This is a genomic window from Streptomyces sp. A012304 (assembly GCF_026008495.1).
Classification (GTDB): domain Bacteria; phylum Actinomycetota; class Actinomycetes; order Streptomycetales; family Streptomycetaceae; genus Streptomyces.
Map to the genome: position 1 here is coordinate 224,687 of NZ_BQUN01000057.1, position 55,811 is coordinate 280,497.

General features: G+C 72.0%; 53 protein-coding genes and 3 pseudogenes (2 of these 56 running past the window's edge). 20 read left to right on the top strand and 36 right to left on the bottom strand.

The genetic code is table 11. The features are described 5' to 3' along the window. Positions 1-1,064, top strand: partial view of a malate synthase A gene (gene aceB, locus ALMP_RS13335; protein WP_264927333.1) — the 3' portion only. Its footprint begins 571 nt before the window's first position; 1,064 of the gene's 1,635 nt are visible here — the last part of the coding sequence; the start codon falls outside the window, past its left edge; its stop codon occupies positions 1,062-1,064. A gap of 3 nt (positions 1,065-1,067) precedes the next feature. Here aceB and ALMP_RS13340 read toward each other — a convergent pair whose 3' ends face one another. The 14 genes and pseudogenes from ALMP_RS13340 to ALMP_RS13405 form a co-directional block, all read right to left on the bottom strand. Beyond that, positions 1,068-1,349, bottom strand: coding sequence for a SelT/SelW/SelH family protein (locus tag ALMP_RS13340; protein WP_264927335.1), 282 nt, complete (start codon positions 1,347-1,349; stop codon positions 1,068-1,070). Beyond that, complete coding sequence (locus ALMP_RS13345) at positions 1,346-2,260, bottom strand: HipA family kinase (RefSeq protein ID WP_264927336.1); 915 nt, start codon at positions 2,258-2,260, stop codon at positions 1,346-1,348. The genes ALMP_RS13340 and ALMP_RS13345 overlap by 4 nt, the downstream gene beginning before the upstream one ends. Positions 2,261-2,423: 163 nt before the next feature. Next, positions 2,424-3,704, bottom strand: coding sequence for an MFS transporter (locus tag ALMP_RS13350; RefSeq protein ID WP_264927338.1), 1,281 nt, complete (start codon positions 3,702-3,704; stop codon positions 2,424-2,426). A 51-nt stretch (positions 3,705-3,755) separates the two neighbouring features. Further along, complete coding sequence (locus ALMP_RS13355) at positions 3,756-4,871, bottom strand: DUF5937 family protein (RefSeq protein WP_264927340.1); 1,116 nt, start codon at positions 4,869-4,871, stop codon at positions 3,756-3,758. 93 nt (positions 4,872-4,964) lie between these two features. Next, positions 4,965-6,092, bottom strand: coding sequence for an LLM class flavin-dependent oxidoreductase (locus ALMP_RS13360; RefSeq protein WP_264927342.1), 1,128 nt, complete (start codon positions 6,090-6,092; stop codon positions 4,965-4,967). Between the two features lie 103 nt (positions 6,093-6,195). Next, positions 6,196-6,339, bottom strand: a pseudogene (locus tag ALMP_RS13365) (alkanesulfonate monooxygenase); the annotation flags it as partial. 42 nt (positions 6,340-6,381) lie between these two features. Beyond that, complete coding sequence (gene ssuE / locus ALMP_RS13370) at positions 6,382-6,948, bottom strand: NADPH-dependent FMN reductase (protein WP_264927344.1); 567 nt, start codon at positions 6,946-6,948, stop codon at positions 6,382-6,384. An 88-nt stretch (positions 6,949-7,036) separates the two neighbouring features. Then, positions 7,037-8,020 (bottom strand): ABC transporter substrate-binding protein, encoded by a 984-nt coding sequence (locus ALMP_RS13375; RefSeq protein ID WP_264927346.1) that lies wholly within the window; start codon positions 8,018-8,020, stop codon positions 7,037-7,039. A gap of 37 nt (positions 8,021-8,057) precedes the next feature. Beyond that, entirely contained in the window at positions 8,058-8,876 is an 819-nt protein-coding gene (locus tag ALMP_RS13380) for an amino acid ABC transporter ATP-binding protein (protein WP_309299468.1), read from the bottom strand. Then, complete coding sequence (locus tag ALMP_RS13385) at positions 8,873-9,835, bottom strand: amino acid ABC transporter permease (RefSeq protein ID WP_264927348.1); 963 nt, start codon at positions 9,833-9,835, stop codon at positions 8,873-8,875. Before ALMP_RS13385 ends, ALMP_RS13380 begins: the two co-directional genes overlap by 4 nt. A gap of 3 nt (positions 9,836-9,838) precedes the next feature. Further along, positions 9,839-10,414, bottom strand: coding sequence for a GNAT family N-acetyltransferase (locus tag ALMP_RS13390; RefSeq protein WP_264927349.1), 576 nt, complete (start codon positions 10,412-10,414; stop codon positions 9,839-9,841). Continuing rightward, a complete protein-coding gene (locus ALMP_RS13395; RefSeq protein WP_264927350.1) occupies positions 10,411-11,547 on the bottom strand; it encodes an LLM class flavin-dependent oxidoreductase in 1,137 nt (378 codons plus the stop codon). The genes ALMP_RS13390 and ALMP_RS13395 overlap by 4 nt, the downstream gene beginning before the upstream one ends. Before the next feature lie 924 nt (positions 11,548-12,471). Next, on the bottom strand, positions 12,472-13,017 hold the full coding sequence (locus ALMP_RS13400; RefSeq protein ID WP_264927351.1) for a DUF488 family protein: 546 nt from the start codon (positions 13,015-13,017) through the stop codon (positions 12,472-12,474). 61 nt (positions 13,018-13,078) lie between these two features. Then, the gene (locus ALMP_RS13405) at positions 13,079-14,629 is read right to left on the bottom strand and encodes an IucA/IucC family siderophore biosynthesis protein (protein ID WP_264927352.1); all 1,551 of its coding nucleotides are present in this window, start codon (positions 14,627-14,629) and stop codon (positions 13,079-13,081) included. Positions 14,630-14,703: 74 nt separating this feature from the next. Here ALMP_RS13405 and ALMP_RS13410 point away from each other — a divergent pair, with 74 nt between their 5' ends. Genes ALMP_RS13410 through ALMP_RS13420 form a run of 3 tightly spaced genes read left to right on the top strand, consistent with a single transcriptional unit; the run spans position 14,704 to position 18,326 of the window. Further along, on the top strand, positions 14,704-16,227 hold the full coding sequence (locus tag ALMP_RS13410; protein ID WP_264927354.1) for an IucA/IucC family protein: 1,524 nt from the start codon (positions 14,704-14,706) through the stop codon (positions 16,225-16,227). Between the two features lie 42 nt (positions 16,228-16,269). Beyond that, positions 16,270-17,532 (top strand): VWA domain-containing protein, encoded by a 1,263-nt coding sequence (locus ALMP_RS13415; protein ID WP_264927356.1) that lies wholly within the window; start codon positions 16,270-16,272, stop codon positions 17,530-17,532. Next, positions 17,532-18,326 carry a hypothetical protein gene (locus tag ALMP_RS13420; RefSeq protein WP_264927358.1) on the top strand — a complete coding sequence of 265 codons (795 nt, stop codon included), beginning with the start codon at positions 17,532-17,534 and terminating at the stop codon, positions 18,324-18,326. Before ALMP_RS13415 ends, ALMP_RS13420 begins: the two co-directional genes overlap by 1 nt. Before the next feature lie 76 nt (positions 18,327-18,402). On the opposite strand, the gene ALMP_RS13425 is transcribed toward ALMP_RS13420, so the two are convergent. Then, positions 18,403-19,032, bottom strand: a complete 630-nt coding sequence (locus ALMP_RS13425) for a winged helix-turn-helix transcriptional regulator (RefSeq protein ID WP_264927360.1) — start codon at positions 19,030-19,032, stop codon at positions 18,403-18,405. A gap of 87 nt (positions 19,033-19,119) precedes the next feature. Between ALMP_RS13425 and ALMP_RS13430 the strand changes: the two genes are divergently transcribed. Further along, the gene (locus ALMP_RS13430; protein WP_264927362.1) at positions 19,120-20,328 is read left to right on the top strand and encodes a pyridoxal phosphate-dependent aminotransferase; all 1,209 of its coding nucleotides are present in this window, start codon (positions 19,120-19,122) and stop codon (positions 20,326-20,328) included. Between the two features lie 94 nt (positions 20,329-20,422). Here the strand turns inward: ALMP_RS13430 and ALMP_RS13435 are convergent, their stop codons facing one another. Beyond that, positions 20,423-21,433, bottom strand: a complete 1,011-nt coding sequence (locus ALMP_RS13435; RefSeq protein ID WP_264927364.1) for a zinc-binding dehydrogenase — start codon at positions 21,431-21,433, stop codon at positions 20,423-20,425. Next, positions 21,426-21,857 (bottom strand): tautomerase family protein, encoded by a 432-nt coding sequence (locus ALMP_RS13440; protein ID WP_264927365.1) that lies wholly within the window; start codon positions 21,855-21,857, stop codon positions 21,426-21,428. The genes ALMP_RS13435 and ALMP_RS13440 overlap by 8 nt, the downstream gene beginning before the upstream one ends. Positions 21,858-21,975: 118 nt before the next feature. Here ALMP_RS13440 and ALMP_RS13445 point away from each other — a divergent pair, with 118 nt between their 5' ends. Further along, positions 21,976-22,560 (top strand): TetR/AcrR family transcriptional regulator, encoded by a 585-nt coding sequence (locus ALMP_RS13445; protein WP_264927367.1) that lies wholly within the window; start codon positions 21,976-21,978, stop codon positions 22,558-22,560. Here the strand turns inward: ALMP_RS13445 and ALMP_RS13450 are convergent. Then, positions 22,550-23,044, bottom strand: coding sequence for a tautomerase enzyme (locus tag ALMP_RS13450; protein ID WP_264927369.1), 495 nt, complete (start codon positions 23,042-23,044; stop codon positions 22,550-22,552). The two genes, ALMP_RS13445 and ALMP_RS13450, sit on opposite strands and share 11 nt — an antisense overlap. A 96-nt stretch (positions 23,045-23,140) precedes the next feature. After that, complete coding sequence (locus ALMP_RS13455; protein ID WP_264927371.1) at positions 23,141-24,166, bottom strand: hypothetical protein; 1,026 nt, start codon at positions 24,164-24,166, stop codon at positions 23,141-23,143. Positions 24,167-24,281: 115 nt separating this feature from the next. Between ALMP_RS13455 and ALMP_RS13460 the strand changes: the two are divergent. The 4 genes and pseudogenes from ALMP_RS13460 to ALMP_RS13475 all read left to right on the top strand — a co-directional run. Continuing rightward, positions 24,282-24,389 (top strand): annotated as a pseudogene (locus ALMP_RS13460) (histidine phosphatase family protein); the annotation flags it as partial. A gap of 180 nt (positions 24,390-24,569) precedes the next feature. Continuing rightward, the gene (locus ALMP_RS13465) at positions 24,570-25,202 is read left to right on the top strand and encodes a hypothetical protein (protein WP_264927373.1); all 633 of its coding nucleotides are present in this window, start codon (positions 24,570-24,572) and stop codon (positions 25,200-25,202) included. A 58-nt stretch (positions 25,203-25,260) separates the two neighbouring features. Beyond that, the gene (locus ALMP_RS13470) at positions 25,261-25,683 is read left to right on the top strand and encodes a thioesterase family protein (protein ID WP_264927375.1); all 423 of its coding nucleotides are present in this window, start codon (positions 25,261-25,263) and stop codon (positions 25,681-25,683) included. A 72-nt stretch (positions 25,684-25,755) separates the two neighbouring features. Continuing rightward, positions 25,756-26,442 (top strand): maleylpyruvate isomerase family mycothiol-dependent enzyme, encoded by a 687-nt coding sequence (locus tag ALMP_RS13475; RefSeq protein WP_264927377.1) that lies wholly within the window; start codon positions 25,756-25,758, stop codon positions 26,440-26,442. Between the two features lie 7 nt (positions 26,443-26,449). Here ALMP_RS13475 and ALMP_RS44150 read toward each other — a convergent pair. From ALMP_RS44150 to ALMP_RS13520, 10 genes and pseudogenes are all read right to left on the bottom strand, one after another. Then, positions 26,450-26,578, bottom strand: a pseudogene (locus tag ALMP_RS44150) (transposase); the annotation flags it as partial. Between the two features lie 117 nt (positions 26,579-26,695). Next, entirely contained in the window at positions 26,696-27,790 is a 1,095-nt protein-coding gene (locus ALMP_RS13480; protein ID WP_264927379.1) for an ABC transporter permease subunit, read from the bottom strand. Then, complete coding sequence (locus ALMP_RS13485) at positions 27,787-28,719, bottom strand: ABC transporter ATP-binding protein (protein ID WP_264927474.1); 933 nt, start codon at positions 28,717-28,719, stop codon at positions 27,787-27,789. The genes ALMP_RS13480 and ALMP_RS13485 overlap by 4 nt, the downstream gene beginning before the upstream one ends. A gap of 4 nt (positions 28,720-28,723) precedes the next feature. Then, positions 28,724-29,176, bottom strand: a complete 453-nt coding sequence (locus ALMP_RS13490) for a GntR family transcriptional regulator (RefSeq protein WP_264927382.1) — start codon at positions 29,174-29,176, stop codon at positions 28,724-28,726. Between the two features lie 379 nt (positions 29,177-29,555). Next, the gene (locus tag ALMP_RS13495) at positions 29,556-30,929 is read right to left on the bottom strand and encodes an 8-oxoguanine deaminase (protein ID WP_264927384.1); all 1,374 of its coding nucleotides are present in this window, start codon (positions 30,927-30,929) and stop codon (positions 29,556-29,558) included. A gap of 39 nt (positions 30,930-30,968) precedes the next feature. Continuing rightward, positions 30,969-31,886 carry a factor-independent urate hydroxylase gene (gene pucL / locus ALMP_RS13500; RefSeq protein ID WP_264927386.1) on the bottom strand — a complete coding sequence of 306 codons (918 nt, stop codon included), beginning with the start codon at positions 31,884-31,886 and terminating at the stop codon, positions 30,969-30,971. A 2-nt stretch (positions 31,887-31,888) separates the two neighbouring features. Next, positions 31,889-32,290: a hydroxyisourate hydrolase gene (gene uraH, locus ALMP_RS13505; RefSeq protein WP_264927387.1), complete on the bottom strand. Its 402-nt coding sequence runs from the start codon at positions 32,288-32,290 to the stop codon at positions 31,889-31,891. 3 nt (positions 32,291-32,293) lie between these two features. Further along, positions 32,294-32,806, bottom strand: coding sequence for a 2-oxo-4-hydroxy-4-carboxy-5-ureidoimidazoline decarboxylase (gene uraD, locus ALMP_RS13510; RefSeq protein WP_264927389.1), 513 nt, complete (start codon positions 32,804-32,806; stop codon positions 32,294-32,296). A 119-nt stretch (positions 32,807-32,925) separates the two neighbouring features. Next, positions 32,926-33,294: a helix-turn-helix domain-containing protein gene (locus ALMP_RS13515; protein WP_264927391.1), complete on the bottom strand. Its 369-nt coding sequence runs from the start codon at positions 33,292-33,294 to the stop codon at positions 32,926-32,928. Further along, entirely contained in the window at positions 33,291-33,539 is a 249-nt protein-coding gene (locus ALMP_RS13520) for a thiamine-binding protein (protein WP_264927393.1), read from the bottom strand. The genes ALMP_RS13515 and ALMP_RS13520 overlap by 4 nt, the downstream gene beginning before the upstream one ends. A gap of 318 nt (positions 33,540-33,857) precedes the next feature. Here ALMP_RS13520 and ALMP_RS13525 point away from each other — a divergent pair, with 318 nt between their 5' ends. From ALMP_RS13525 to ALMP_RS13540, 4 genes are all read left to right on the top strand, one after another. Further along, positions 33,858-34,679: a TIM barrel protein gene (locus ALMP_RS13525; RefSeq protein ID WP_264927394.1), complete on the top strand. Its 822-nt coding sequence runs from the start codon at positions 33,858-33,860 to the stop codon at positions 34,677-34,679. Positions 34,680-34,701: 22 nt separating this feature from the next. Next, positions 34,702-35,595 (top strand): 2-hydroxy-3-oxopropionate reductase, encoded by an 894-nt coding sequence (locus tag ALMP_RS13530; RefSeq protein ID WP_264927395.1) that lies wholly within the window; start codon positions 34,702-34,704, stop codon positions 35,593-35,595. A gap of 486 nt (positions 35,596-36,081) precedes the next feature. Next, the gene (locus tag ALMP_RS13535; protein WP_264927396.1) at positions 36,082-36,327 is read left to right on the top strand and encodes a hypothetical protein; all 246 of its coding nucleotides are present in this window, start codon (positions 36,082-36,084) and stop codon (positions 36,325-36,327) included. Between the two features lie 134 nt (positions 36,328-36,461). Next, positions 36,462-37,082: a TIGR04222 domain-containing membrane protein gene (locus tag ALMP_RS13540; RefSeq protein WP_264927397.1), complete on the top strand. Its 621-nt coding sequence runs from the start codon at positions 36,462-36,464 to the stop codon at positions 37,080-37,082. A gap of 53 nt (positions 37,083-37,135) precedes the next feature. Here ALMP_RS13540 and gcl read toward each other — a convergent pair whose 3' ends face one another. Then, complete coding sequence (gcl, locus tag ALMP_RS13545; protein ID WP_264927398.1) at positions 37,136-38,920, bottom strand: glyoxylate carboligase; 1,785 nt, start codon at positions 38,918-38,920, stop codon at positions 37,136-37,138. A 203-nt stretch (positions 38,921-39,123) separates the two neighbouring features. On the opposite strand from gcl, the gene ALMP_RS13550 reads away from it, so the two are divergent. Then, positions 39,124-39,753 (top strand): hypothetical protein, encoded by a 630-nt coding sequence (locus ALMP_RS13550; protein ID WP_264927400.1) that lies wholly within the window; start codon positions 39,124-39,126, stop codon positions 39,751-39,753. A gap of 18 nt (positions 39,754-39,771) precedes the next feature. Here ALMP_RS13550 and ALMP_RS13555 read toward each other — a convergent pair whose 3' ends face one another. After that, positions 39,772-41,358: an AMP-binding protein gene (locus ALMP_RS13555; RefSeq protein WP_264927402.1), complete on the bottom strand. Its 1,587-nt coding sequence runs from the start codon at positions 41,356-41,358 to the stop codon at positions 39,772-39,774. After that, positions 41,355-43,025, bottom strand: coding sequence for an AMP-binding protein (locus ALMP_RS13560; RefSeq protein WP_264927403.1), 1,671 nt, complete (start codon positions 43,023-43,025; stop codon positions 41,355-41,357). The genes ALMP_RS13555 and ALMP_RS13560 overlap by 4 nt, the downstream gene beginning before the upstream one ends. A 116-nt stretch (positions 43,026-43,141) precedes the next feature. On the opposite strand from ALMP_RS13560, the gene ALMP_RS13565 reads away from it, so the two are divergent. The 3 genes from ALMP_RS13565 (at position 43,142) to ALMP_RS13575 (ending at position 48,013) form a co-directional block, all read left to right on the top strand. Further along, positions 43,142-43,969: a response regulator transcription factor gene (locus ALMP_RS13565; protein ID WP_264927405.1), complete on the top strand. Its 828-nt coding sequence runs from the start codon at positions 43,142-43,144 to the stop codon at positions 43,967-43,969. Positions 43,970-44,155: 186 nt separating this feature from the next. Continuing rightward, on the top strand, positions 44,156-46,981 hold the full coding sequence (locus ALMP_RS13570; protein ID WP_264927407.1) for a LuxR family transcriptional regulator: 2,826 nt from the start codon (positions 44,156-44,158) through the stop codon (positions 46,979-46,981). Positions 46,982-47,221: 240 nt separating this feature from the next. Then, positions 47,222-48,013, top strand: a complete 792-nt coding sequence (locus ALMP_RS13575) for a trypsin-like serine protease (RefSeq protein ID WP_264927409.1) — start codon at positions 47,222-47,224, stop codon at positions 48,011-48,013. Between the two features lie 102 nt (positions 48,014-48,115). Here the strand turns inward: ALMP_RS13575 and ALMP_RS13580 are convergent, their stop codons facing one another. Beyond that, positions 48,116-49,225: a winged helix DNA-binding domain-containing protein gene (locus tag ALMP_RS13580; RefSeq protein WP_264927411.1), complete on the bottom strand. Its 1,110-nt coding sequence runs from the start codon at positions 49,223-49,225 to the stop codon at positions 48,116-48,118. A gap of 223 nt (positions 49,226-49,448) precedes the next feature. Between ALMP_RS13580 and ALMP_RS13585 the strand changes: the two genes are divergently transcribed. Beyond that, positions 49,449-50,558 (top strand): LacI family DNA-binding transcriptional regulator, encoded by a 1,110-nt coding sequence (locus tag ALMP_RS13585; RefSeq protein ID WP_375803476.1) that lies wholly within the window; start codon positions 49,449-49,451, stop codon positions 50,556-50,558. 25 nt (positions 50,559-50,583) lie between these two features. On the opposite strand, the gene ALMP_RS13590 is transcribed toward ALMP_RS13585, so the two are convergent. From ALMP_RS13590 to ALMP_RS13600, 3 genes are all read right to left on the bottom strand, one after another. Continuing rightward, on the bottom strand, positions 50,584-50,877 hold the full coding sequence (locus ALMP_RS13590) for a putative quinol monooxygenase (protein WP_264927413.1): 294 nt from the start codon (positions 50,875-50,877) through the stop codon (positions 50,584-50,586). 24 nt (positions 50,878-50,901) lie between these two features. Beyond that, positions 50,902-53,463, bottom strand: a complete 2,562-nt coding sequence (locus tag ALMP_RS13595) for a GH32 C-terminal domain-containing protein (RefSeq protein WP_264927414.1) — start codon at positions 53,461-53,463, stop codon at positions 50,902-50,904. A gap of 240 nt (positions 53,464-53,703) precedes the next feature. Further along, positions 53,704-54,666 (bottom strand): carbohydrate kinase, encoded by a 963-nt coding sequence (locus ALMP_RS13600; RefSeq protein WP_264927415.1) that lies wholly within the window; start codon positions 54,664-54,666, stop codon positions 53,704-53,706. A 244-nt stretch (positions 54,667-54,910) separates the two neighbouring features. On the opposite strand from ALMP_RS13600, the gene ALMP_RS13605 reads away from it, so the two are divergent. Beyond that, on the top strand, positions 54,911-55,811 hold the 5' portion of the coding sequence (locus ALMP_RS13605) for a sugar ABC transporter substrate-binding protein (protein WP_264927417.1). Its footprint extends 122 nt past the window's final position; only the first 901 of its 1,023 coding nucleotides appear in the window; the start codon lies at positions 54,911-54,913; its stop codon lies beyond the right edge, outside the window.

A 55,811-nucleotide genomic window follows, 5' to 3' on the forward strand; every position in this document is an offset into this window, starting at 1 on the left:
CCTTCGTCGACTTCGGCCTGTACCTCTTCCACAACGCCCAGCGCCTGCTCGACCTCGGCAAGGGCCCGTACTTCTACCTCCCGAAGACCGAGTCGCACCTGGAGGCCCGCCTCTGGAACGAGGTGTTCGTCTTCGCGCAGGACTACGTCGGCATCCCGCAGGGCACCATCCGGGCCACCGTCCTCATCGAGACCATCACCGCCGCGTACGAGATGGAGGAGATCCTCTACGAACTGCGCGACCACGCCTCCGGGCTGAACGCCGGCCGCTGGGACTACCTGTTCTCCATCGTCAAGAACTTCCGTGACGGCGGGCCGAGGTTCGTCCTGCCGGACCGCAACGCGGTCACGATGACGGCGCCGTTCATGCGCGCGTACACCGAACTCCTCGTGCGCACCTGCCACAAGCGCGGCGCGCACGCCATCGGCGGCATGGCGGCCTTCATCCCGTCCCGCAAGGATCCCGAGGTCAACAAGGTCGCCTTCGAGAAGGTCCGCGCCGACAAGGACCGTGAGGCGAACGACGGTTTCGACGGCTCCTGGGTCGCCCACCCCGACCTGGTGCCGATCGCCATGGAGTCCTTCGACCGGGTCCTCGGCGACCGGCCGAACCAGAAGGACCGGCTGCGGGAGGACGTCGACGTCAAGGCGGCCGACCTGATCGCGATCGACTCGCTGCAAGCGCGGCCGACGTACGACGGTCTGGTCAACGCCGTGCAGGTCGGCATCCGGTACATCGAGGCCTGGCTGCGCGGGCTGGGCGCGGTCGCCATCTTCAACCTCATGGAGGACGCGGCCACCGCCGAGATCTCCCGCTCGCAGATCTGGCAGTGGATCAACGCGGGCGTCGAGTTCGAGCACGGCGGGAACACGATCAAGGCCACCCCGGAACTCGCCCGCGAGGTCGCCGCCGAGGAGCTGGCGAACATCCGCGCCGAGATCGGCGAGGAGGCCTTCGTCGCCGGCCACTGGCAGCAGGCCCACGACCTGCTGCTGAAGGTCGCCCTCGACGAGGACTACGCGGACTTCCTCACCCTCCCCGCCTACGAGCAGCTCGCCGGCTGACGCTCACGCCGACCGGTCCGAGTGGCCCAGGGACTTCCCCGGGGCCACTCGGTCGCGCACGACCCGCTTGACGGCCGTCGGCTCGGGGAAGCCCTGCTCGCGGCGGTCCCAGACGACCTCGTCGTTGACGCGGACCACGAAGACCCCGCCCTTGCCGGGCTTGAGGGCCAGCTCGGTCAGCTCCTCCTCGAAGGTCGTCAGCAGCTCCTGCGCCAGCCAGGCGGCACGCGGCAGCCAGCGGCACTGCGTGCAGTACTCGATCTGTACGCGCTGGGGGTCACTCATCCGAGGTGCACCGACCAATCCTGTTCCGCCGCCGGCTTGCCGTGCAGGTCGGGGACCCGCTTGAGCCAGTCCGGCCGGCCCTTCTGTGTACGCGCCGCCCGCAGGGCCTCCTCGGCGGCGAGCTCCTCCCGGGTCGGGAAGTCGGTGGGCAGCCAGGCCGCGGAGGCCCGCACGCGCGCGTGGAGGTACTCGACGTACGCGCTCCGGGCCGCGTCGGGCGTGGCGAACGCCGGGTCGTCCGTCAGCCAGGCGTCCGGGACGGCCGCCGTGACCTCGCGCAGCAGGTCGAGCGTCACCCGGGGGGCCAGCTCGGCGTCGGCGGCCCGCACATCGGGCCCGTAGTGGCCGAGGGCGTGATGGCGGAAGTCGTACGCCTTGGCCGGGTCGGAGCCGTCCCAGCGGTGGTGGAAGACGAGGGCGGCGCCGTGGTCGATCAGCCACAGGCGCGGCGGGACCGTGCCGAACGTCGGCCAGACCATCAGGTTGGAGCTGTGCACCGTGCGGTCCACGTTGACGGTGAGGGCGTCCAGCCAGACGATCCGGCCCGCCTCCAGCGGGTCGACGCGGAAGGACTTCGCGAGCTCCGGGGTGAAGTCCCCGGCGCCCGGCAGATAGTCCATGCCGAGGTTGCGGCCGGGGCTGGCGTCGAGGAGGCCGCGCACCTCCTGGTGCGGTTCGTCGGCGCCGAGCGCGGGATCGAAGTGGACCAGGACCAGCTCCGGGAAGCGCAGCCCGAGGGCCCGGGCCAGTTCCCCCACGATCACCTCGGCGACCAGCGCCTTGCGGCCCTGCGCGGAGCCGGTGAACTTCACGACGTACGTGCCGAGGTCGTCGGCCTCGACGACGCCGGGGACGGAGCCGCCGGAGCGGAGGGGTTCGACGTAGCGGGTTGCGAGGACCTCTCTCAGCATTTTCCCACGCCATCCGCCTCTTCAGCCTTGGAATCCAGTCTCAGCCCGGAGGCACGCAACGGCGCTTCCGGCCTCCGGCATGAAGTGAGCATAGTAACCGGGGTGCCCGCTGCGGCGACCTCCGCGCACTGCCGGCGGCACGGCCCGCCGACACTGCTGGGCTTCAGGCGGGTGACTCCGGCCGAGGTCCCGCATCTGCTGACACGGGCCCGCAGGAACGCTGCTCGGGCTGCTGTGCTCCCCCACTCCCGACTTCGCCCGAGCGGGAGGCGCCCCCGTACCGGGCGAGGATCAGCGTGGCGGTCACGGCCAGTACGACGAGGGCGGCGCCCGAGAGCAGGAAGGCGTCCCTGACTCCGGCGAGCGTGATGGCGGTCGAGGCCACGAACGGGGAAACCGCCAGCGCTCCGGCGACCCCGGCCTCCCACAGACCCAGCGCCTTCGCCAGATGGTGGCTGGGAATGCGCTGCTGCACCAGTGCGATCAACGGGATGTCGGTGAGGGCCGAAGCCAGCCCGGTGGCGATGAGAAGAACCGCGGCCACGGCACCGGAGGTGACCATCCCCAGCGGAGCCCGGAAAATTCCGAGCACGGCCCAGGCCAGCACCGCGGCCAGGGCGAGTCCGCGGATCCGCAGACCGGCGAGCAGCAGGGCGCCCACCACCTCGGCGACCCCGGCGACACCCAGCAGCAGACCGTACTGGCCGCCCTGCCCCACGACAGCGACCAGTCCGACGGTCAGGAAACCGTTGGTCAGGGCGAGGGCGAGCACGAAGGTCACGATGACCACCAGCACGTCCGGAGCGGCCCGCACGGCCGTGAGCCCGGCGGCGAGATCGGACCACAGCCCCGCCTGACCGCCGGTGGAGGAGGGGCGGGTCACGCGGATGGCGGCCACGGCAGCGGCCGAGGCCATGAAGGTCAGCCCGTTGACCACCAGCGCCGACTTCATCGAGCCGTAGGCCAGCAGCGGCGCGAGCATGAGCGGGCCGACGAAGAAGGCGGCCCGGAAGGCGACTTGCAGAAGCCCGTTGGCCTGCTGGAGCCGGTCGGCCGGCACGATCTGCGGGACGATGGCGTTGCGGGCGGGGGCGAACGGGGCACCGATCAAAGCCAGCAAGGCCGTTGTCGCCACGAGCAGGGGCAGGTCCAGCAGGCCGAGGGACAGCAGCGCCACGGCCACGGCCACCACGGCGACCCGGGCCAGGTCGGTGGCGATCATCAGCTTCCGGCGGTCGTAACGGTCGGCGTACGAGGCGACGACGAACGTGGCCAGGAACGCGGGAGCGAACGCGGAGACGCTGACCAGAGCAACGGCCGTCGGATCCTTCGTCAGTGACCAGGCCAGCCAGGCGGTCGCGGCGGTGTACAGGCCGTCGCCGAAGCGTGAGACGCCCTGACCGGCGAAGAGAAGCAGGAAGTCGCGGTCCCTCAGCAGTGACATGCGGCCACTGTCGGATCTCCTCGAGCGCTGATCCACTTATTAGGCAGATGGCTAATCAGTGCCCATGCCGGTGCCGTGGAGGAAGCTTTCCAGGCTGGGGGCAAGGCCCGCCACCTGTCCGGGGACGAGCCGGTACAGGACGTAATAGCCTTCGCGGCGGCGTTCGAGCACGCCGGCGTCCGCCAGGACGCGCAGGTGCTTGGAGAGCGCGGCCTCACTGACACCGACGAGCGGCGCCAACTCCTGGGTGCTGCGAGGCCGTTCGGCGATCAGTCGCAGGGCGCGCAGGCGGGTGTCGTCGGCGAGCGCCCGGAGGATGCCGACGAGTTGCGCCGGGGGGATCCTCGGTCGGGCTTCCCGGGCGATCGAGGAGAGGGGGAAGACCAGTCCGAGGGGCCAGGGACCGTCGCAGTTGACCCGCACGTGCGGCCAGACATAGGCGCTGGGGGCGAGCACGAGTGTGTCGTCCGGGCCGATGACGACCTCGTGGTCGTGCGGTCGCTCCAGCCAGAAGCGCTCGGCCTGCGGATCACTGCGTACCTCCGGCCACAGGCCACGGAGCATCCCGTACAGGCCGCGCCGCTCGATCTGGTGCCCGGCCTCGCTGACGCCGGCGGCCAGTTCGGGTTCGAGCCGGGCCCATTCCTCCTCGAACGCCTCCCGCCAGTAGCGCTCCAGCATGCTCAGGAATCGTTCGAGCAGCGCGCGGGGGTCATGCAGGAGCATCGCGGCCATCGCTTCGTCGCTTTCCCGCAACGCTCGTTCCCGCAGCAGGCTGCGTACCTCCGGTTCACCCAGAACCCGCGGATCCCTGCCTTCGCCGCCGCCCGGCCATGGGGTGAGCAGCGGGACGGCGAACTCCAGACGGACCAGTTCCGGATCCGCCGTGCGCAGATGGGCCAGTTCGCTGCCGAAGTCCGCCAGCCCGCCGGTCGGCCGCGGAAAGAGGAACTCGGGGAAGTACGAGCGCACGGCGAAGGAGAACGCCTCGATCTCCCGCTTCAGCGCCGGGGACAGCCTGCGCATCGCACGCACCCAGCCGTGCTGGACGGGGTGGTGCTTGGGCTCCACCAGCACATGGAGACTCAGTACGGCTTCCATCGCCGGCGAGTAGGCGAACCCCACCCGCTCCGCACCGCCGGCAGGCAGCCGGAACACGATCGTCATGACTCGTCATCCTTGCCGCACGGCGTCCGCTGCGGTAGCCGCGCCGCGCGGATGGGTGATCGACGATTGCGACGATTGCGACGATGTCGAAAGTCAGCGGCGTTGCCACTCCTCTGCCAGGAGGCGGTAGGAGCGCACCCGGTCGGCGTGGTCGTGGGTGATGGTGGTGATGAGCAGCTCGTCGGCGCCGGTGGCCTCCCGCAGTTGTTCGAGCTGGTCGGCGACGCGCCCCGGAGAGCCGACGAACTGGGTGTCGACGCGGTCGGCGACCAGTGCCCGGTCCACCTCGGTCCAGGTGTGGGCGCGGGCCTGCTCGGGGGTCGGGAAGGGGATGGCGCCCTCGGCGGTGCGGATGCTGCGGACCCACAGGCCGTAGCCGGTGGCCAGTTCGCGGGCGGTCTCGTCGTCCTCCGCGACGACGACGTCGGCGGAGACGCTGATGTAGGGCTTGTCGAGGTGGTCGGACGGCTTGAACGCGGCGCGGTAGCCCTCGGCCGCCTCCAGTACGGTGGCCGGGCTGACGTGGTAATTGGCGGCGAAGCGCAGGCCGTTGCGGCCTGCGACGTCGGCACTCTGTCCGCCACTGCTGCCCAGGATCCATACCTGCACCTCGGCTCCCTCACCGGGGACGGCGTGCGCCGCGATCCCGTCCGTGGAGCGGTAGTCGCCGCGCAGGAGCGCGAGGATGTCCTCGACCTGTTCGCCGTAGCCCTGGGGGGCGGCGCCGGGCTGGCGCAGGAGCTGCTGCTGGAGCAGGAAACGAGGCGAACCGATCAGGTGCTCGGGGGAGAACCGTGGTGGGATCCTCAGCCCGTTGGGGGCTCGCCCGTCGACGACGGGGGTCGTGGTCGGCCGGGGCCCGGCCGTCTGCCCGGGGGGACGTCCGCCCGAGCGGCCGAGGCCCAGGTCGAGTCGCCCGGGGTGCAGGGCGTCGATCAGGCCGAACTCCTCGACGGTGGACAGGGCGGTGCGGTGACCGAGCTGTACGGCCCCGGAACCGATCCTGATCGTGGAGGTCGCGGAGGCGGTCAGGGCCAGCACGACGGCGGGAGAGGTCCCGGCCACGCCGGGGTTGAGGTGGTGCTCGGCGAACCAGTAACGGGTGTAGCCGAAACGCTCGGTCTGCCGGGCGAGGTCGATGGTGTTGCGCAGGGCGTCGGCGGCGGTGGATCCGGACGTGATCGGGACGAGGTCGAGGACCCCGAGAGGGATGCCGGACATGGTCGGGTGTTGCTCCTCAGCGGTCGGTGGGCGCGGCTGCGGACGGGGCCTCGGGCTCAGGTCGGGGTCCCGGCCCGGATGCGGGTTTTTGTTCGGGTGCGGCTTCGGCGGCGCGTGCGATCTGGGTGAGGTGGCCGATGCCCGGCGGCCGGTCGCCTCCGGTCGCGGCGACCGGAGTGCCGTGGCCGCCGACGACGTGACGGCTGTCGCCGTTGGTGGGCAGGAACCAGTGGAAGGTGAGGCTCACTCGGGGCTCACGCCTTTCGCTCGTCGTGGCCGGCGGTCTCGGTCAGGCCGCTCGTCCGGTGGCCGCCGGCAGGGCCGTACGGCCGCCGAGCGCTTCGGAGAACCGGTCGACGACCTGGGCGAGGGCCTCGGCCGGGCCCGGCGCGACGGTCAGGGTGCGGTCGTCGCCCACCGCGATGTCCTTGTCGAGCGTGAACCAGCCCTGGACGATGTGCGCGGCGCCCATGGAACTGAGCACGGGACGCAGGGCGTAGTCGATCGCCAGGACGTGCGCCGTGGTCCCGCCGGTCGCCAGCGGAAGGACCGTCTTGCCGGCCAGGGCGTACTGCGGCAGCAGGTCCAGCAGGGACTTCAGCAGCCCGGAGTAGGCGGCCTTGTAGACGGGTGTGCCGATCACGACCCCGTCGGCGCGAGCGAACAGCTCGGTCGCCTCCACGATCGCCGGGTGCCGGAAGTCGGCGCCGAGCAGGGCCTCGGCGGGGACGGTGCGGACGTCCAGGGGGATCACGTCGTGCCCCTGGGCCGTGAGCCGCAGGTCCAGGTGGCGCAGCAGCCGGGCGGTACGGGAGGTGGCGGAGGGGCTTCCGGAGACGGACAGGACGGTGGCCATGGCGGATCCTTCGGGGGCGTGAGGTTTCGTGGGTCGGCGGTGCGGGGCCGAGTGGTGCGGCGTGCTGCGGCCCCGCGTCCCGCGACGGCTACTTGTCGGTCTTGGGCAGGCCGGGCGGGTTGATCTCGGACTTGGTCACGGCCTCGTCGGACAGGCCCCACCGCTGAAGCACCTTCGCGTAGGTGCCGTTCTCGATGACCTCGTCGAGCGCGTCGGCGAGCGGCTTGACCAGGCCGCTGTCCTTCTTGGTGGTGGCCGCGATGAGGCCCTGGAGGGTGGAGCCGGCACCGGAGTACACGCCGACCACCTCCGTTTTCCCGGTGGTGGCCGCGTGGTAGGCGGCGGTCGGGTTGGGGCCGAGGTAGAGGTCGATCCGGCCGGACTGGAGGGCGAGGTAGGTGTCGCTGTCGTTCTGGTAGTACTTGATGTCCACCGGCTCGCGGCCGGCCTTCTCGTTCTCCTTGCTCCACTCGATGAGCAGCTTCTCCTGGTTGGTGCCGCTGCCCACGGCGACGGTCCTGCCCGCCACGTCCTCGGGCCCGGTGACCTTCAGGCCGCTGCCCTTCTTCGCCTCGAAGCCCAGGTTGTCCTCACGGTAGGTGGCGAAGTCGTACTTCTCCTTGCGCTCCTCGGTGACGGTGATGTTGCTGAAACCGACGTCGTACTTGGCGCTGTCGAGGCCCACGAAGATGTTCTCCCAGGAGACCGTGTTGATGCGCAGTTCGAGGCCGAGCACGTCGGCGACCAGGGAGGCGATGTCGGGCTCGACACCGATGACGGTCTTGTTGTCGGTGGCGTAGAAGGTCAGCGGCGCCGCCGAGCCGGAGGAGTCGACGACCTCCAGGGTGCCTCTCTTGCGGATCCTCTCCGGGACCTCGGCGGCTATGGAGTCGACCTTGGCGGTGGTGACGCGGTCCTGGTCCGGGCTGATGTTGATCTTCGTCTTGCCGCCCGATGTGGCCGCGACCTCGGTCGTGCCGCCGTCGTCGGGGTTGCCGCAGGCGGCGAGGAGGAGGGCGGCGGTCAGTCCGAGCGCGGCCGCGGTCGTGCGGCGGGTGATCGAGGTGGACACGGTCGTGCTCCTTGCTCAGGGAAAGGGTGAGGGGTGGTCAGAGGACCTTGGAGAGGAAGGCGCGGGTGCGCTCGTGCCGCGGGGTGTCCAGGACGGCCGCGGGCGGCCCCTGCTCCACGACGACACCGCCGTCCATGAACACCACCGTGTCGGCGACCTCGCGGGCGAAGCCGATCTCGTGGGTCACGACGACCATGGTGGTTCCGGTGCGGGCCAAATCCTTGATGACGTCGAGGACTTCGCCGACCAGTTCCGGGTCCAGTGCCGAGGTGGGCTCGTCGAAGAGCAGCACCTTGGGTTCGAGGGCCAGTGCGCGGGCGATGGCCACGCGCTGCTGCTGGCCCCCGGACAGCTGCCGCGGATAGGCGTCGGTCCTGTCGGCGAGGCCGACCCGGTCCAGCAGGCGGCGGGCAGCCTCCTCGGCGTCCTTGCGCGGGCGGCGCAGCGCGGAGACCGGGGCCTCGACCAGGTTCTCCAGCACGGTCAGATGCGGGAACAGGTTGAAGTTCTGGAACACGAACCCGATGTGGGTGCGCTGCTTCAGGACCTCTTTCTCCTTCAACTCGCGCAGCTTTCCCGCCCGTCGCCCACCACCACCCTCGACCGGGGCCCTTCGGGTGGCCCTTCTGTCTTCGGAGCGGCGGTAGCCGATGAGCTCGCCGTCGATGCTGATCCAGCCGCGATCGACCTTCTCCAGGTGGTTGATGGTCCGCAGCAGCGTGGACTTGCCGGAGCCGGACGGGCCGAGGATCACGGTGACCTCACCGGCCCGGACCTGGAGGTCGACACCGCGCAGCACTTCCAGCGGGCCGAAGCTCTTGTGGACGCCGTGGACGTCGACCATGACGTCGTTCATGTCTTCTCCGGCAGTTGTCGGGTGGCCGCGAGTCGTCGGGTGGCCACGAAGCGCCCGACGCGCTGGAGCGGGGTGGGGGGCGGGGTGCGGTTGGCGCCGCGGGCGTAGCGGCGCTCCACGTAGTACTGCGCGATCGACAGCAGGGAGGTGAGGACCACGTACCAGGCGGTGGCGACCAGCAGCAGTGGGATCACCCGGCCGTTGCGGCCGTAGATCACCTGGACCTGGTAGAACAGCTCGCCGATGGACATCACGTAGACCACCGACGTGCCCTTGAGCAGGCCGATGATCTCGTTGCCGGCCGTGGGCAGGATGGCGCGCATGGCCTGCGGCAGCACGATCCGGCGGATCTGCCGCAGCCGGGGGATGCCCAGCGCCGCGGCGGCCTCCAGTTGCCCGTGGTCGACGGAGAGGACGCCGCCGCGGACGATCTCGGCGGCGTACGCGGCCTGGTGCAGCGACAGCCCGATGACGGCGGCGCCGATGGTGCCGATGAGGGTGTTGCTGTCGACGGACCAGAACACCGGGCCGAAGGGGATGCCGAGGCCCAACTCCTCGTATAGGGCGCTCAGGTTGAACCAGAACACCAGCTGGACGATCATCGGGATGGACCGGAAGATCCAGATGTAGGTCCAGGCGACGGTCGCCAGCACCGGGCTGCGCGAGAGCCGCATGAAGGCGAGCACAGTGCCGAGGAGGAAGCCGAGGACGGTGGCGTAGGCGGTGAGCTGGAGGGTCACCCACACCGCCTGGACGATCGTCTCGGAGAAGACGTAGTCCCGGAAGACGTTCCACTCCCAGACGGGGTTCGTGGCCAGACCGTGCGCGAACTGGGCGACCAGCACGATCACGGCGACGCCGGCGGCCCAGCGGGCGTAGTGGCGGGCGGGTACGATCCTCAGCTCGGCCGGGTCCTGGACCGGTTTGGTGGCCGGTTCTGTGATGGTGTCGCTGCTCATGGGTCACCTGTGCTCGGGCGGGTTGATCCGTGACGTGTCGATCGCGGAGGCGGAGGTGCCCCACGCCTTCCGCTTGGCATCGAGGTCCTTCTCGAACGGCAGCGGGCCGATGGTTTCCGGGTCGGCCTCGGTGTCGAACAGCGGTGTGTAGCCGGTGGCCAGGTACAGGCCGCGGGCCTCGGGCTGGCGCGGTCCGGTGGTCAGGTGGATCCGCCGGTAGCCGCGTGCGCTCGCCTCGCGCTCCAGCTCGGCGACGACGCGTCGGGCGAGGCCGCGTCGGCGGTGGGCGGAGTGCGTCCAGATCCTCTTCAGCTCGGCCGTGGTCGCGTCGTACCGGCGGAAGGCCCCGCCCGCGACGGGCTCGCCGCGCTCCAGCAGCAGCAGGAGCAGTCCGCCGTACGACGGGGTGAACTCCTCGTCGGGGTAGCGGGCGATCTCGGCGTGGGCGTCCTTGCCGTAGCGCGTGGAGTACTCGTGGCCGAGTTCGCGCAGCAGGGGCCTCACGCGGGGGTCGGACGGGGCGACATGAATCACCGTCAACTGCACTGGCGCTGACGGCGGTTGCGCTACGGAGGTCATCCACGCACCGCCGCGAGGGTCTGCGTCCCGCGGGCGGCCCGCTCGGCGTCGCGCTTGGCGACCTCCTCCCGGACGATCGGGATGACGTACCTGCCGAAGTCGATGGCGTCGCCCAGGAGGTCGTAGCCGCGCGCGGAGAGGATGTCGACGCCGAGGTCGTAGTAGTCGAGGAGCGCCTGGGCGACCGTTTCCGGGGTGCCGACCAGGGCGTTGGAGTTGCCCGCGCCACCGGTGGCGGCGGCGGTCGGGGTCCACAGGGCGCGGTCGTAGCGCTCCCCCGCCTCGGCGATGGCGATCAGCCGCTGCGACCCCGTGTTCTGCGGCTGGGCGTGGCCGTTGTGGCGCTTGGTGATCGCCTCGCCCTTATCCTTGCGGGCCTTGATCGCGCCGACCGTGCGGTGGGCCTTCTCCCAGGCCAGTTCCTCGGTCGGGGCGATGATCGGGCGGAACGCCACCTGGATACGCGGCACGTCGGTGCGGCCGGCGGCCTTCGCGGCGGCCTTCACCGCCTCGATCTGGTCGGCGGTCTTCGCCAGGGGCTCGCCCCACAGGCAGTAGATGTCGGCCTCCGCGCCTCCGGCGGCGTACGCGGCGGGCGACGAGCCGCCGAACGAGACGTCGGGTCGGGGCTGTTGGGCCGGGAAGACGTCGCTGACGAAGTCGTGGAAGCGGTAGTGCTCGCCCTCGTGGTCGAAGGGCTCGCGGGAGGTCCAGATCTTCTTGACGATCCGGATGTACTCGCTGGTCCGGGTGTAACGCTCGTCCTTGGTGAGCGTGTCGCCCTCGCGACCCTGCTCATGGTCGTTGCCGCCGGTGATGAAGTGCACGGTCAGACGGCCCTCGCTGATCTGGTCGAGGGTGGCGAAGGTCTTGGCGGCGAAGGTCGGGTACGAGACGTTGGGCCGGTGGGCGAGCAGGATCTGGAGACGGTCCAGCCTGCTCGCGATGTACGCGGCCGCCGGTGCGGGGTCGGGCGATCCGGAGCCGTAGGCGAACAGCACCCGGTCCCAGCCGTGGTCCTCGTGCGCACGGGCGAGCCGGAGCGTGTACTCCTTGTCGAAGGCCGCGCCGGAGCGCGGGGTGGTTTCGGAGCCGTTGTGGGTGGCGGCGATGCCAAGGAACTCCACGGGCATGGGTGTGGCCTTTCCTCAAGTTTTTGAGCCGGGCCGCGTTGAACGCGCGGGCACGGTGGAGCAGCCCTCGGCGCGGCCGAATGTGACGGCGTCTCAGGGCGCTGGGAAACAGTGGGTAAGTGCGTGTGACGGCGCTTCAGGGCACTGGAAGGGGTGTGACGACGCCGGGGCAGGTGCCTCGGGTGAGGTCGGGCGGCGGCAGCAGCGCGTGTCAGGTCTCGCGAGCGCGTCCGTACGCGGAATCAGCGCCTGTCGAGCGCGTGCGTACGACGGTGCCGCGAAGGGAGGAACTCGGCCCGCGACGGGGTCACCGAGGGAGGGAAGGGCCGGTCAGACGGCCCGCTGCCGCATCAGGCGCAACACGCGGCGGACCACACCCGACCGAAGTCGATGTGGTCACGGGTGACCAGGCGCTGCTCGGCATTCATGCGACCAATTGAGCAGTACATCTCGCTTCTCGTCAACCACGGCCCGAATGCCGGACCGGTGTCGGGCAGTTCCTGCGCGTGGTTGACACATGCACGCGGTGCGCCCCTACGATCGAGGCCGGACCGGCTCCGCCGCGCGTGGAAGCCGTACCGGCCGCGTTGAGGGACGCGACCGCGGACGACCTGCCACCGAGCCGCGCCGGCACGTCGGCCGCCGGCTGACCGCAGTCAACTCCGTCGCCGCAACCGCGCCTTCCAGTGTGGTGATGGTGCTCGGCTTCCTGCTCGGCACTCCGCTGCTGGTGCAGCTGCTGCTGTGGTTCAACATCGGCGCCGTCCGGCCCACTCCGTGCCCGGCTGGAGAGGGCGACCGCGCCCGGGACGGGGTGACCGGACGGCGGGGAAGCGGTGACCGACCTCCCCAGGTTCGTCACCGCTTCCCCGCAGCAGGGTGCTGCTACCCGCTCACACGGGGATCACGCCGGTCCCGCGACGATCAGGGACCCCGTGCCGCGGCCAGGTCGTCGTAGAGGAGCAGGCCGTCCTCGCGCAGCCGTACGCCCGGCGTCGGGACGTGGAGGTGCTGTCGCCCGTCGTGCATCAGGTGGTGGACCCGCGTGGCTCGCGCGAGGACGGCGAAGTCGGCGATCAGACGGCGGTGGCAGCGCCACCAGACCGCCTCGCTGCACATCACCGCCGTGGGAGCGGTGGCCGCCTCGCGCAGCAGGCGTTCCATGGCGGCGACGAAGCCGGGCGTCCTGGTGTGGGCGGCGTAGCCGCGGAAGGACGTGTTGCGCCAGACGACGTCCGGGCTGTCCGCGGGCGGTTTGCGGTGTCCGCCCAGGTCGGGCTCCCACCGGTAGGCGATGCCGTGTGCGGGCATCCAGGCGGCGAGCCGCGATCTGGCCAGGTCCGGGTCGCGGCGGCTGCCCGGGGCGATGCGCACGTCGACGACGGCGGTGACGCCGGCCTCGTGCAGCAGCCGGACGATCCGCTCGCGGCCGGCGGTGCCGTGCCCGAAGGTGATCAGCGGCGGTTCCATGTCCCTCCGCCCGGCGAGTACCCGCGCCGGAGGGTCGCGTCCCTTCGTCCCCGGGCCGGTGTCAGCCGGCCAGTGGGTTGGGCAGTGGCAGGTAGCGGGCGTCGGCGCCGTCCGCGCCGGTCCAGCGCAGCAGCAGGTTGGTCTTGCCGGGCAGCTCCGGGGCGCCGAGCAGCTGGGCGGCCTCGGGGAGGGGGTGGCGGGCGAACTCCCGGCGCGCGGCCGGCCACGGGTCGAACCCGGGACGGCGTTCGGCGAGGGCGCCGGCGATCTCCGTCAGGTGGTTGACGACCAGGCAGTACACCAGCCGCTCCCAGCCGGCCGCCCGGGGCACGTCCGGCAGCAGTTTGACGCCCTCGGCGTCCCGGAACAGCGCCTGCACGGGCAGGCCGTCGGCGTCGACGGCGACCAGCGTGTTCTGCAGGTGTGCCTCCAGTACGACGCCGTGGTCGGCGAAGGCGGCCAGGGCCGGCGGGACGACGGCCCGCAGATACGCCTCCCACCAGGCCGCCGGGTCGGGTGCGGCATCGAGCGGGCTGCCCGCGAAGCCCTCCACCAGGCCGGCGGCGAGCAGCGGCGTCGCGCCGGGGCGGACATGGTCCCGCAGGCCGTCGCGGACCAGGACGGCGAGCTCCTCGAAGGCGAAGTCGGCGGTGCGGTAGCCGCGGTCGCTCAGCCAGGCGGCACTCCCGGCGGCGGCGGAGAACGCGGCGAACGCATGGACGACCGCCGTGTCGGTGCGCCGGAGTCCCAGCAGGTCGTGGCGCCACAGCCGACGGATGTCGTTGGTGATGCGCACATCCAGGCTGAACTTCAGGAAGAGATCCCGCCCGGGTGCGTACACCGTGCGGATCGCGGCGGTCGGCCAGGTGTCGAAGCCGGTCGTGCCCAGCCTGATCAGCCGGCCGTCGGCGAAGGCCCGGTCGAGATCCACCAGGTCGAGCTGCCAGGGATGGGCGGGCAGCAGCCGGTAGCCGGGCGGGGCCTCGCCCAGGGCGTCCAGCGCCGAGGTGTCGCCCTCCTCGACCACGGCGTCCTCGCGCAGCCCCAGCAGCACCAGTGGGAAGCGGGCGTGCGCCTCGGGGGCGTAGGGCAGCCAGCCGGTGACCGGGCCGCCGCCGCGCGCCTTGGGGGCCGGGTGGTGGGGGTGGCCGGTGACGAGGCACTGCTCGGAGCGCAGGTAGGGGTCGTCGGGCGGAGTGGCACCCGCGCGTGCGGTGAGCAGGGCGGCGACCGCGTCCCTGCTGTCGATCATCTCGGCGGGCAGTTCGTGGTTGGACAGACCGGTGTGGCGGCGCAGCTCCTCCGCGACCAGTTTCACGAGGTCGGTGTGGCCGAGCCGGTGCCAGGCGCCGTCCGCGTACACCTCGGGCTCGGTGGGCCGCCGGGTGCCGCGCACGCGCAGTAGACGACCGCCGGCGGGCAGCCGGTGCACCGGCCGGCCGTCCTGCGGCGGCAGGGGTTCGGCGACCTCCCGCAGCAGGCAGTTGAGCAGCGGCGCCGCCGCGTAGGCGTCGGCCAGGCGTTCGACGTCGTCGGCGGGGGGTGCGGCCGGAGTGCCGTCGGCGGGCGGGGGGATGAGGTCCACGCGTTCCACTCGTTCTCTACGGTTCATGCGGGCGGAGACGATCAGTATCGCTGTCGTCGCGGCCCGCCCCGATGTCCTACTCGTACCCGAGGAGCCCGCCCGTGCACCGTCCCCCCACCGCCGAGGCCGAGGTGGCCGCCGAGCTCGCCGTCGTGCGGCCCGCTCTCGGGCCGCGCTTCGCGGCCGAGCTGCCCGGCGCCCGCGCGGCCGTGCTGACGCGGCTGTGGCGTGCCCTCACCCATGAGCCGCTGCCCTGGGTGGAGGGTCGCGAGCGAGGCCGCGAGGGTCTCACGCTGCGCCTGTCCGACGGCCGCCGCCTGCACGGCCCGCACCCCGACCCGTACGCGACCTCCGCGTATGTGACGGCCGTCGACCTGGACGGGGTGGCGTACGAGGCACCCGCGCGGCTGCTGACGGACCTGGCGGTGCCGCACGGCGGGGGTCTCGCGGCCGAGCTCGATCACAGCACGGCGTCGTTGGCGCTGTCGCGGGCCGGGCAGCAGCCCGCGCGGGGATGGCCGGCGCGGGACTGGGAGTGGGAGCAGCGGGTGGTCGACGGTCACCCCTACCACCCCAACTGCCGTTCCCGGCCCGGTTTCTCGGTGGCCGAGCAGCTGGCGTACGGGCCGGAGCACCGGCCGCGCGCGGTGCGGCTGGGGCTGCTGCCGGTGCCCGCCGGCGAGTGCCTGGTGTCGGGCGGGTGGCCCGGCGAGCTGCGGGACGAGGGGCGGCTGTTGATCCCGGTGCATCCGTGGCAGGCGACGCACGTGCTGAAGCGGCGGTGCGAGACGGGGGTGGAGGCGCATCCGCTGATGTCGCTGCGCACGCTGGCGCTGCCGGACGGACCGCACGTCAAGACGGCGCTGAGTGCCCGGCTCACGTCGTCGGTGCGGGACATCTCGGTCGGGTCGGTGGTCGCCTCGGCGGCCCTGTCGACGTTCGCGGAGAGCCTCGCGGACCACACGGAAGGCCTGCTGCACATGACCCGCACCCTGGGCGCCGTCACCGCCGACTCGCCCGACCTCGCGGCGGTGCTGCGCGAGTCGCCGGTGGTGTACGGGGCGCCGGGCGAGCACGTCGTGCCGGTGGCCGCGCTCACCACCACCGAACTGCCGTCGCGGCCCGGCTGGTTGGCGGAGTTCACGCGGCTCGCGCTGACGGTGGGGCTGCGGCTGCTGGAGCGGGGGGTGGCGCTGGAGGCGCACGGGCAGAACCTGCTGGTGGTGCTGTCGGCGTCGGGTGCCCCGCTGCGGCTGGTCTACCGCGACCTCGCCGACATCCGGGTCAGTCCGGCCCGGCTGGCCCGCCACGGTCTGCCGCTGCCCGAACTGCCGGAGCGGATCCTCACGGACGACGTGACGGCGCTGCGGCGCAAGCTGTTCGGCTCGCTGGTGGGCGGGGCGCTGGCGGCGGCCGCCGGAAACCGGCAGGCGCTGCGGGCGGCGCTGGCGGCGGCCGTGCCGGAGGTGCCGCGCACACCGGACCTCGTGGCGATGTGTGAGGAGCCGCTGCCGGTGAAGGCGTTGACGCTGATGCGGCTGTCGCCGGGGACGGCGGGCGACCAGTGGGCGGGGCTGCCCAATCCGCTGACCGGGGACGAGGATCCCTCGGCGGAGCGGGGGTGACGTCGTTTGTGGCGGGCGACCCGAGATCAATAAGATCCGCCGATGATCAGAACACAACGGCTGGCGGCGGGCGTGTGCGCCCTGCTCGCCGCGCTCGCGGCCGGGATCGCGTTCCCGGCCGGGGCGGTCGCCGACGAGACCACAGCCAACGCGCCCAAGGTCGACCTGGTCCTCGACGTCAGCGGCTCGATGCGGGCGAAGGACATCGACGGCGGGACGCGGATGGCGGCGGCCAAGCAGGCGTTCAACGAGGTGCTGGACGCGACGCCCGAGGAGGTCCAGCTCGGCATCCGCACCCTCGGCGCCAACTACCCGGGCGACGACCGTGAGACGGGCTGCAAGGACACCGCGCAGCTCTACCCGGTCGGACCGCTGGACCGCACGGAGGCCAAGGCGGCGGTGGCGACGCTCGCGCCCACCGGCTGGACCCCGATCGGCCCCGCACTGCTGAAGGCGGCCGACGACCTCGACGGCGGCACCGGTTCCAAGCGCATCGTGCTGATCAGCGACGGCGAGGACACCTGCGCGCCGCTCGACCCGTGCGAGGTGGCCCGCGAGATCGCGGCCAAGGGCATCGGCCTGACCATCGACACCCTCGGCCTGGTGCCGAACGTGAAGATGCGTCAGCAGCTCAGCTGCATCGCGGAGGCCACCGGCGGCACGTACACCTCGGTGGAGCACACGGACGAACTCGCCGACAAGGTCAACCAGTTGGTGGACCGCGCGGCCGACCCGGTGGTGACGCCGGTGGCCACGCGGGGCGCGGACTCGTGCGCGAAGGCGCCCACGCTGGAGTCGGGCCTGTACAGCGACCGTGAGGAGTTCGGGCAGCAGCGCTGGTACCGCGTCGACGTCGACCCGGGCCAGGAGCTGCGCGCCTCGGTGAGCGTGTCGGCGGACCGGGCGATGAACCCCGGGCACGGGGTGCTGCTGCGCGCGGTGACGACGCACGGCCGGGAGATCGTGCGCGGCGAGGCGGCGGGCGACGGCCGTACGGACGTCGTCTCCACCGGCCTGCGCTACCCGAAGGCGGAGAGCGACGAGGACGAGGCTCCCGCCGAGACGGTGTGCCTGGTGGTGACGAACTCCTTCTCGGCGGCGGCCGGGGTGAAGACCACCCCGGGCATGCCGGTCGAGCTGACCGTGGACGTGGTCGACGGCCCGTCGCAGGCCGACGACGTGGCCTCGTTCGGTCTCGGACGCGGCTGGTGGCTGCTCGGCGCGCTGGTACTGACCGGTTTCCTCGCGGGTCTGGTGTGGGGCTGGCTGTCGCGCTGGCGTGTCGCGGTGTGGAGGACCAACTGATGCGGATCACACGTGTGCTGGGCGCGGCGCTGCTGACGCTCGGCCTGGCGGTCTCCCCGGCCGCCGCCGACTCCACTCCGTCCGCGAGCCCGTCCGAGGACGCCTCCGCGCCCACCGAGGCGGGCACCTCGTTCCGTACGGCGACGGAGATCGAGCAGGGGCAGACGGCCACCGCGAGCGGCTCCACCGGCGACTACCTGTACTGGTCGTTCCCGGCCGACGCGGGGCAGCGGCCCACTGTCGGCGCGACGGTGAAGCTGCCGCAGGAGCACGCGGGCCAGACCTGGCAGGTCGATGTGTACGACGGTCTGCGCCGCCGCCAGGCCTGCCAGTACGGCGCCCAGACGCGCACCGCCGCGCCGGGCACCGCCTCCGTGCAGCTGGCCTGCGTGCTGCGCACGGTCCGCGCCTGGTCGGAGCCGTGGGCCAACGACCCGCTGCCGGGCACCTACTACGTCCGGCTGACGGTCCTCGGTGTGAAGACGGCCGACCTCGGGCTGCCGGTCGACGCCGAACTGCGGGTGGACTCCAAGGACGTCGGCGGATCGGCGGCGGTGGACGGATGGCTGGCCGAGCCGCTCGTCCCGGGCGTCGCCGTCGAGCCAAAGGCGGACGAGGAGGATTCGGCGGTGCTGTCGAGCATCGAGCCGGACGACGGCTGGGCCTCCGGCTGGTGGTCCGACCGCTGGGTGTGGACGGCGATCGGCGGCGCGCTGGCCGCGCTCGCCGGGATCGGCGGCTACGCGCTGACCCGCGGGGCGGGACGGCCGTCCCGGGTACCGCCGGGCGCCTGAACCCTTGCTGACGCTCCACCACAAGGCCCGCCTCCGGCGGGCCTTGTGCCGTCATCGCCCCTTCTCCCGGCCGGGATCACGCCTCCCGCAATCCCTTCGCCAACGCGCCCTCGCCGCTCACCTGCACCCGCCCGGCGCGCACGGCGTCCCGCAGGGTCAGCTCGCCCTGGGCGAGGGACGTGCAGGTGGCGGTGTCCAGGACCAGCCGGGCGTCGGGCTCCGCGGGCGCGGGTCCGTCGCCGTACACGGGGCCCTCGCCGGCGCCGACGAACAGATGGAAGTCGCCTTCCTCCAGGTGTACTTCGACGACCGCGCTCTCCCCCTCCAGCGCGCGCAGCAACGGCAGCGCGAACCAGTGGGCGCGGACGGCGTCGGTGGGCCGGCGCTCCCCCAGCTCGCCCTGCCCCCACTCCCCCAGCGCCTGGAGCACGGCCAGCAACTCACGTCCCCTGCCGGTGAGTTCGTACACGAAGGCCGCGCCGGGCGGGGGCAGCCGGCGGCGGGTGGCGAGCCCGTCGCGTTCCATGTCCTTCAGCCGCGAGGCGAGTACGTCCGTGCTCACCCCCGGCAGGTCGGCGTGCAGGTCGGTGTAGCGGCGCGGGCCGGCGAGCAGCTCCCGGACGATCAGCAGGGTCCAGCGGTCGCCGACGACGTCGAGCGCGCGGGCGGCGGAACAGTACTGGTCGTAGCTTCGGCGAGGTGACATGCGACGCAGTCTAGACATGTCGTTGGACTTTCCAAGCTGGTACTTGGTAAAACCAAGCAACACCAGATACCGGAGGGGCGAGCGCGCATGGAGTTCCGGCAGTCGAACAAGCTCAGCGAGGTCTGCTACGAGATCCGCGGCCCGGTGATCGAGCACGCCAACGCGCTGGAGGAAGCGGGCCACAGCGTCCTTCGCCTGAACACCGGCAACCCCGCGCTGTTCGGCTTCGAGGCGCCGGAGGAGATCCTCCAGGACATGATCCGGATGCTCCCGCAGGCGCACGGCTACACGGACTCGCGCGGCATCCTCTCCGCCCGCCGGGCGGTCGCCCAGCGCTACCAGAACCGGGGCCTGGAGGTCGACGTCGACGACGTCTTCCTCGGCAACGGCGTCTCGGAGCTGGTCTCCATGGCCGTGCAGGCGCTGGTCGAGGACGGCGACGAGATCCTGATCCCCGCCCCCGACTTCCCGCTGTGGACGGCCGTCACGACCCTCGCGGGCGGCAAGGCGGTCCACTACCTCTGCGACGAGCAGGCCGACTGGTACCCGGACCTGGACGACATGGCGTCGAAGATCACCGACCGGACGAAGGCGGTCGTGATCATCAACCCGAACAACCCCACGGGCGCCGTCTACCCGAAGGAGATCGTCGAGGGCATCCTCGACCTGGCCCGCCGGCACGGCCTGATGGTCTTCGCCGACGAGATCTACGACCAGATCCTCTACGACGACGCCGTCCACCACTCGGCCGCCGCCCTCGCCCCCGACCTGGTCGTGCTGACCTTCTGCGGCCTGTCGAAGACGTACCGGGTGGCGGGTTTCCGCTCGGGCTGGCTGGTGGTCACCGGGCCCAAGCAGCACGCGAGGGACTACCTGGAGGGCCTCACCATGCTGGCCTCCATGCGGCTGTGCGCCAACGCGCCCGCCCAGTACGCCATCCAGGCCGCGCTCGGCGGCCGCCAGTCCATCCACGAGCTGACCGCGCCGGGCGGGCGGCTGCGCGAGCAGCGGGACGTCGTCTTCGACAGGCTCAACGAGATCCCGGGCGTGTCCTGCGTCAAGCCGAAGGGCGCGCTGTACGCGTTCCCGCGCCTGGACCCCGCGGTGCACAGGATCCACGACGACGAGAAGTTCGTCCTGGACCTGCTGCTGCGGGAGAAGATCCAGGTGGTCCAGGGCACCGGCTTCAACTGGCCCACCCCCGACCACTTCCGCATCCTCACCCTCCCGCACGCGGAGGACCTGGAGGCGGCGATCGGCCGGATCGGGCGGTTCCTCAGCGGGTACCGGCAGTAGCGGCCGACACCCCGGCACGGCTGTGCGCCACGCCCCTCGTGCCGGACCGCCGCCCACCCGGGCCGCTTCCACCCGGGCCCATGTCCGGGTGGGGTCAGCCGTCGGCCCGGACGAAGACGGGCTTGAGGTGCTTCTCCGGCAGCGCGGTCGGCAGGTCCTCCCAGTCGATGACATGGGAGACCACCTTCTCGGGGGCGACCCTGCCGGAGGCGGCGAGGGCGAGGGCGTCGGGGATGTGGGCGCGGACGTTGTCGCGGGCGACGCGCAGGGTGACGCCGGTGAGGTACATGTCGAGCAGGGGCAGCTCACCGGGCCGGAAGTGGTTGCCGGCGCTCTCGCAGATCCCTTCCGGGGTCAGGCATGTGACGGCCAGGGCGAGCTGGTCGACCCGCCCGGTGGCCTCCACGGCGATGTCGTAGCTCCGCGGCGCCGGTTCCAGGGTCTCGGCCGTGGCGGCCCCGAAGCCCCTCGCCAGCGCCCGGTGCTCGGGGTCGGGGTCGACGTAGAGCACGTCGGAGGCGCCGAGGGCGCGGGCGATGTCGCACACGTACAGGCCGATGCTGCCGCGGGCGACGACCAGTACCCGGGCTCCGGGGCGGGCGCCGAGATGGGGGGCGACCAGGCGCCAGGCCAGGGACCAGTTGTCGCTGGCCGAGGCCATGGCGACCGGGTCGAGGCCGGCGGGCAGCGGCACCAGCATGGCGTCGGCGTAGGGCACGCGCACCAGGTCGGAGAAGAGTCCGCCCCAACTGCCGCCGATCGGCGCGCCGTACATCGCCATGTAGGGCACGGCCGTGCAGTGCGCGGTCAGCCCGGCCGCGCAGCGGTCGCAGTCGCCGCAGTTGACGGACCAGGGGACGACGACCAGGTCGCCCGGGGCGACGGTGGTGACGGCGTCGCCGGTCTCGACGACCCGGGCCACGCACTCGTGGCCGAGGGCGAACGGCGGCTCGACGAAGCCGTGACCGGCCAGGATCGCGGAGTCCACGTCACAGGGCGTGGCGGCCACCGGCGCGACGATCGCCTCCCCGTCGGACCGGAGCTTCGGGTCGGGCACCTCGCGCCACTCGACGGTGCGGCGGGCGACGTAGGTCAGTTCACGCATCGGCGTGCTGTCCCTTCGCCAGGGCGACGAGATCGGCGTGGCGGACGACGGAGCCGCCCGCGCCCCAGGTGCCGTCGGGCTGCTCGTGCACCAGCACCCACACCCGCAGGGCGTCCCGCGCGGGGAGCCCGGCGGCGGACAGGACGGTACTCGTCACCTCCTCGACCAGGCCCGCCTTGCGGCGTTCGGACAGGGCGCCCTGCGGGACGGTGACCTCCACCAGGAAGCGGGGCGCGTCGTCCTCGGCGGTGGTCTGGGCGCCCTCGGGCAGCTCGACCAGGTAACTCCACGCCTGGGCGCGGAAGAAGGCCGTGTCGGGCGCGCCCTCCCAGCGCAGCAGTACGGCGGCGAGGTCACGCCGGACACCGTGGCGGCCTTGCTCGGTCAGGGCGCCGGCCGGGGCCGTGAGCCGGATCATCGGCATGGGGACACCTCTCTTTTCGGTCCGTTCGACGGCACGGTCTATGACAGTCGTCATAAACGACGGCCACGCTAGACTATGACGGCCGTCATAGCCAGTGAGGCCGGAAGGGATTTCCCACGTGACCAAGCACAGCCCGTCGGCGCGCGAGCGGATCGTGGCCGGTGCGGCCGACATGATCAGCCGGCGCGGCCTGAACGCGACGAGCATCCGCGAGACGGCCAGGCACGCCAGGGCGCCGCTCGGCTCGACGTACCACTACTTCCCCGACGGCAAGCAGCAGTTGGCCACCGAGGCCGTCCGGTACACGGGCGAGTGGGTCGCGCGGAGCCTGCGCAAGGAACTCGAAGCCGGACCGGTCGCCGGACTGCGCGCCTTCCTCGCGCTGTGGCGCGGGATCGTCGTCGACAGCGACTTCCGGGCCGGCTGTCCCGTCCTCGCCGTCTCCATCGAGGAGCCCCCCGCCGACGAGACGCCCGCCGCCCTGGTGGCCGCCGCCGAGGTGTTCGCCGCATGGGAGGGCCTGCTGGCCGCCTCGCTGCGCGCGCACGGCGCCGAGCCGGAGCGGGCGGAGCAGCTCGCGACGCTGATCGTCGCGGCCGTCGAGGGCACCGTGGCGATGTGCCGCGCCAAGCGCAGCACCCAGCCGCTCGACCACACGGCCGAGCAGTTGCAGGCGCTCATCCTCGCCACGATCAAGGACTGACCGGCCGCCGGACGCCCAGCGCGGCGCGGACGGCCTCGGCCCTCTCGGCGGTGAACACCCCGCTCTCCAGGAGCGGCAGGACGGACAGCACGCCACCGGACGCTCCCCAGCTGCCCTCGTCGATCACGCGGAAGTTGACCCACCACGTCGGCGACGGCTTCTCCAGTCCGCAGGCCGCCGCCAGGGCGGCCAGGACCCGCTCGATGACCTCGGCCCGTACGTCGGGCCGCCAGGCGGCGTCCATCACCGCCACGTCGATCACCATCACGTCGAGTTCCTGACCGGCGTCCGCCAGCAGCCGGCCGCCGATGGCCATCATGTCCCGCGCACGCTCGACGAAGTGCACCTGGAACCCGACGCGGGCGGCCGGGGCGTGCTGCCCCACCTCGGGCACCAGCACGGCGTCCGTCAGCGTTCCGGCCAGCTCACGGCGCTGCTCCAGGCTCAGGCGCCCCTGTGGGGCGTTCACGGTGATGATCGTCATGGCATCCTCCTATGACAGTCGTTATAAAGCGAGGGCGGCAGACTACAGCTGCTCTATAACGACTGTCATATCGAGTCGGGGCTCCCTCAGGTGCGCTCAGCCGGCCACCGGCCGCCATCGGTCCTTCCGAGCGGGGTCGACGCCGCTGAGCCACACCAGCGCGCCGTCGAGCAGCCCGGGCTTGTCCCGGGTGGCCAGGGCCGGCGCTTCCAGCATGTCGGCGGCCTCTTCCAGGTAGGTGACGAGCGTGTCGAGTTCTTCACCGTGGGCGTCGTTGAAACGGGACCAGTGGCCCAGGTAACCGGTCGCGGCGTCCAGGTACAGGCCGGAGGTGTGGTCGGCAGGGCCCAGGGCGACCACCGGGATCCAGGTGGCCTTCCACACGGTGATCCGCTCGTCCTGAGGCCGGTGGGCGTCACGGGCGTCCTCCTGCGCCTGGGCGTCCCTCTTCAGCCGGTGTACGGCGGCCACCGCGTCCAGGGTCAGCAGGGCCTTGTTGCCCGGCAGGCATCCCCGCCCCTCGGCCCCGTCGTCGCCCGCGGTCAGCATCCACAGGACGCGCAGCTCCAGGGGTATCGGGACGCCGAGGTCGCTCTCCAGGGCGGCGACGGCGGCGGGGCGGGCGCCCGGGCGGAGCGCGGCGTAGGAGTCGGGGGCGTGCTGTCGGAGCCAGCCGGTGACGCGCCCCCAGGCATCGGCGACCTGCCGTACGGCGACCGCGTCGGCGGCGGGATCGGCGAACTGCCCCTGCCCCTCGCCCTGGACGGCCTCGGTGAGCTCGGCGCCCTCGGCGGGCCCGGTGGCGCCGGGGGGACGGGTCGGCCCGGTGGGACCGGTCGGCCCGGTCGGCTTGGTCGGATCGGTCGGTTCGGCTGCGGAGATCGGGGTGACGTACCGGATCTGTATCCGGTCCGGCTCCCGGATGTAGCCGATGGCCAGGTCGGGGCAGTCCTCGAACAGGTCGCCGTCGACCGTCACGGTGAGGATGCCGGGCAGCGTCGAGGGCCGGCCCATGTCCGGATCGTCGGCCAGCTGTCCGGCGACGGCCTTCAGGGCGTAAGGGGCGCCGGCCCCGAACTGGGCGACGGTGTCGCGTAAGAGCTGAGGGATCTCGACGTCCACGGCCTGATGCTCCTTGCTGGTCGGAGGAAGATCGAGCAGCACACTACGGGCCCGGTCCCGACAGGCCCCGGTGCGCTTGCGCGAGGCGACGGCGCCGCGCACCTAGCCTGTGCCCATGGTCGATCTCCTCCTCGTCCGGCACGGCGAGACCGAGTGGTCGCGGTCCGGTCGGCACACCGGGGCGACGGACGTCCCGCTCACCGAGCACGGCCGGCAGGAGGCCGTGTATGTGTGCGCTTTCGTGAGCGTGGGTGAGCTTCGGTGTCGGCGGCCGGGGCGTGCGATGGACTTCTGGTCGAGGGGAACGGGAGTTTGTCAGACCCGGGTCGTAGTCTGCGAGCAGGTCCACGTCCGGACACCGAGGAACGTGCCGAGGCGGGACGCCGTATGAGGGGAGCACGCCGTGACACGACCACCGACCGCCGCGCAGCGGCGTGTGATCGACGCCGCCGATCCGGTGACCGGGCGGCTGCGGGGCACGCAGGCGCAGCTCGCCTCGCTGGTGAGGCGGGGCCTGGCCTTCCGGCATCCGCGCCCGCCCCACGACCACTTCCTGACGTCGGCCGGACACCGTGTACGGGAGGCCGAGCCCGAGCCCGCGCCCGCGCCGCCACCCCAGGCGGAGGCGGACACCGGGGTGTTCGCGGCACGGGTCGGCGGCGAGGAGCGCCCGGACACCCGGCCCTCGCGCGCGCGGGAGGTGCACAGCGCCTGGCAGGGACTGCTGGAGCTGCGCCGGATGACCAACCCGGACGGGGCGACCGACCGGCCGTGCGGCTGGGAGCGGACACATCTCGTGCAGGCCGCCGCGCTCGCTCTGGAGGCGGCCGGGCACCGCCCCGCCGGACCGGACGGCGGCGACGGCTACCGGGTGCGGGCGACCCCGCAGCCGGAGGCCGTCGCGGTGCGCGGACCCGACGACGGGACCCGGCCGGCCTGCGCGGCGACCCTGGAGAAGGCGGGCTGGCAGGTCGGCGAGCACACCGATCCACGAGACAGGGAGCGCTATCTACTGGCTTCCCCGCGCCGGGCCTGAGGGACATGCCAAGATCGGTGGAGAGGGCACCGATCCTCGTCGACGACAAGGGGAAGCAGTGAGCGAGCCGTTTTCCGTCCGGGTCACCGTCCGCGGGTACGAGACCGACGTGCAGGGCCACCTCAACCAGGCCGTCTACATCAACTACGCGGAACACGCCCGCTGGTCGCTGCTCCAGGCCGCGGGCATCACCCAGGCCGGCCTGATCGGCCGGGGCATCGGTCCGGTCGCCCTGGAGACGACCATCCGCTACAAGCGCGAGCTGCTCGCCGGCGACGAGGTCGACGTGACGTGCGCCTTCACCTGGGGCCGCGGCAAGACCTTCCGCATCGAGCAGACGATCCGCAAGGCGGACGGCACGGTCGCGGCCGAACTGACCGCCGTCGGCGGGCTGCTGGACCTGAAGGAGCGCAGGATGGTCACCGACCCGCAGGACTACTTCAAGGAACTCGCCTCGAACCCCGCCCTGTTCGGTCTCTAGTGCCGCATCAGGCAACGTTCGCCCTGTTCGTGCGGCAAGTCCCGCGTGGTTGGTGGGCTGTATCTTGGCGCCGTGGATTATCTGGTTGAACTTCGGCGTGAACTGGATGCGTTCGGCGCCGTGCTGGATGGTGATTTGTCGGCTCCGGTCGAGCACTGCGGCAATTGGAGGCTGGTGGATCTGGCCGTACACATGGGAGCGGGGAACCTGTGGGTCGTCGCGGCGGTGCAGGAGGGGCATGGCGATAGCTATGACGAGGATGCCGCGCCCCGTGACCGGGCTGGCCTCAAAGCTTGGTATGCCGAGACGGCGGACGCGCTAATGCAGGCCCTGTCGGTTGACCCCTCGACCGAGGCGTGGACATTCTTCCCGCCACACACAGTCGGATTTTGGCGTCGGCGCCGCAGTCAGGAGACGCTGATGCACCGGTGGGACGCCGAGCACGCGCTCGGCTCGACGACACCGATGGATCCGGCACTCGCCGCCGACGGTGTCGCCGAGGTCTTCGACACCATGGCCCTCCGCATGATCTCCAAGGGGGCCGCCACCTGTCCCGGGCAGGCCGTGCGGATCACCGCCACAGATTCTGGCCGCTGTTGGACTTATGGGACCGGTGAGCCGATCGCGGAGGTCTCGGGCATTGCTGAGGACCTGCTGCTGATGCTGTGGGGGCGCAAGCCTCGGGATACCGGATCGGTGACCTGGGCTGGGGACCGCGAGGTGGGGTTGGGCGTGCTGGCCGGGCCGCTGGTCCCCTGACGTGACATCAGGCGACGTTCGCCCTGGTGACGACTTCGCGTAGGCGCCGATCGTTGGCGTGCTTGTTCCGCCAGATGATGTAGCGGCGGATCATGCTGCCCTGCTCCTTGTGGCTGGCGTGGTCGGTGCTGTCGAGGTCCCGGATTCCGGGCCACCGAGCAGGGCCGCGGTGAGGGCGGCGGCGGTGAGCAGGGGGAGTGCTGAAGCCTCACCCGCTCGCCTCCTTCGGTGAATCAAGACATGCCGCGGCTATTCAGACGAGCCGCTTACGGCCCCAGAAGAAGAGGAAGGCCACGACGCCGGCGGTCAGGGCGAACAGAATCGACGACCCGAACCACTGCATCCCACTCATCTGCGAGAGGGGAAGGTAATCCACCGACGCGCCGACGACGTCCGCCTTCTTCATGCACAGGTCAGTGCCCTGGTCCGACAGTGTTTCCGTGCACGTGTTCAAGTCGAGCAATTTTCCACTGCCGGTGACATACGAGGCATCGACCTGAGCCGCGGTGCGGGGCACCTCCGGGAACGTGATCAGGGAGCCGGGGCTCACAGGCTTGCTGGTGACCGTGACGGCGTTGCCCAACGACGGCGTGAAGTGGCCCCAGACGGACTGGAGGGCGGCGGTGAAACCGAGGGTCACGACCATGGCCACCAGCGTGCGGCGCAGCACCGCACCGATCAACACCCCGCCGAACACGGAGAGGAGGGTGAGGGCGACGGGCACCGGGCCCGTGGTGTTGAAGAAGTCCTTGGAGGTCCAGTCAATGCCCCCGTAGTGGGACTTGATGGGGTTCCACCACCAGGCGAACACAACCGACAGCGTGACCGTGCTCACCACAACCACCAGCCCGGCCAGCCCCAGCTTCGTGGCGAGCCAGCGGTTGCGGCTCGCGGACTGGGCGGCGATCAGCTTGGACGTTCCGCTCTCCAGGTCGCCCGCGAGCAGCGGAGCGCCGAGGAGGACACCGAGCATGATGGGTATCGCCGTGAGACCGGTGGTGACGGAACCGAACGCGTCGACGTACGGCTCGAACTCCGTGTCCGCGTCGCCGAGGGCCTTGGCGGGGAAGCCGTAGGCGTCGAGGAAGTCCATCATCTGGCCGCGCTGGTAGGCGATCCAGACCGCGCAGAGCGCGGTGGCGGCGATGATGGTCCAGAACGCGGCCCGGTGCTGGCGCCAGACCAGCCAGGTCATGCCGCTCAGGCGGGGGCGCCGGGTGGGAGCCGTGGTGGTCGTGGTCCTGGCCCCGTGCCTGGGTCCGCTCTTGGAACCGTTCATTGTCCCGTTCATCGTCCGGTTCGTCGTTCCGTTCTTTCCGTCGATCGAGGGGCCGGTGAAAGTGCTCATGCCGCCACCGTCCCGGTGCCGAACGCCTGGCCCTGGACCTGGGCGGTGGGGGTGATCAGCGGTGGCGCGTCGGGTGAGCGGAGATAGGCGAGCAGGAGTTCCTCCATGCTCGGGGCGGTCACCTCCCAGGGGCCGGTGACCGGGCCCTCCGGGCGGATGAGCGCGGTGAACTGCCGCCCGCTGGTCCGGGCCTCGACGAGGGTGTGATACCCGAGGGCGGCAGGCAGGCGATCGCCCTCCCTGGCCCCGGTGACCACGGCGTGCACGGTCATCAGCTCGTCCACGTCACCGGCGAGGCGCACTCCGCCGTCGGAGACGACGAGGAGGAAGTCGCACACGTTCTCCAGTTCGGCGAGGACGTGGGTGGACATCACCACGGTCGTGCCGCGCTCGCCGGCCTCGGCGAGGAGGGTGCCCATGATTTCGTGGCGCACGACCGGGTCCAGGTCGGACATCGGCTCGTCGAGCAGCAGCAGGTCGGGGCGTTTGCCGAAGGCGAGGGCGACAGCGACGCGGGTGCGCTGGCCACCGGAGAGGGTGCCGATCTTCGCGTCGAAGGGCACACGGCCCGCGCGGACGATGTCCTCGGCGACGCGCTGGTCCCAGCCGGGGTTCAGCTCCCGCCCCAGCCGCAGGGTCTCCGCCACGGTGAAGCGACGGAACAGCGGCTTCTCCTGCGCGAGGAAGGCCGTACGCAGACCGGACTCCACCGAGCCCGGCGCCTCGCCGAACAGACTGAGCGAGCCCTGCGTCGGCTCCAGGACATGGGCCGCGATGTTCAGCAGCGTGGTCTTGCCCGCCCCATTGGGGCCGACCAGCCCACAGATCCTTCCCGCCGGAAGCCGGAAGGTGCAGTCCCTCAGCGCCCAGCCCCGCCGGTAACGCATCCCCAGCCCGCGCGCCTCGAGCGCCGGCTCCCCCGCATACATGACGTCACTCACTTGTACTCCTGGTTGTCGTGGCCCCCGTGACCGCCCCGGTCCCGTGGGCGTACTGCTGCTCCAGCGCCGACGCGACCAGCGCGGCCACGTCCTCCTGCTCCAGACCGGCCCCTGCCGCCTTCGACATCCACGCCACCAGCTCCGCGTACAGCGGCGAGTCGGTGCCCGTCTCGGGGCGGCCCAACGTGCGGCGTACGAAGGTGCCCTGGCCCGGTCGCGGTTCGACCAGGCCCTCGCGCTCCAGCTCGCGGTACGCCTTGAGGGTGGTGTTCGGGTTGACCGCGCTCGTCTCGGCGACTTCCTTGGCGGTGGGCAGCCGGTCGCCCGGCACCAGTACGCCCAGCCGCAGGGCCTGCTTGGTCTGCTGCACGATCTGCTGGAAGGCGGGGACCCCGCTCCGCCTGTCGATGCGGTACTCCACGGCCACCACCTCTTCCATCATCATTCCACTACTCGATTAGTGGAATGATGATGGGAGGGAGTGGCGGCAGTTGTCAACGGGGTTCGGGAACACACCAGGAGAGAGGGAGGGCAACGACGAGACCGGAGGGGCTCGTCGGACGACGTTTCGGTGGTCAGCCGGGTTGGTCCGAGTGGAGCGGGAAGCGGCGCGCCGGTCTGCGCGGCGGGCGTCGAGCTCGCTGTCTCCGGGAAGGCGTGGCCGGTCGTACGGCATCGCCCGGCGGTGAGGATCCGGTGGCGGCGACGTAGCGGCTGCGGATCCTGGTCGGAAGAGGGGCCGTCCCGGGGCGCGCGCGTCGGCGCGCGCCCCGGTCACGGCTTCCGGTCGAGGGCCGTCCCCCTCGACCGGAGTTCTCGGGCGCTCAGCCGCGCGCGGCGATGCGGGCGAGCCGCTGCGCCTCGTCCCGCGTGGCGCGGGCGATGGCGTCCTCGTCGACGGTCGACAGACGGCCGTCCTCGACGATCTGACGGCCGTTCACGAAGGAGGCCGTGACGGGTGCCGCCGCGCCGAAGACCAGCGCGGTCACCGGGTCGGCGATGGAGGCGTGGGCCAGGGTGTCCAGCTTCCACAGCACGAGGTCGGCGAGCTTGCCCGGCTCCAGGGAGCCGATCTCGCCCGCGCGGCCGAGGACCTGGGCGCCTCCGTAGGTGCCGAGCCGCAGTGCCTGACGGGCGTTCAGGGCGGCCTCGCGGTGGGCGCCGAGGCGGTTGATGAGGAGCGCGTTGCGCAGCTCGGTGTGCAGTTCGCCCGACTCGTTGGACGCGGTGCCGTCGACGCCGAGGCCCACGGGGACGCCGGCCGCGAGCATGTCGGGGACCCGGGCGATGCCCGCCGCGAGCCGGGCGTTGGACGACGGGCAGTGCGCGACACCCGTCCTGGTGCGGGCGAAGGCCTCGATGTCGGAGTCGTTCATGTGGACGCAGTGCGCCATCCACACGTCCTCGCCGAGCCAGCCCGTGGACTCGAAGTAGTCGGTCGGGCCCATGCCGAACAGTTCGTGGCAGAACTTCTCCTCCTCGACCGTCTCCGAGCCGTGGGTGTGCAGCCGCACCCCGAGCCGGCGCGCCAGCTCGGCGCCCTCACGGAGCAGTTCGGTGGAGACGGAGAACGGCGAGCACGGGGCGACGGCGACCTGCGTCATCGCGCCGGAGGAGGGGTCGTGGTGCCGGCGTACGGTCTCCTCGGTGGCGGCGAGGGCGCCTTCGAGGGTCTCCACGGCGAAGTCCGGGGGCAGGCCGCCGTCCTTCTCGCTGCGGTCCATGGAGCCGCGGGCGAGGGTGAAGCGGACGCCCATGTCGCGGGCGGCGCCGATGATCGCGCCGGAGAGGTCGCCGGAGCCCTCCGGGAAGACGTAGTGGTGGTCCATGGCGGTGGTGACGCCGCCGCGGGCCATCATCGCGAGCGAGCCCTGCGCCGCCGCGCGGACCATCGGCTCGTCGATGCGGGCCCATGTGGGGTACAGCGCGACCAGCCAGTCGAAGAGGTTGTGGTCCGTGGCCAGGCCCCGGGTGATCCACTGGTAGAAGTGGTGGTGGGTGTTGACCAGACCGGGGGTCACCAGGTGCCCGGTGGCGTCGATGCGGCGTACGACGTTCTCCAGGCCCTCGGGGGCCCGGCCCGCGCCGACCGACTCGATCAGGTTGTCCGCGAGGACCACGTGACCCGAGGGGTGCTCGGTGTCCTGCGCGTCCACGGTCGCGATCGCCGCGTTCTCGATGACGATGCGCTGAGCCATCGTTCGTCCTCTGCTTTCCGTTGCTTTTCCGTGTCCGCGTCAGAGGTTGGTGAGGTCCACCGGGATCCTCGCCTCGCAGCCGTCCCTGAGGACGGTGGCCTCGATCAGGCCGTAGGGGCGGTCGGCGGCGAAGTAGACCTCGTTGTCGTTCTTCAGGCCGAAGGGCTCCAGGTCCACCAGGAAGTGGTGCTTGTTGGGGAGGGAGAAGCGGACCTCGTCGATGTCGTCGAGGTTGTCGATGATGCGGGCGCCCATGGCGTAGAGGGTCTGCTGGAGCGAGAGCGAGTACGTCTCCGCGAAGGCCTGGAGCAAGTGCCGCTTGACCTGCTCGTAGGACGCGTTCCAGTCGGGCGCCGCCTGCTCGTCGTCGGTCCAGTGGAAGCGCCAGCGGCCGGAGACCTCGGTGGCCAGGACGCGGTCGTAGGCCTCGGGCAGTGTCGTGTACTTGTCCTTGACGTAGCCCCAGAACTCGGAGTCTGTCGAGTTCATCACGACCAGGTCCTTGAGCCCGGAGACCACCTCCCAGGAGGAGCCGTCGTAGGTGATCTGCGTCAGCCGCGTCTCCTGGCCCTTGCGGACGAAGGAGTGGGCGCCCGGCTTGGCGTGCTCGATCCGCTCCCAGGCGTACTCCTCGATCCGGATCCGGGCCCGGTGGATCGGCTCCTGGCTGGTCACGAAGTGGCGGGCGAGGTGGATGCCGAACTGCTCGGCGGACTCGATGCCGTACTCCTTGGCGAACGCGTACACCGTGTTCTTGGTGGTGTCGGTCGGCAGGACGTTGGCGTTGGAGCCGGAGTAGTGGACCTCCTCCATGTCGCCGCTCAGCGACACGGAGACGTTGAGGTCCTTGATGTGGTGGGTGGCGCCGTCCCGCGTGATCCTGACGACCCGGTTCTCGGCCTTGCCGTACTGGTTCTGTCCCAGCACCGGGCGGGCGGGTCGGGGATTGACGGTCATAGCTAGCTCCCTCGGTATACGGAGTAGCCGAACGGGTTGAGCAGCAGCGGCACGTGGTAGTGCTCCCCCGGTCGCACGGCGAAGGTCACCGCCACCTCGGGGAAGAACACGGCGCCGCTGTCCCGGTTCGCGGGGGCGTCCTGCTGCGCCTCGGCTCGGTTCTTCGCGGGCTTCTGGAAGTACGCCTCGACGGCGAAGTCGAGCCGTACGTGGGTGGTCCCCTCCGGCAGGGCCGGGAGGTCCTTGCACCGCCCGTCCGCGTCGGTCGCGGAGCCGCCGAGCGCCCGCCAGTCCGCCTCGCGCCCCGAGCGGGCGAGGAGGTGGACGGCGACGCCCCGGGCGGGGCGGCCGACGGAGGTGTCCAAAATGTGCGTGGACACGGATGCGGTGGTGCCGGTGCTCATGTCTCAGGCGTCCTCTTCGACGAGTCGGGCGAGCCGGATACGGTTGATCTTGCCCAGCTCGGTCCGGACGATCTCGCGCTCGCGTTCGGCGGTGTTGCCGATCCGTTCCTTGAGCGCGTCGCGCATCTGCTCGCCGGTGCGGCCGGTGGCGCAGATCAGGAAGACGTGGCCGAACTTCTCCTGGTAGGCCAGGTTCAGTTCGAGCATCTCCGCCTTCAGCTCGTCGGAGGCGCCGGCCATGCCGCGCTGTTCGCGGGCGGAGGCCGGGTCGCCCGGCTTCGGGCGGCCGATCGGGGGGTGCCCGGCCATCGCCTCCGCCAGGTCGTCGGCGGTCAGCTCGGCCATGGCGGCGTCGCTGGCGGCGTAGAGGTCGTCGGCGGTGGTGCAGGGTCGGGCGGCGAGCAGCCGCCGCACCCACGCGGTGGAGGCGCACGCCTCCAGGAGTACGGCGCGGGCGGCCTGCTCCGGAAGGTCGTTGAACCGGGCGAGGGCCGGGGGCAGGGGAGTCGACGTCACGGAAGCCTCCGTGGCCGCGAACGGCCGTCGTGCTGAACGGGCTGCGGCCAGCTAACGCCCCGACGCCACACCACGTCAACACTTTGTTGAAAATTCGGGGTGGCGAACCCCTGGCCGGCTCAGCCTTCCTTCTCCCGGTTGAGGTAGTTGTAGACCGTGAAGCGGCTGACGCCGAGCGCGCTCGCCACGGTCTCCACCCCGTGCCGCACGGAGAAGGCGCCCCGGGCCTCCAATGTCCGTACGACCTCCTGCTTGGCCTTGCGGTCCAGGTCGGCGAGCGGCTTGCCCTTCTTGCGCTCCATGGCGGCCAGGATGTGGTCGAGGGAGTCGGCGAGCTGCGGCAGCCGTACGGCGACGGCCTCGGTGCCGCCCCAGGAGAGCACGACGTCGTCGGGGCCGGCCTCGTCCGGCGGGAGCAGCTCTCCGCCCATGGCGTCGACCAGCGGTTTCACGGCGGCGATGAAGGACTCCTGCCCGGCCCCGGTCACTCGCCCTCCCCGAGGACGTTGACCTGGAGGGAGATCCGGGTGGCGCCGGCCGCGAGGGTCTTGCGCAGCAGCGCGTCGACGGCGCCCAGGACGGCGTCGGCGCCGCCCTCCGCCGTGTTCCCGAACGGGCCGACGTCCACGGCGTCGAGGTCGGCGGCGTGGACGACCTCGCGGGCCACCAGCGCGTGCGCGGGTGCCTCGTCGAGGTCGAAGGGCTCGGTGGTGAACTCAACCCTCAGTCGCATCGCGCCCCCACACCTCTCTGACCTGCACACGGTTGACGCCCCTCCGCGCGGAGGGACACGGCGTCCCGCGCCTGGACCGACGGAACCCGGGACCCGGGACCCCGACCTTAACGGACCGGGCGGCCGGACACGGGGGAAGCCGCCGGGCCCCCTTCACGGGCCGGTGCGCACGGACCTCACCCGAGCCCGGCGGGACCGCCCGCCACCGTTCCGCCGACTCTTGACAAGCCGTGACGACCGGCGGCAGTCTTCCATTAAGCAGAAATGAAATTCCACATTATGGAAAATGGGCAGTCGATACGGAAGGGAGCGTCCGCCGTGGGATTCCGGGAGCAGCGCTTCAACGTCAACCTGTCGATCCTCTTCACGGAACTCCCGCTCCTGGAGCGGCCCGCGGCCGCCGCCGCGGCCGGCTTCGGCGCGGTCGAGCTGTGGTGGCCCTGGGTCGACTCCCCCACCCCCGCGCGGTCCGAGCTGGACGCGCTGCGCAAGGCGATCGAGGACGCGGGGGTCCGGCTGACGGGCCTGAACCTCTACGCCGGGCAGCTGCCGGGACCGGACCGCGGCGCCCTGTCCGTGCCGGGCGAGGAGTCGGAGCGGTTCCGCGCCAACATCGAGGTGGCCGCCGGCCTCGCCGAGTCCCTCGGCTGCACGGCGCTCAACGCGCTGTACGGCAACCGCGTCGAGGGCGTCGACCCGGCCGAGCAGGACGCGCTGGCGCTGGAGAACCTGACGCTGGCGGCGCGGGCGGCCCACCGGATCGGCGCGGTCCTGCTGATCGAGGCGCTCAACCGGCCCGAGTCCCCGCACTACCCCCTGGTGTCCGCGCCCGCCGCGGTCGACGTCGTGGACAAGGTCGACGAGGCGACCGGACTCGGCAACGCGCGGTTCCTGATGGACCTCTACCACCTGTCCATGAACGGCGAGGACCTGCCGGCGGTGATCGAGCGGTACGCCGCGCGCACCGGCCATGTGCAGATCGCCGACAACCCCGGCCGCGGCGCCCCCGGCACCGGCTCACTGCCGCTGGAGGACCTCCTCGACCGGCTCGGCAAGGCCGGTTACGACGGCTGGGTCGGCCTGGAGTACAAGCCGGGCGACCGCCCGAGCGCCGAGACCTTCGACTGGTTGCGCACCTGATCCCCGTACCGAGAGGCACCCCATGACCACCACCCTCCCCAAGATCGCCTGGATCGGCCTCGGCATCATGGGCTCCCCCATGTCCGAGAACCTGCTCAAGGCGGGTTACGACGTCACCGGCTACACGCTGGAGCGGGACAAGCTGGAGCGTCTGGCCGCGGCCGGCGGCACCGCGGCCGGCTCGGTCGCCGAGGCGGTGCGGGACGCCGACGTGATCATCACGATGGTGCCCGCCTCCCCGCAGGTCGAGGCGATCGCCTACGGCCCCGACGGCATCCTGGACAACGCGCGCTCCGGCGCCCTCCTGATCGACATGTCCTCCATCACCCCGCAGACCTCGATCGACCTGGCGAGGGCCGCGCGGGACAAGGGCATCCGCGTCCTCGACGCGCCGGTGTCCGGCGGTGAGGCGGGCGCCGTCGAGGCGGTGCTGTCGATCATGGTCGGGGGCGAGCAGGCCGACTTCGACGCGGCCGAGCCGATCTTCGAGGCGCTCGGCAGGACGATCGTGCTGTGCGGTCCGCACGGCTCCGGCCAGACCGTGAAGGCCGCCAACCAGCTGATCGTCGCCGTCAACATCCAGGCGTGCGCCGAGGCCGTGGTCTTCCTGGAGAAGTCGGGCGTGGACCTCAGGGCGGCACTGGACGTGCTCAACGGCGGTCTGGCCGGCTCGACCGTGCTGACGCGGAAGAAGGACAACTTCCTCCGGCGCGACTTCAAGCCGGGCTTCCGCATCGACCTGCACCACAAGGACATGGGCATCGTCACCGACGCGGCCCGCACCGTCGGCGCGGCCCTGCCGGTCGGCGCCGTGGTCGCCCAGCTCGTGGCGAGCCTGCGGGCGCAGGGCGACGGCGGCCTGGACCACTCGGCGCTGCTGCGGGCCGTGGAGCGGCTGTCCGGCGCCCGGGTCTGAGACCTCCGGGCCGCGGCGGCGCCGACATCTGTCCTGTCGCGCCCAGGCACCGCCGCGGCCCGGAACCCACGCCGGCCAGGAACCCACCCCGGCCCGGAACCCACCTCGGCCCGGAACTGACTTCGGCCCGAACGAGGTGAGAACAACTCCCGACCCGTGCCCGGGGACTGACGCCATGTCGGCTCCCAGGCGCGCGGCCCGCCGTCCCGCGCGATCCGGATGAGGGGTGATCGCGCGGGGCACGGCGGGCGGGGCGCGGACCGCGGCGGCGTGCGCGCCAGTGCGGTGGTGAAGGACCCGGCCCCCTTCTCGACCAGAGGGAAGGGGCCCGGCTCCGGCGCTCCCGCCGCGGTCCCCGCCCCCACCGATACCCCGTCCGGCGGCGCGAACGTCCTGTCGCGCCCAGCCTCGCGCCGTCGGACGGCCACACCCGCGTACGGTGGCCGTCGGCGTGCGGATCCGCCGCGCCCGCAGGACGCTGAGGGCATGGGCAATCCGACGCAGCACCCGCACATCGTGGTCCACCCGCCGGCCCTGGACGGCTCCCGCCGGGTCACCTCGGGTGACGAGACGCTGGGGATCGCCTCGCACATCGACGACGTGAGCGAGTTCCTCCGGCTGGCCGATCTGTATGTCACCGACGTCGCGGAGAGCGACCTCATCGAGTGGCGGGGCGGCGGCCCCGACGACTGGCCGGGGCTGTCGGAGCACCACTCACCGCAGGAGTCGTAGGCCGGGTACGCCAACCTCAAATCAACCTCTGAACATGGTTCAGCGGGCTTCAACTCCCCTGGCTCCCGGGCGCATTCTGGTGGTGCGGGGCCCGCCGGCACGGGGGTGGCGGGCCCCGCCCCAGGGGGTGTGCCATGCACGAGGACGAAGTCTCGCGGCTCCAGCCGCACGAGGTCGCGCTGTTGCGGGACGGCCCCCGCGCCGCCGTCACGGTCGTGCTGGTCGCCCTGCATCTGCGGGGGCTCGTCGAGCCGGACCGGCCGGGCACGCTGCGGGCCGTCACCGCGGACCCGACGGCCGTCACCGACGCGCGGGAGCCCCCACTGGCGCCCCTGGGGGCCGCGGTGCTCACCGCTCTGCGCCGAACGGCCGCGTCGCGGAAGGTGGCGCGGGATCCGGACGTCCGGTTGGCCCTGGCCCTGATGCGTGTCCCCCTCGCGGGGGCCGGACTGCTGACCTACCCGATGCTGAGCCCGAACCGCGCCGCCCGCCGCGGCCTGCGGGCCCTTCGGGACGCCCACCCGTTGCCCGCGCACCGGCGTGACCTGACGGAGGACGACACGCTGCTCGCGGTGGCCCTGCACGGCGAGGCGGCTCTCCGGGCGCTCGTGCCGCGCTTCGCCCTCCGGGCGGGGCTGACCCCCCGGGCCAGGGTGGCCGGCCCGTATCTCGTGCGGCACCCCCCGCGCGGCGGCGACAGCACCTCGGTGGTGCGCCACTACTGGGACGGCAGCGGCGGTACCGGCGGCGACTGAGCACACGGTGAGGGCGGCCCTCCTCGGAAGGGCCGCCCTCACCGTCGTACCCGTCAGACGGTCAGCGGCCGGATCGCGGTGGGCGCGTGACCGGGCTCCGTCGCGAGTTCCTCGAACTCCACGACGTCGCTGATGTCGTTCGTGCCGGACATCGCGATGTTGGTGACGCGTTCCAGGATCGCCTCGACGACGACCGGCACCCGGTGCTCGGCGGCGAGCTTCTTGGCCTGCTCGAAGGCGGCGCCCAGCTCACCGGGGTCGGTGACCCGGATCGCCTTGCAGCCCAGGCCCTCGGCGACCTTGACGTGGTCGACGCCGTAGACGCCCAGCTCGGGCGAGTTCACGTTCTCGAACTCCAGCCTCACCTGGAAGTCGATGTCGAACGCCCGCTGCGCCTGACGGATCAGGCCCAGAAAGGAGTTGTTGACGAGGACGTGGACGTAGGGGATCTTGTGCTGCGCCCCGACCGCCAGCTCCTCGATCATGAACTGGAAGTCGTAGTCCCCGGACAGCGCCACGACCTGCGCCTCCGGGTCGGCCTTGGCCACGCCCAGCGCCGCCGGGACCGTCCAGCCGAGCGGGCCCGCCTGGCCGCAGTTGATCCAGTGGCGCGGGCGGTAGACGTGCAGCATCTGGGCGCCGGCGATCTGGGAGAGGCCGATGGTGGTGACGTACCGCGTCTCGGGGCCGAAGGCCTTGTTCATCTCCTCGTAGACGCGCTGCGGCTTGATCGGGACGTCGTCGAAGTGCGTACGGCGCTGGAGGCGGGCCTTCTTGTCCTGCGCGGCGGCGGCCCAGCCGGAGCGGTCGGGCAGCCGGCCGGCGGCCTTCAGTTCCCGGGCCACCTCGACGAACAGCTCCAGCGCGGCCCCGGCGTCGGAGGTGATGCCGTAGTCGGGGGCGAAGATCCTGCCGATCTGGGTGGGCTCGATGTCGACGTGGACGAAGGTGCGGCCCCGGGTGTAGACGTCGAGGCGGCCGGTGTGGCGGTTGGCCCAGCGGTTGCCGATGCCGAGGACGAAGTCGGACTCCAGGAAGGTCGCGTTGCCGTAGCGGTGCGAGGTCTGGAGGCCGACCATGCCGGCGTTCAGCTCGTGGTCGTCGGGGATTGCACCCCAGCCCATGAGCGTCGGCACGACCGGGGTGCCGGTCAGCTCGGCGAACTCGACGAGGAGTGCGCAGGCGTCGGCGTTGACGATGCCGCCGCCGGCGACGATCAGCGGGCGCTCGGAGGCGTTGAGCATCGCGAGCGCCTTCTCGATCTGGGCGCGGCCGGCGGCCGGCTTGTAGACCGGGAGCGGTCGGTAGGTGTCCGGGTCGAACTCGATCTCCGTCAGCTGGACGTCGACCGGCAGGTCGACGAGGACGGGGCCGGGCCGGCCGGAGCGCATCAGATGGAAGGCCTGCTGGAACACACCGGGGACCTGGGCGGCCTCCAGGACGGTCACGGCCATCTTGGTGACCGGCTTCGCGATGGAGGCGATGTCGACGGCCTGGAAGTCCTCCTTGTGGATCACGGCGGTGGGGGCCTGCCCGGTGACGCACAGGATCGGGACGGAGTCGCCGATGGCGGAGTAGAGCCCGGTGATCATGTCGGTGCCGGCGGGGCCGGACGTGCCGACGCAGACGCCGATGTTGCCCGGGTGGGTGCGGGTGTACCCCTCGGCCATGTGCGAGGCGCCCTCCACATGGCGGGCGAGGGTGTGGGCGATGCCGCCGGAGGCGTGGAGCGCCGCGTAGAAGGGGTTGATCGCCGCGCCGGGGACACCGAACGCGGCGGTGACGCCTTCACGCTTGAGGATCTCAACTGCCGCGCGGGCAGCGGTCATTCGAGCCATCGAGTACTCCTGCTTCGGCTGTCGGATGGGCTCTCCCGTCGCGCCCCGCGGTGAGCACTTCTCCTTGCTTTCGTCTTGCTTCGCATCTTGCGAAGTTTTCCGGAATGCGGAAATAAACTTCTACTATCTGGAATCAATCTAGGTCGGTGGGGGAAGGCCGTCAAGAGACGGACAGGAGGGCGTCCCTGGAGGAACATGGGCCCATGTCCGAGAGCGTGCCGGTGCGCTGCCCGGCCTGCCGCCGCGAGCGCCGCTACACCGCGCCGTCCTATGCCTGCCCGTGCGGCACCCCCGTCCCCCTCGCCCCCGACCCGGGGGCGGCACCGACGGTCCTCACGCACCGGTCGTGGGAGGAGGACTGGATCACCGTCCCGTGTCCGTCCTGCGGCCGACGCAGCCAGTGGCCCCGGCCGGAACTGGGCTGCCCCTGCGGGACGGTCCTGCGCATCCCGGTGCGCCTCCCCGTGCGCTCCCCGCCCATCCGCACCGCGCTCGACGCGGTGACCGTCACCGTGCTCTATCTCCACCGGCTCGGGCACCGGGACATCCGACGGGCCGACCAGCGGCCCGCCTCCGGTATCGGTCTCGCCGCGCGGGGACTGCTGGCGCGGGTCGACCCGAGCGCGCGGCCGGCCTCGCCGCGGGACGTGGAGTGCCTGTGGCTGACGGCCATGACGGAGTCGGCGCGGTGCGTCTACTTCTCCCTCGCCGGCTACACACCCGAGGCCCGCACCCGCGCCGACTCCCTCGGCGTCCCGCTGTTCGTCCTGGAACTCACGGGCACGCCCCGGCCGGTCAACCCGCCGGCCGACGAACTCGCCGCCCGCGTGTGAGGGGCGGGCCCCTTCGCGTCACGCGCCGTACGTCTCCCGCAGCTCCACCTTCCGCACCTTCCCCGACACCGTCATCGGGAAGGACTCCAGCACCTGGAGCCTGCTCGGGATCTTGTAGTGGGCCAACCGCCCCTCGCAGTAGGCCCGCACGTCCTCCAGCGTCGGCGGGTGCGCCGGGTCGTGCGGGATGACGCAGGCCAGGACCTCCTCGCCGTACGTCTCGTGGGGCACGCCGACGACCTGGACGTCCCGGATGCCCGGGTGGCCGTACAGGAACTCCTCGATCTCGCGCGGGTAGATGTTCTCGCCGCCCCGGATGATCATGTCCTTGATGCGGCCGACGATCTCGACGTAGCCGTCCTCCCGCATGACGGCCAGGTCCCCGGTGTGCATCCAACGGCCGGCGTCGACGGCCTCGGCGGTCTTCTCCGGCTCGTTCCAGTAGCCGAGCATCACGCTGTAGCCGCGGGTGCACAGCTCGCCCGCCCGGCCGCGCTCCACGGTCACGCCGGTGGCCGGGTCGACGACCTTGACCTCGATGTGCGGCAGCACCCGCCCGACCGTGCCCGTGCGGTGCTCCAGGTCGTCGTCGCGCCGGGTCTGCGTGGAGACGGGGGAGGTCTCCGTCATGCCGTAGCAGATCGACACCTCGGCCATGTTCATCTCGGCGACCACCCGTTTCATCACCTCCACCGGGCAGGGCGAGCCCGCCATGATGCCGGTGCGCAGCGAGGAGAGGTCGTACGACGCGAAGTCGGGGAGGTTCAACTCCGCGATGAACATGGTCGGTACGCCGTACAGCGACGTGCAGCGCTCCTGCTGGACGGCCTCCAGAGTGGCCTTCGGGTCGAAGGAGGGGGCCGGGATCACGACGCACGCGCCGTGGGACGTGGCGGCCAGATTCCCCATGACCATGCCGAAACAGTGGTAGAACGGCACGGGCACGCACACCCGGTCCTGCTCGCTGTAGGCGATCGTCTCCCCCACGAAGTAACCGTTGTTGAGGATGTTGTGGTGGGAGAGGGTCGCCCCCTTCGGGAAGCCCGTCGTGCCCGACGTGTACTGGATGTTGATCGGGTCGTCGCAGGACAGTTCCGGGAACGCGGCAGGCGTGCCACGCGCGACGAACGCCTCCCAGCCCGGGTCGCCGATGAACACGGTCTGCCGCAACCGCGGGCACCGGCCGCGCACTTCCTCGACCATCGCCCGGTAGTCGCTCGTCTTGTGGCCGAGGGACGCGAAGAGCAGACAGACGCCGGCCTGGTTGAGGACGTACTCGACCTCGTGGGTGCGGTAGGCGGGGTTGATGTTCACCAGGACGGCGCCGATACGGGCCGTGGCGTACTGGACCAGGACCCACTCGGGGCAGTTGACCGCCCAGATGCCCACCCGGTCGCCCTTGGTGACCCCGTTCGCGAGCAGCGCGTACGCCAGCTCGTCGACGTCGGCGGCGAACCGGGCGTAGGTCCAGCGCCGCCCCGACACCATGTCGACCAGCGCCTCACGGTCCGGCCAGGCCGCGACGGCCCGGTCCAGGTTGGCTCCGATGGTGTCCCCGAGCAGGGCGGTGTCGCCCGTCCCGTGCGTGTAGGACGGCTCGCTCACCGGAAGTCCTCCTCGCGGTACTCGGCGGCCGAACCGGCCGCGGTGGCCTCACGCAGCTCGATCCGGCGGATCTTGCCGGAGACGGTCTTGGGCAGCGGCGCGAACTCCAGCCGCCGGATCCGCTTGTAGGGGGCGAGGACCTCCCGCGAGTGCTCGAACAGCACCTTCGCGGTGTCGGGCCCGGGCTCCCAGCCGTCGGCGAGGACGACGTACGCCTTGGGCACGGCCAGCCTCAGCTCGTCCGGCGCCGGGACGACGGCCGCCTCGGCGACCGCCTCGTGCTCCAGCAGCGCGCTCTCCAGCTCGAACGGGCTGATCTTGTAGTCGGAGGCCTTGAAGACGTCGTCGCTCCGCCCGATATAGGTGATGTAACCGTTCTCGTCCCGTTCCCCGATGTCGCCCGTGCGGTAGTAGCCGCCCGCCATCGCCTCCGCGGTGCGGTCGGCGTCGCCGTGGTAACCGGTCATCAGGCCGACCGGCCGCGCCGACAGATCGAGCGCGATCTCGCCCTCCCTGGCGCCCGGCGCGCCGGACACCGGGTCGAGCAGCTCCACCCGGTAGCCGGGGCTGGGCCGCCCCATGGAGCCGGTCTTCAGCTCCTGCCCGGGGCTGTTGGCGATCTGCACGGCCGTCTCCGTCTGGCCGAAGCCGTCCCGGATGGTCACGCCCCAGGCCCGCCGCACCTGCTCGATGACCTCCGGGTTGAGCGGCTCGCCCGCGGCGACGGCCTCGCGGGGCGGGGTGCGCAGCTGCGTCAGGTCGGCCTGGATGAGCATCCGCCACACGGTCGGCGGCGCGCAGAACGTCGTCACGCCCGCCCGGTCCATCTCCGCCATCAGCCGGGCCGGGTCGAAGCGCGTGTAGTTGTGGAGGAAGACGGTCGCCTCCGCGTTCCACGGCGCGAACAGATTGGACCAGGCATGCTTGGCCCAGCCCGGGGAGGAGATGTTGAGGTGCACGTCGCCCGGCTTGAGACCGATCCAGTACATCGTCGCCAGATGCCCGATCGGGTAGGAGGTGTGCGTGTGCTCGACGAGCTTGGGGCGGGCCGTCGTCCCGGAGGTGAAGTACAGCATCAGCGGGTCGTCGGCGAGGGTCGGGCCGTCGGGCAGGAACTCGGCCGAGGCGGTGTGGGCGTCCTCGTACGGCTGCCAGCCCTCCGGCACGCCGCCGACGGCCGTACGGGTGTAGTCGCCGGGCACCTCGTCGAACTTCCCGGCGTCCGCCGCGCGCACGACGACGTGCCGGACCCGCCCGCGCTCGACGCGGTCGCACAGATCGGCGGGGCCGAGCAGCGGGGTCGCCGGGATGACGACGGCCCGCAGCTTCATCGCGGCGAGGGCGACCTCCCACAGCTCGGCCTGGTTGCCGAGCATGACGAGCACGCGGTCCTCGGCCGCGACGCCGCGCTCGCGCAGCAGGTTGGCGACGCGGTCGGAGCGCTCGGACAGCTCGGCGAAGGAGAGCCGGACCTCGGAGCCGTCCTCCTCGACGATGTGCAGGGCGGTGCGGTCGTTGCCGTCCGCGATGACGTCGAACCAGTCGAGGGCCCAGTTGAAGTGCTCGGGACGGGGCCAGGCGAAACCGTTGTAGGCGGTGGCGTAGTCCTCGCGGTGTTCCAGCAGGAAGTTCCGTGCCCTGCGGAACTGTTCCGTGGCCGTCGTCATCTGTCCTCCTCTGTGCCGGACCATTGCCGGGCGGCTCTCTGCCATCGTGTAATCCGTGATACGGGTCTCACTACCCCCGAACGGGGGGCACCCGGGGTGCGAGGAAGGGCGGGCAGGTGACGACGGAGGCGGCCGGAGCGGTGGAGATCCGGGGCGCGCTGGCACGGCTGCGGCGGGCGACGGGGCTGCCGGTCGCCTTCGGCGGTCTGGTGGAGCCGGGGCGGCGGAGGATGCGGATCAGCGAACTGAGCGGCGCGTCCACGGTCGCGCTGCGGGGGCTCGCGGTGACCTCCGGCTTCGGCCTCGGCGGCAAGGTGGTCGCCCAGGCCCGCCCGTGCGCCGTGACCGACTACTCCCTCTCCCGGCAGATCAGCCACGAGTACGACACGGCGGTCGCCGAGGAGGGCCTGCGCTCGGTCCTCGCCATCCCGGTGGTGGTACGCCGCCGGGTGCGCGGAGTGCTCTACGGCGCCCTGCGCACGGCCCAGCCGCTGGGCGACCGCACGCTGAACGCGGCCGTCGAGGTGGCGCGGGACGTGGAGCAGGCGCTGGTGGTCGACGACGAGGCGCGTGCCGTGCTGGCGGCGGCACGCCCGCAGGCCGGTCCCGCGACGGCGGCCGGCTGGGAGCAGGTCCGGGAGGCGCACGCGGCGCTGCGCGCTCTGGCCCCGCGCATCCCCGACCCGTCGCTGCGCGCGGAACTCCTCGCCGCGTGCGGACTGCTGACCTCGGGGCCGGCGGCGGAGGAGGCCGTCCTGGCGCCGCGCGAGGTGGACGTCCTGACCTGCGTGGCGGCGGGGGCGACGAACGCGGCGGCGGCCGAGCGGCTGGGACTGCGGCCGGAGACGGTCAAGGGCTATCTGCGCTCGGCGATGCGCAAGCTCGGCGCCCACACCCGCGGGGAGGCGGTGGTCGCTGCCCGCAGAGCGGGGTTGCTGCCGTAGCCGGCGGCCGGATCGCGGCAGTCGGATCCGGCCAGGAAGGGCTCCCCGCGACGACCTCCCATTCAGCCACCGTCCGGATGAATTTCCCGATGCCCCGGCTGTTATATCCCTCACCACGCCGTCCCTCCGAATTTCAATGGGACGTTGCCTAGAATTTGGCCCGGACACGACACACGGAGGGGAGCGGTGACCGTGCGACGGGACTTCAAGGAGCCTGCCAGATGCCGCCCCGACCTGGTCATCGGCCGGGAGGAGCTGTTCACGGCCGCCCGTGACCAGCTCGCCCGCGGCGGCAGTGTGCTGCTCCACGGCCCCGCCGGAATAGGAAAGTCGACCGTGCTGCGGGCATTGGCCGCGGATTACGGCGAGTCGGCCCGCACCGTCCTGCGCTGCTCGGCCACCGAGTCCGAATCCCACCTCCCCTTCCTCGCGCTGGCGGACCTCTTCGGGCTGGTCCTCGACGAAATTTCGGACAAGCTGCCGTCGGCCCAGCGCACAGCCCTGGAGTCGGCGCTCACCGGCCGCGGGGAATCGACCCTGCAACGCGACGGCCTCGCCCTGCGTCTGGCCGTCCTGTCGGCCCTGCGCGCGCTGGCCGCCGCCGGCCCCGTGCTGCTCGTCGCCGACGACCTCCAGTGGCTGGACTCCGCCAGCGCCGAACTCCTCGGCTTCGCCGCCCGCCGGCTGGGCGACACCCCCGTCCAACTGCTGTGCGCGGTCCGGACGGAGGGGCAGGAGTACGACCGTCATCTACGCGCGTCCCCGCCCGACACCCTCGCCGTCCGCCTCAACCCCCTCTCCCGCGCCCAGGTCTCCGCCCTGCTCGACCACCGCGGCTACACCGACCTGCCGCGCTCCACGGTCCGCGAGATCCACCGCACCAGCGGCGGCAACCCGCTGTTCGCCCTGGAGCTCGGCCGCGCCCTCGGCGAGAGCCCGACCCCGCCGCGCCCCGGCGAGCCGCTGCCGGTGCCGACCTCGCTGCGCGCCCTCGTCCTCAGCCGCCTGGAGATGCTCTCCGACGATGCCCGCCGCACCCTGCTCGTGGCGAGCGCCGGCGCCCGCCCGACGCTGGCGCTGCTGCACGCGGCCGGCCGGGAGAACGCCGAGGCGGAGACCGCCCAGGCCGCGGCCCTCGGACTGCTGGCGACGGAGCCCGAGGGGCCCGCCGTGCGGTTCGCGCATCCGCTGATCTCGGCCGCGCTGTACGCGGAGGCGCCCGCGCAGGAACGCCGGGCCGCGCACGCCGCGCTGTCCACCGCCGCCTCCGACCCCATCGAACGGGCCCGCAACCTCGCTCTCGCGACCACCGGCACCGACCCCGAGGTGGCCGCCCGGCTCGCCGAGGCCGCGGCGCTCTCCCGGGACCGGGGCGCCCCCTCGGTCGCCGCCTCGCTCGGGCTGCTCGCCGCCCGGCACACCCCGCCGGACGGCATGCCCGCACCGGACGAGCGCCGGCTCCAGGCCGCCGAGGACGCCATCACCGCCGGAGAGGTCGACCTCGCCCGGGACATCGCGCGGGAGGTGCTGACCCGGGCGAGCGTGCCCGCCGAACGGGTGCGGGCCTGGGAGGTGGTGATCGAGGCGGCCGGGCAGTCCCTCGGCGAGGTCGACGCCGTCTTCCCGCAGGCCCTCGCCGACGCGGGCGACGACCCCCGGCTGCTCGCCCTGGTCCACTACCGGCTGGCGTGGCGCAAGCTGGTCGTCGAGGGCGACTTCGCCGAGGCCCGCCAGGAGGCCGCGCACACCGCGGAGCTGGCCGCCCGGGGCGGCGACCGGCGCACCGAGCTGATGGCGCTGTCGCTCCAGGCCTCGATCGAACTGCTGATGGGCCATCCGCTCGCGCCGACCACCATCAAACGGGCCCTGAAGGAGCCCCAGGACCCGTATGTGGCGTGCCATCACAACGGCGCCGGCATGGCCCGCTTCCGCTGGCTGCTGATGAGCGATCAGCTGCCGGAGGCCCGCGCCACCATCACCGCGCTGCTGCGCGAGGTGCGCCGGCGCGGCATGGTCGAGAGCGAGGTGCACTTCCAGCGGTTCCTGGCCGACACCGAACTGCGTTCCGGGCACTGCGGGCGCGCCCTGGACCTGGCCCGGGAGAGCCTGCGGCTGGCCCGCGACTCGGGCATCGGGCTGGGCGCCTCCGCCATGCTCACCTCCATGGCGGAGGCCTCCGGCGGTGACGTCGACCGGGCGCTGGCGCTGGCCCGGGAGGCCGCCGACCGGGCCGAGGAGGACGGCGACCAGATGTACCTCTCGCGCGCCCTGGCCGCGCTGGGCCACGCCCAGCTGGTCGCCGGCGACGCGGCGGGCGCGGTCGGCTCGCTGCGCCGGGTGCGGGAGCTGGAGCAGGGCCTGGGCATCACCGACCCGGCACGCGGCCGCTGGCAGGGCGACCTCGCCGAGGCGCTGGTCCGGATCGGTGAGCCGATCGAGGCACAGGACGTCATCGACGTCACCCGGGAGCACGCGCTGCGGCTGGGCCGGGAGAGCGTGCTGGCGGTGCTGGACCGGGCGGAGGCCCTGGTACGGGCGGCGCGGGGCGACCTGGACGGGGCGCTGGTCCGGCTGACGTCCGTTCAGGACCGGCTGGCCAAGCTGGGGTACGGGCTGGAGGAGGCACGGGCGGCGTTCGCGCTGGCCCGGCTGCGCACCCGGCGGCCGGGCCCGACCTCGTACGACGAGGCGGCGCGGCTGTTCAGGCGGTGCCGGGCGCTGCCGTGGCTGCGGCAGGTCGACGCGGCGGCCGCGGAAACGGCCCGGGGTCCGGCCGAGCCGGCCGTCGTGCCCGCGCCGGCGCCGGCGTCCGACGCGCTGGAGGGGCTGGCCTCGATGGAACGTCAGGTGGCCGCGCTGGTCATGGAGGGCGCCACCAACCGGGAGATAGCCGCCCGGCTGTTCATCAGCGTCAAGACGGTCGAGGCCACCTTGACCCGGGTCTACCGCAAGCTGGGGATCCGCTCCCGGGTGGACATCGTCCGATTGGCGGCGGGGCGCCATGCGAAGTGACGGTTCCTCGGGTTGACTGGCGGGCACGGGTTTCACCGTCCGCGCGGGTTTGCCGAGGGACCACCGAGGGTTTTCCCTCCCCGACTCCCCTAGGGGGTTCCCTCATTGGGAGGGCGGAGCGCCCACCCCTAGCGTAAGTGACGTGCCGCTCGCCGGGCACACAGGGGCCGGTCCCGCGGCCCCTGTGCACCCCCCCACACCCGCGCGACCCCCCACCGGCAACCCCCACCGAGGAGACGCATGTTCGGGTTCACCCGTGTCAAGAAGACCGCCGCCGTCGTCGCGGCGACCGCCGCAGCGGCGGCGACCGCGCTGCTCGGCGCGCCGTCCGCGATGGCCGCGCCGCAGCCGATCGTGGGCGGCACGACGACCACCACGACCGCGTACCCGTTCATGATGCAGATCACGGACGCCTCGCAGAGCCAGTTCTGCGGCGGCACGCTCGTCTCGCCCACCAAGGTCGTCACGGCCGCGCACTGCATGGTCGGCGAGACCACCAGCAGCGTCAGAGTCGTGGGCGGCCGCACCTACCGCAACGGCACGAACGGCACGGTCAGCCGGGTCAGCAAGATCTGGATCCACCCGAGCTACTCGGACGTCACCAACGGCGACGACGTGGCCGTGCTGACGCTGTCGACGTCGATGCCGTACACCACGGCCAAGTACGTCTCCTCCTCCCAGACGGGCGTGTACGCGGCCGGCACCACGGCCCGCATCCTCGGCTGGGGCACCACCTCCTCGGGCGGCAGCTCCTCCAACCAGCTGCGGACCGCGACCGTCCCGATCACGTCCGACTCCACGTGTGCGAGCGCCTACGGTTCGGACTTCGTCCAGTCCGACATGGTTTGCGCCGGATCCACCTCCGGCGGCACAGACACCTGCCAGGGCGACAGCGGCGGTCCCCTGCTCATCGGGGGCGTCCTGGCAGGGATCACGTCCTGGGGCGAGGGCTGCGCGGATGCCGACTACCCCGGCATCTACACCCGGCTGACCACGTTCTCCAGCCTGGTGACCGCGCAGGTCACCTCGTGACCCAGCGGTAGTCCTGAGCACCCCCTCAGGTGATGAACCAGGGGGCGCTGCGAGCCTCCACGAGCGGCCCGCAGCGCCCCCTTTCCAATGCCCGAAAAGCGTTCACGGCCGTACGACGGTCCCGAACCGGATGTCGTACGGCGTGCCCGGGTGCAGGGTCGCCAGCATCCGTTCGGCCTCGGCGAGGACGTCCCGCCGCTGCCGGTCCGTCAGCGTCCCGAACGGCTCGACGACCAGCGTGTCGCCCTCCGGCTTCCACACCCCGGCCAGGAAGCCGTCGACGAGGAGCACGCGGTGGGCCTGGTTGCCCTGCCAGGTGCGGCCCCAATAGGCGGGCGGCACGACGCGGGTGCGGTCGGCGTGGGAGAGGAGCAGGTTGTCGAACTCGGGGAGGAAGCGGGGCGGGGCCGGGGTGTCGGGGTCGGGGCGGGGGGCGTCGGGGAGGTCGAACAGTTCGACGCCGTGCTCGTCCCGGAAGGTGAGCAGGCTCGGGCGCAGGCGCTCGAAGGCCTCGCGCAGCCGGGTCAGGCCGGCCCAGGTCTGCATGTCCTTGACGGAGGCGGGACCGAAGGCGGCGAGGTAGCGCCGGACGACGGCCTCCGGCCGCGGGGCGGGTTCGGCGGGGCGGCCCAGCCAGTGCTCGGCGGTGGTGAGAGCCACCTGCCCGCTTCTGCCCCACAGCCCGCGCGGGGTGACCTGGACGAGGGGCAGCCGGCAGCGGGCGGCGAGACCGAGGGCCTGCGGATCGGCGCCGGGCCACTCGGCGAGCAGCGCCTCCCGCAGCTGCTTCATGGTGCGCGGCTCGGCCTCGACGAGGTCGCGGGCGAGCGCGGCGAGCCGGTCCAGGTCGACGCCGGCGAGGCCCTCGCGGAAGGCCCTCAGCTCCCGCTCGCGGGCGGGCTGCACCAGCGGCCGCAGGGTGAGGCAGTCGTCGGCGGTGTGGGTGTGCAGGGTCGAGCGCAAGGTGACGATACGGACGGCCTCCCGGTCGGCCATCAGCTCCGACAGCTGCTCGGGGGCGAAGCCGTCGAGGCGGGCGGCGAGCGCGTAGTACGGCGGATTCACGTTCTGCGCCTGGAGGCCGAGGAGGTGCTCGACGGCGGCCCTCGCGGAGAGCGGCGACCGGCGCAGCAGCAGCTGCCGGTCGAGGGTCGCGCGGTTGAGGGCGCGCGGGGTCAGCAGGGGGGACGCCGGTGAGGTCGTCTTCGTCATGGGGGCACGCTAGCGGCCACGGAGGGCGCGCCAGGAGTCACGGGGGCGCCGACGGCTGCGGGGGGTGCGGCCGAAGGCCTGATTTGAGTAACCGGTTACTGTGCCGACGTCAGGACCATCGATCGGCCGTGGAAGGGTTTCCCGGGGGATAGAAACGTTTACTACACCCAGGAGGCCAAGCTGCGGTCCGGCCAGGCACGCACCATGCAGTAACGTCGGAGCCGTGAAGGACGACGGAGAAGGCACGCCCAGTGGCGCGGGAGTGAGGAAGGCCAAGCGGAGGAGCAGGTCGGCCGACCGGCCGAGCACGATCCGCGATGTCGCCGCGAAGGCCGGCGTTTCGGTAGCAACCGTTTCCCGGACCCTCGCGGGCAACTACCCGGTGTCCACGGAGACCCGGGAACGGGTCATGGCCGCCGTCGAATCCCTGCACTACGTCGTGAACGTCCATGCCAAGGCGCTGTCCGGGCGCGTCGCCGGCCCCATCGCCCTCGTCCTCAAGGACATCACCGGTCCGTCCCTCGCCCATGTGGCCGCCGGAGTGGAACAGGAGGCCAGCGGCCGGGGTCGGCTCAGCCTGGTCTGCTCCACCAAGGGCGACACGGGGCGGGAGGACGATCTGGTCCAGCTCATGCGGGAACAGCACGCCGCGGCGGTCATCCTGGTCGGCGGCACGGTGCCGGACGACGCCTACCACCAGCGGATGGCCGACTACGCCAAGGCGCTGGCCTCGGCGGGGTCCCGGCTGGTGCTGTGCGGCCGGCCGCCCCTGCCCAAGGGCGTCCCGGCGACGGTGGTGGACTACGACAACCGGGGCGGCGCCTTCCAGGCCACGGCGCATCTGCTGACGGGCGGGCACCGGCGTGTGCTCTTCCTGAGCGGCGCCCCCGGATTCAGCAGCGCGGAGGAGCGGCGCCTCGGCCACCGGGACGCCCTGCGCGCCCATGGCGTCCCCTACGCCGAGGAGTTGGACACCTCCGGCGACTACACCCGCAAGTCGGGCTATCTGCGCACACGGGAGGCGTTGCGCGCGAACGTCGGCTTCACCGCCGTCTTCGCCGGGTCCGACGTGGTGGCGCTGGGGGCGCTGGCCGCCCTGCGCGAGGCCGGTCTGCGCGTCCCGGGCGATGTCTCCGTGGTCGGCTTCGACGACGTCCCGTTCGCCGCCGACCTCACCCCGGCCCTCACCACGGTCCGCGTGCCGTACGAGGAGCTGGGGCGCACCGCCGTGCGCCTGGCTCTGGAGCGCGAGGTGGGCCACACCTCCGACGACCACGTCGTGCTGAGCACACAGCTGGTGATCCGGGATTCGGCGCGCCCGGTGACCGCCTGACCGGACGCGCCGACGGCTGAGAGACTCAGCTCACTGGGTCGAGGAACGTCAGCACGGAGGCGTCCTCCTCGATCAGCGGGGCGAGCGCCGCGTTGAACGGGCCGCCGTACGGGGCCTTCAGGTGGGCCTGGAAGGCGTCCTCGTCCCGGTACACCTCGAAGATCCAGTAGGCGCGGGGCGCGGAGGCCTTGGTGTAGACGTCGAAGGCGAGGTTCCCCTCCTCCTCGCGCACCTTGCGGGCGTAGTCCCGCAGCAGGCGGGCGACCTCCTCCTGTGCTCCCTCGCGGGCGGTGAACTCGGCGAGCAGGGTCTTGTTCACGGGTGGTGTCCTCCGGGTCGGGGATCAGTCGCGGTAGGAGCCGAGGTGCCAGACGCGGGCGGTGTTCAGGTGCGCCGAACCGTTCTCGGCGAAGACCCGCACGCCCCGGCTGTCGGGGTGGGGGAAGATCTGGTCGGTGATCACGGCCTCGCCGCTGCCGCCGAAGACCTCGACGGACGACCGGTCGACCAGGATCCGCAGGCGCACCTTGCCGTTCACCGGCTTCAGCGGGGCCCGCTGCACGCCGGGGAAGGTGCCGTGGAAGTCCACGGCACCGGAGCGGGTGCGGTCGACGTACAGCTCCTGGGCCTTGGTGTCGTAGCCGATGACGGTCTCCTCTCCCCCGGCGCCGGTGCGGACCTTCAGGCCGAAGCGTTCGGCGTCCTTCAGGGAGAAGGTCGCCTCGATGTCGAGCGCGTCGCCCTGGGCGGCGGCGCCGATCAGGGGCTGTGAGGTGTTGGTGACGGTGACGCCGGCGGCGGTCGCCGGGGGCTGCCGGCGCAGCGAGTTCAGCGTGTTCACCGGTGTGCTGGTCAGCCGGACGCGGCCGTCGATCGTGCGCAGGGCCATCTCCCGGGGGACGGTCTGCGCGCCACGCCAGGGGGAGGTGGGGACGGCACCGGCGTAGTCCCAGTTGCTCATCCAGCCGATCATGTACCGCTTGCCGTCCGGAGCGTCCTCCCAGGACACCGCCGCGTAGTAGTCCTTGCCGTAGTCGGCCCAGTCGGCGCGCTGCACGACGGACTTGGCGGGGGCGTCGGCGGTGGTGAACCCGTCGGCGAGGATGTGGCCCCAGCCGCCGGTGTTCAGGTCGACGATCTGGATCCGGGCCTGTTCGCCGAGGTAGGGGCGCAGGTCGAAGGAGGCCCAGTCCAGGGTCTCGCTGTCGGTGCCGGTGGCGCTGCGGACGACCCTGCCGTCGACGACGAGGTTCACGGCGGTCTCGTCGGAGACGGGCTGCGCCTTGGTGTCGGACATGACGATGTGGTCGACGTTGATGTGGCCCCAGCCGCCGGTGTTGTCGTCGACGATCCTGATCCGGGCCTTCTGGCCGGCGAGGTCGCGGACGTCCCAGGCGGCCCAGTCGAGGGCCTCGCTGTCCTTTCCGGTGGCGCTGCGCACGACCTTCCCGTCGACGACGAGTTCGACGGCGGTGGGGTGGGCGTAGGCGGCGGGGTGGGTGCCGCCGCCGATCAGGAAGTCGATGTAGTCCTTGTCGATGGTGAACTCGGGTGAGGTGAGGGTGCCGGTGGTGGAGTCGCCGTTCAGGAAGGTGTTCACCAGCCCGTTCCCCAGGAAGCCGGAGACCCGCTGCTGGCCGGGGAGGGTGCCGGTGGCCGGTGCGGTGCCGAAGGCGTCGCCGGTCCTGGTCCAGTCGCCGTAGCCGCCGCCCTCGAAGTCGGCGAGGACCGTCCCCTCGGGCACGGGTCCGCGCTCCTGGACCGTGCCGTCCCGGTGCTCGTGCCGTCCGCCGCCGATCCTGAAGTTCAGATAGGGGCTGTCGACGGTGAAGGAGGGGGAGGTGAGGGTGCCGGTGGCGCCGTCACCGCCGTGGAAGCTGTTGGCGAGGCCCTTGCCGTCGAAGCCGCCGACCGTCGACTGCCCGTCCAGCGCCCCGGCCGCCGGTCCCTGTCCGAACGCGGTCCCGGTGGTCGTCCACGCGCCGAAGCCGGCGCCTTCGAAGTCCTGTACGACGGTGCCTGCGGGCGGGGTGTAGGTGCCCTTGTCGTCGGCGGTGAACGTCGTGCCGTCGAAGTCGCCGATGAAGTACTGGGCGGCCGAACCGCCCGCGATGCCACCGGGGTTGATGTTGACGACCAGGACCCACTTGATGTTGTTCTCGTCCCCGTCGACGGCCAGCGGGAACAGGTCGGGGCACTCCCACACCCCGCCCGTCGCGCCCTGCGGCCCGAACTCGCTGAGCAGGTCCCAGTCCTTGAGGTTCTTCGACGAGTAGAACCGCACCTTGTGCTCGGTGGACAGCGACACCGTCATCAGCCAGCTTTGGGTCGGCGCGTACCACTGGACCTTGGGGTCGCGGAACTCCTTGGAGCCGATGTCGAGGACGGGATTGCCGTCGTACTTGGTCCAGGTGCGGCCGCGGTCGGTGCTGTAGGCGAGCGACTGGGCCTGCTTGCCGCCGTTCTTGTAGGCGCTGGTGTAGACCGCCACCATGGGCGGGTTCTCCTTGGTGCCGAACCCGGTGGTGTTGTTCCAGTCGACGACCGCGCTGCCGGAGAACACCATCTCCTCGTCGTCGTGCGACAGCGCGAGCGGCAGCTCCTCCCAGTGCACGAGGTCCTTGCTCACCGCGTGCCCCCAGGACATGTCGCCCCAGGAGTTCCCGTTGGGGTTGTACTGGTAGAAGAGGTGGTACTCGCCCTTGTAGTACACGAGGCCGTTGGGGTCGTTCATCCAGTTCTTCTGCGGGGTGAAGTGGAACTGGGGTCGGTAGGTCTCGGTGTACGTCGGGGTGTCGGCGGCGACCGCCCGGGGGGCGAGCGGGGCGGCGGACAGGGCGCACACGGTCGCCACGGCCGCGATCAGCCGGGCGCGGGCATGCCGGGATACGCGTGCAGAGCTCATGCTGTCTCCTTGCCGCGGTCCTCCACGCGGCGGTCCCGAGGCCGCAGTGGGGAGCGAACGAGAGGGACACCCCGGCCGGCGCCGACGTCCACGGCGTCGGCCGGGGTGTCATCGTTGACTGTGTCATCGATGACATCTAGCCGTCGATGACATCGATGACATCGAGTGCCCGATGATGGGGCAATCCGTCCGACGCGTCAACGGTCCTTGCGAGATCGCCCCGCGCGGCCCGCCCGCCAGTCAGGCGTGCTCGGCCGTCGCGAGCGGCGCCAGCTGGTTCCGCCACGGCGGGTTGGGGCCGGCGACCGAGCAGGTCAGAGCGGCCACCCGGGCGGCGAACCCGCAGGCCTCCGCGACGTCGTCGAGCCGGAGATCCGTCAGCCGGCCGCCGAGGAGCCCTCGGGTGCCGAGGTGGTGCAGCAGTCCGGCGGTGAAGGAGTCCCCGGCCCCGACCGTGTCGACCACCCGCGCGGCCACCGCGGGCACCTCCACCCGTTCGCCGTCGAGCGAGGCCAGAGCGCCGTCGGCGCCGCGCGTGATCACGACGAGCCGCGCCCCGGCCGCGTGCCAGAGGTCGCAGGCCCGCTCGGGGGCGGTGCCGGGCAGGAGGAGTTCCAGGTCCTCCTCGCTCAGCCGCAGCACGTCCGCGAGGCGGCACCAGTGCTCCAGCCTCGCCCGGTAGACCTCGGGGCGCACCAGCAGCGGCCGGACGTTGGGGTCGATGCTGAGGGTGGCCCCGGGTGCGGCCGCCGCCAGGAACTCCTCCACCACCGCCGCCCCGGGCTCACGGACCAGGGCCAGCGATCCCGTGTGCACACAGGCGGTGCCGGACAGGTCCGCCCCGGCCAGTTCCGCGGCCGTCCACTGCCAGTCGGCCGTGTTCTGCGCGTGGAAGGAGAACGCGGCCTGCCCCTGGGTGTCCAGTTCCGCGACGGCCAGGGTGCTGGGCTCGGCCGCCTCGACGGCGTGCGACAGGTCCACCCCGGACGCCTCCAGGTGGGAGCGGAACAGGCGGCCGAACACGTCGGTGGAGAGCCGTGCCAGGAAGCGGGCCGGGGTGCCCAGCCGGGCCAGGGCCACGGCGGTGTTCGCGGGTCCGCCGCCGGGCAGCACACGCAGGGCGAGTTCGTTCGCGGCGCCCCCGGGTGCGGCGAACGCGTCCGCGACGCACTCCCCGAGGACGGTGATCTGACGCAGGCTCATGGGCTGCTCTTCTCTCGAAGGCCGGGCGACCCGGGCGCGCCGCGCCGCCGCGGAGCGGTCACGGGTGGGCGACGGCCGGGGACGTTGCCGATTTGTGACGGGGGCAAGGCATTGACGTTGCCGGGAGACGGAGTCCATCATCCTCGCCATGCAGTGTCAACGATGACATAAGTCAACGATGACACCTCGGGACGGCATGCTCCGATGCCGGCCGCGTCCGCTCGCAATCCCGCAGGAGTCGTTCATGCCTCGCACCACTCGTCCGTCCCTCTCCCTCCTCAGAGTCGCCGCCTGCACGGGTGTCGCGGCGCTCGCCCTGACGGCCTGCGGATCCGGTTCCGGGTCGAGTTCCGCAGCCGGCGGCTCGGGCGATGTGAAGGTGGGCCTGATCACCAAGACCGACACCAACCCGTTCTTCGTGAAGATGAAGGAGGGCGCGGAGCAGGCCGCCAAGGACAACGGCGTGCAACTGGTCAGCGCGGCGGGCAAGTTCGACGGCGACAACGCCGGGCAGGTCACCGCGATCGAGAACATGGTGGCCTCCGGGGTGAAGGGCATCCTGATCACCCCGAGCGACTCCAAGGCGATCGTGCCGGCGATCGAGAAGGCCCGTGCCAAGGGCGTCCTGGTCATCGCGCTGGACACCCCGACCGAGCCGCAGAGCGCCGTCGACGCCCTGTTCGCCACGGACAACTTCAAGGCCGGACAGCTGATCGGCGAGTACGCCAAGGCCGCCATGAAGGGCAAGGCGGCGAAGATCGCCACCCTGGACCTCGCACCGGGCGTCTCCGTCGGCGTCCAGCGGCACGACGGCTTCCTGAAGGGCTTCGGCGTCGGCGCGAAGGACCCGGCGGTGGTCTGCTCGCAGGACACCGGTGGCGACCAGGCCAAGGGCCAGACCGCGATGGAGAACTGCCTCCAGAAGGAACCCGGCATCAACGTCGTCTACACCATCAACGAGCCGGCGGCGCTGGGCGCCTACACCGCGCTCAAGGCCAAGGGTCGGGAGAAGGACGTCCTGATCGTCTCGGTCGACGGCGGCTGCACGGGCACCCAGGCGGTCAAGGACGGCAAGATCGCGGCCACCTCCCAGCAGTACCCGCTGAAGATGGCCGCGGAGGGCGTCAAGGCCGTCGCGACGTACG

Bases quoted from the DNA above. Each gene is read 5' to 3' on its own strand.
- ALMP_RS13395 (WP_264927350.1), bottom strand. From the start codon at position 11,547: ATGCCCGTGGAGTTCCTTGGCATCGCCGCCACCCACAACGGCTCCGAA.
- ALMP_RS13580 (WP_264927411.1), bottom strand. From the start codon at position 49,225: ATGACGAAGACGACCTCACCGGCGTCCCCCCTGCTGACCCCGCGCGCC.
- ALMP_RS13535 (WP_264927396.1), top strand. From the start codon at position 36,082: ATGGGCAATCCGACGCAGCACCCGCACATCGTGGTCCACCCGCCGGCC.
- ALMP_RS13380 (WP_309299468.1), bottom strand. From the start codon at position 8,876: ATGAACGACGTCATGGTCGACGTCCACGGCGTCCACAAGAGCTTCGGC.
- ALMP_RS13440 (WP_264927365.1), bottom strand. From the start codon at position 21,857: ATGCCGATGATCCGGCTCACGGCCCCGGCCGGCGCCCTGACCGAGCAA.
- ALMP_RS13405 (WP_264927352.1), bottom strand. From the start codon at position 14,629: ATGAACCGTAGAGAACGAGTGGAACGCGTGGACCTCATCCCCCCGCCC.
- ALMP_RS13400 (WP_264927351.1), bottom strand. From the start codon at position 13,017: ATGGAACCGCCGCTGATCACCTTCGGGCACGGCACCGCCGGCCGCGAG.
- ALMP_RS13420 (WP_264927358.1), top strand. From the start codon at position 17,532: ATGCGGATCACACGTGTGCTGGGCGCGGCGCTGCTGACGCTCGGCCTG.
- ssuE (WP_264927344.1), bottom strand. From the start codon at position 6,948: ATGGCCACCGTCCTGTCCGTCTCCGGAAGCCCCTCCGCCACCTCCCGT.
- ALMP_RS13340 (WP_264927335.1), bottom strand. From the start codon at position 1,349: ATGAGTGACCCCCAGCGCGTACAGATCGAGTACTGCACGCAGTGCCGC.
- ALMP_RS13425 (WP_264927360.1), bottom strand. From the start codon at position 19,032: ATGTCACCTCGCCGAAGCTACGACCAGTACTGTTCCGCCGCCCGCGCG.
- ALMP_RS13575 (WP_264927409.1), top strand. From the start codon at position 47,222: ATGTTCGGGTTCACCCGTGTCAAGAAGACCGCCGCCGTCGTCGCGGCG.
- ALMP_RS13530 (WP_264927395.1), top strand. From the start codon at position 34,702: ATGACCACCACCCTCCCCAAGATCGCCTGGATCGGCCTCGGCATCATG.
- ALMP_RS13390 (WP_264927349.1), bottom strand. From the start codon at position 10,414: ATGACCTCCGTAGCGCAACCGCCGTCAGCGCCAGTGCAGTTGACGGTG.
- ALMP_RS13415 (WP_264927356.1), top strand. From the start codon at position 16,270: ATGATCAGAACACAACGGCTGGCGGCGGGCGTGTGCGCCCTGCTCGCC.
- ALMP_RS13350 (WP_264927338.1), bottom strand. From the start codon at position 3,704: ATGTCACTGCTGAGGGACCGCGACTTCCTGCTTCTCTTCGCCGGTCAG.
- ALMP_RS13355 (WP_264927340.1), bottom strand. From the start codon at position 4,871: ATGACGATCGTGTTCCGGCTGCCTGCCGGCGGTGCGGAGCGGGTGGGG.
- ALMP_RS13345 (WP_264927336.1), bottom strand. From the start codon at position 2,260: ATGCTGAGAGAGGTCCTCGCAACCCGCTACGTCGAACCCCTCCGCTCC.
- ALMP_RS13430 (WP_264927362.1), top strand. From the start codon at position 19,120: ATGGAGTTCCGGCAGTCGAACAAGCTCAGCGAGGTCTGCTACGAGATC.
- pucL (WP_264927386.1), bottom strand. From the start codon at position 31,886: ATGACCGTCAATCCCCGACCCGCCCGCCCGGTGCTGGGACAGAACCAG.
- ALMP_RS13485 (WP_264927474.1), bottom strand. From the start codon at position 28,719: ATGTATGCGGGGGAGCCGGCGCTCGAGGCGCGCGGGCTGGGGATGCGT.
- gcl (WP_264927398.1), bottom strand. From the start codon at position 38,920: ATGGCTCGAATGACCGCTGCCCGCGCGGCAGTTGAGATCCTCAAGCGT.
- ALMP_RS13490 (WP_264927382.1), bottom strand. From the start codon at position 29,176: ATGATGATGGAAGAGGTGGTGGCCGTGGAGTACCGCATCGACAGGCGG.
- ALMP_RS13540 (WP_264927397.1), top strand. From the start codon at position 36,462: ATGCACGAGGACGAAGTCTCGCGGCTCCAGCCGCACGAGGTCGCGCTG.
- ALMP_RS13520 (WP_264927393.1), bottom strand. From the start codon at position 33,539: ATGCGACTGAGGGTTGAGTTCACCACCGAGCCCTTCGACCTCGACGAG.
- ALMP_RS13550 (WP_264927400.1), top strand. From the start codon at position 39,124: ATGTCCGAGAGCGTGCCGGTGCGCTGCCCGGCCTGCCGCCGCGAGCGC.
- ALMP_RS13600 (WP_264927415.1), bottom strand. From the start codon at position 54,666: ATGAGCCTGCGTCAGATCACCGTCCTCGGGGAGTGCGTCGCGGACGCG.
- ALMP_RS13595 (WP_264927414.1), bottom strand. From the start codon at position 53,463: ATGAGCTCTGCACGCGTATCCCGGCATGCCCGCGCCCGGCTGATCGCG.
- ALMP_RS13480 (WP_264927379.1), bottom strand. From the start codon at position 27,790: ATGAGCACTTTCACCGGCCCCTCGATCGACGGAAAGAACGGAACGACG.
- ALMP_RS13450 (WP_264927369.1), bottom strand. From the start codon at position 23,044: ATGACGATCATCACCGTGAACGCCCCACAGGGGCGCCTGAGCCTGGAG.
- ALMP_RS13435 (WP_264927364.1), bottom strand. From the start codon at position 21,433: ATGCGTGAACTGACCTACGTCGCCCGCCGCACCGTCGAGTGGCGCGAG.
- ALMP_RS13360 (WP_264927342.1), bottom strand. From the start codon at position 6,092: ATGTCCGGCATCCCTCTCGGGGTCCTCGACCTCGTCCCGATCACGTCC.
- ALMP_RS13495 (WP_264927384.1), bottom strand. From the start codon at position 30,929: ATGGCTCAGCGCATCGTCATCGAGAACGCGGCGATCGCGACCGTGGAC.
- uraH (WP_264927387.1), bottom strand. From the start codon at position 32,290: ATGAGCACCGGCACCACCGCATCCGTGTCCACGCACATTTTGGACACC.
- ALMP_RS13385 (WP_264927348.1), bottom strand. From the start codon at position 9,835: ATGAGCAGCGACACCATCACAGAACCGGCCACCAAACCGGTCCAGGAC.
- ALMP_RS13560 (WP_264927403.1), bottom strand. From the start codon at position 43,025: ATGACGACGGCCACGGAACAGTTCCGCAGGGCACGGAACTTCCTGCTG.